This is a genomic window from uncultured Senegalimassilia sp. (assembly GCF_934630535.1).
Taxonomy (GTDB): Bacteria; Actinomycetota; Coriobacteriia; order Coriobacteriales; family Eggerthellaceae; genus Senegalimassilia.
Genome location: NZ_CAKTVU010000001.1, coordinates 284705 through 341868 on the forward strand (window position 1 = coordinate 284705; position 57164 = coordinate 341868).

Sequence of the window (57164 nt, forward strand, 5' to 3'; positions counted from 1 at the left end):
GTGGAGATCGAGCTTGACCGCGAGACCGGCGTGGTGGAGGTGCTCGACTACGCCGCCGTGGTCGATTGCGGCATCCCCATCAACCCGGCGCTCGCGCGCATCCAGGTGGAAGGCGGCATCGTGCAGGGTATCGGGCACACGCTCATGGAGGACGTCACCCGCACGCCTAAGGGCGCCATCCGCGAATCGAGCCTGTTCACGTACCGTTTGCCCACCCGTCTGGACACGGGGCGCATCAACGTGGAGTTCGAACATTCCTACGAGCCCACCGGCCCGTTCGGCGCGAAGTCCATCGGCGAGATCGTCATCAACACGCCGGGTCCCGCGTTGACGCAAGCCATTTACCGGGCAACGGGCGTGTGGCATCGCGAGCTGCCCATCCTTCCCGAGCACATCCTTCTGGCGAAACCGGAGGACCGGCAATCTTAAGCAGCTTGCTACATATCCAGCGTGGGCTTACGGCCATCATCGGCGGTGGCGGCAAGTCCACGCTTTTGCGCGCCTTGGCCGAGGAGCTGTCGCGCGATGCGCGCGTGATCGTGGCCACCAGCACGAAGATGTACGTGCCCGATTGGTGCCCCGTGGTGCTGGGTGCATCGCCCGACGACGTGCGGGCGGCGCTTTCGGAAGCTTCCATCGTGTGCGCGGGCTCCATCCACATGCCCACGGGGAAGCTGGCCGAGCCGCGGGCGGCGCTTTCCGATCTGGTGCGCTTGGCCGATTATGTGCTGGTGGAGGCGGACGGGGCGAAGAAGCTCCCGCTGAAGGCGCATGCCGAGCACGAGCCGGTCATCCCCGCGTGCGCGGGGCGGACGGTGTGCGTGGTCGGGATCGACGGCATAGGGGCTCCCGTTTCGCAGACGTGTCATCGGCCGCGGATCTTCGCGCAGCTAGCCGGCGTTTCCGTCGACGATGCGGTCACGCCCGAGGCGGTGGCGGCGGTGCTGTGCGCCGAGGCGCTTCATGACGTGGTTTTGATCAACAAGGTGGAAACCGCCGCCGACTGGCAGGCGGCGCGGCGCATCGCGGCGCTGTGCGAGACGCCGGTGGTGGCGGGAAGCCTTTGGAGGGACGATCTTCGATGCTTGCGGTGATCCGCGGCGCTGGCGATATCGCCAGCGCCATCGCGCTGCGCCTTGTGCGATGCGGCGCTTCCGTGCTTATGACTGAGATAGAGCAGCCTTTGACGGTGCGGCGCACCGTTGCCTTCAGCGAAGCCGTTCGCACGGGGAAAGCCCAGGTGGAAGGCATAACGGCGGTGCGGGCGCGGGACGTTTCCCATGCCTTGGAGCTGCTTTCCGGCGAAGGCGTCGTCCCTGTTTTGGTGGACCCCGCGTGCGCGTGCGTCAACGACGTGGCGCCCGATGCGGTGGTCGATGCCGTGTTGGCCAAGCGCAATTTAGGCACTTCCATGGATATGGCTCCCATCGTCGTCGGGGTCGGTCCGGGCTTCACGGTGGGCGTGGATTGCCATGCCGTGGTGGAGACCATGCGCGGGCACACCCTGGGCCGCGCGTATTACAAGGGCTCGGCGCTGCCGAACACCGCGGTGCCCGGGCTGGTGGGCGGCTTCGCCGGCGAGCGCGTGCTGCGCGCTCCTTGCGACGGCGTGTTCCGCGGCGTTGCGGCAATCGGCGACCATGTTAAGGAAGGCCAGACTGTGGCGTACGTAGGGGATGTCCCCGTGGTTGCTACGCTTACAGGCGTTTTGCGCGGCCTGATAGCCGATGAGGTGCAGGTTCACCAGGGCTTGAAGTGCGGAGACGTGGACCCGCGCGGCCAAAGCGGCTATTGCGGGCTGGTCTCGGACAAGGGCCTGGCGGTGGCGGGCGGCGTGCTGGAGGCCATCCTTCATTTGGATAAAACGTTTTCGGCCCGATAGGGCGTGAGGTGGGAAGATGCGCAAGATCGCAGAGCATATCGCAGGCGCCTGCCGTGCGGGCGAGCCGTTGGTGCTGGTCGCGGTGGCGGAAAGCAAGGACTCCACGCCGCGCAAGGCGGGCACGCTCATGCTGGTGTCCGCCGACGGGCTGGTGTGCGGCACCATCGGCGGCGGCGCCATCGAGGCGCACGGCATAGCCTGCGCGCGCCGTCTGCTGGGCGGCAGGGCGCACCGCTTCGAGAGCATGGGGCTTGAGGAGCGCCTGGGAATGGTCTGCGGCGGAAGCGCAAGCCTTCTGTATGTTCCGATCTGCGGCGGCAGCGCGGTGTGGGGCCGGGTTGCCAGCGAACTTGTGCGCTGCTTCGAGCAGCGCACGTCGGCGTACCTGGTGCTCAGCTGCAGCGATGACCTGCCGCAATCCGGCGAAGGCGTTGCGTTGCTCGACGCTGATGGGGACTTGCTCGCAGGCGATGGCGCTGCGCCGGGTGATCAGGTCAGCGGCTTGAAGGGGCGCTGCATCGCGGACGGTTGGCTCATGCTGCCCGTTCCCTTGCCGGTCCGCGCCGTGGTTTTCGGCGGCGGGCATGTGGGCAGCGCCACCGTTTCGGCGCTGTCGCGCGTGGGGTTTTCCTGCACGCTGTTCGACTGCCGGCCCGAGTTCGCGAACGCCGGCAAATCCTACGGCGCCCAGCAGGCGGTCGTGGGGGATTACAGCGACATCGCCGCCTCCCTGACGCTTGACGAGCGCGATTACGTTCTCATCATGACGCATAGCCATAAGCACGATTTCGCCGTGTTGGAGCAGGTGCTTCGCCAGCCGTTGGCATACGTGGGGTTCATGGGCTCGCGGCGCAAGATCACCACGGCCCGCGAGCGCATGCTGGAAGCGGGGATCCCCGAGTCGGCGCTTGACGCCGTGCACATGCCCATAGGGTTGGATATCAAAGCAGAAACGCCCGAGGAGATAGCCGTCAGCATAGCCGCCGAGTGCATCCTGCACCGGGCCACGCGCTAAGCCGCGCCATCGGAGGATGGCGTCGGGCGCGAAGGAGCATCAGGGTGCTCCGGCCAGGGCGGCGGATCGATCACCGTCATGTCAAGGCGAAGCGTTTGGGCGATAAGCGTTGCAAGTTCGTCGTCGGTGATGTCGGGTTTGGCCTTCATCATCCCCGCTAACCCGAATATGAGCAGGCCGAACGTTTCGGGGATCAGCTGAATCTCGATGGTCCGGTACGCCATGTACTCGGACACGATGTAGTTCTGGATGCATGCTACCACCTCGCGGATGGCCTGCGTGGCGAAGCGGTCGCGCAGGCCGAGCTCCTCGAGCACGGAGAACATCGGGCGGGGATTGCCCGATGCGGTGTAGAGCGCGCGTCGCAGCATGGACACGCAGTTTTTCAGCTCCGAGGGGGTTTCGCCGAACGCGCGCAACTCGTTCCAGGTGGACACGCTTTCGACCAGATCCTCGAGATAGTCCTCGATCACGGCGTCGGTGACTGCCTGCTTGTCGGGGAAATAATAGTAGAGAAGGCTGCGCGCCACGCCCGCTTTGCGGGCGATGGCGGCCATGCTGGTGGCGGCTACCCCTTCGGTTTCGTAAAGCTCGCGCGCCGCCAGCATGATGTCGCCGGCGGTGCCTTCAAGCCGTGCGCTCTGCCTGACCTGCCGCGTGACGGGATGCGGCAGGTCAGGATCGAATCCGGGTAACGGCTTGCTGTCCAGTGCAGACACGGGGCTCCTTCGCGTGCGGGGAAGCCGCCGCGCCGCGTGCGTTCAGGCGTGGCTCGCTGCAGATCAGCGGTTCTCCTCGACGACCTCTCGATAACTCTTCGCATCATTATAGAGCTCGTCCGTAAGCGGGTTAAGGCGCCGTGCGCGGATTCGGCGTAGCTGGTAGGCGGCAAGGGCCACATTGGCGATGAGCGCCACCAGGCTGACGGCGAAGAACGCGTTCGGGTTGTGGGTCGTGGGGGTCTCGGCGAACGTTACGGGCGCTCTACCATGGTTTTGACGCGGCCCTTCTCGTCCCATGCGGCCGCGTAGCCGAACTCCTCCAAGTTGGCAAGCGCTGCCTCGCGCTGGCCTTCGGGGACGTCGATGCTCTCGAGGTACACCCTGCGGAAACGCGGGTTGTCGATGTAGAGCTCCTGCTTGAAGGGGTTGCGCTTCTTGCCGAAGATCGTGTAGGCCTGGTAGATGAACACGCCCGCGTTGAAGATGAGCGCGATGACCGAGATGGTCATGTGAGCTGCAGGGTTGTTGGTGGAATGGACCACGAACGCCGGATGCAGGAAGAACCAGGGGATGGTCATGGTGACGATCATGTTCACGGCAAGCGTGCGGACGCGGTGCTGCGCGTAGGCGCCGCGCTTGATGAAGAACGCCGGGATGGTGCAGGCGGCAAGAAGCACCAGGCCACAGTACATGGAGCGGTCGGAGACGCTGTTGTAGGTGTAGGCGAAGTTCCACAGGTCGTAGCCGATGATCCAGAACCACAGCTGATCGGGCCAGACGTAGTCCTTCTTCTTGCCGCGGCTGACGATGATGCCGAAGAAGCCGCAGATGCAGATGGCGTTCAAGATGCCGGCGATGCCGTTCATGACGTTCCACGGGCCGCCGACCACCATGTAGCCGTCGACGATGCCGTTGATGCCCGTGAGCTGGAAGTCGCGGATGCACGCCTCAAGGATGTTGATGGCGAAGATGATGGGCGGTATGCACACGACGTACTTCTTCTGGAAGGCGGGGAAGTAGACGATCAACCAGCCCAAGATGGCTCCGGCCAAGCATGAGTAGGTTTTCACCCACTGGAACCACGTGCCGGCACCTGTGCCTTCGACCGCGGTATGGGGCCAGACGAAGACGGTCAGCGCGATCGGCAGTGCGATGAATATGACGGCGCCGACCCATTTGTTCAAGCGCGACAGCTCGTTCATGCCGATCAGGAATGCCAGGTACAGCAACACGCTCACGCATGCCGTCGCCGATAGCGGTTCATAGAAAAACATAGCGGATCCCTCCTCCTTGTATGCCTGCGGGCCGTTTTGGTGCCGTCGGGCAAACTCGCGACGGCGTTCCCTCGGCTCGACCCACTCCCTTCGGCGAGAGTGTAGCAAGGGCTTTTTCCGTTGGTTTGACGGTTCGCCCTTGATTCGTCAGGGATGGGCTTCGGCGGCAAGCGGTTGTTTTTCGCCGGGAAACGAGATTGACGGATCGGTAACGGTTGAAAAATATTTTGCCGAAAAGGGCGTCGATCGTTATGCGGAATGAAGAGGGTTTCGCTGGAAAATACGCGCCGAAACATAAGGATTATCGAATCAGGCAATCATTTTTCCTTACGGATTGCTGGAGTTTGTCCCATAGAAGCCGGCCGCATATTTGTCGAAAATCCATTGACAATGACAATCGTCGTCAAGTTTAATGCGCTCTGACGCAAGTCGTGGGAAAACGTATTTGCGCAACCTCATTGAAGGCTGTCAACAGAAAGGGTATTGCCATGGCGGATAACGTGGTAGTGGCAAGGAACACCGAGAACGCACCGAAGTGCCCGATGTGCTCTCAGACCGTCGCTTTCTCCCATTACAACAACCTCTCGGCCCAGCTGCCTGTCGATCCTAAGACCGGCGCAATCGTCGAGGGCGGTGTCAAGGAGCAGGCAGAGCAGTGCTTCCGCAACATCGCAGCCATCGTTGCGAGCATCGATCATGACCTGAACGACGTCGTTCGCGTCACCATCTTCGTCAAGGACATCATGGACATCGACGTTGTGGAGAGGGCCTACAAGTCCTTCTTCACCACCTACGTGCCCGCCCGCACCATCGTTGCCGTCAACGATCTGCCCATGGGCGCCCTGGTCCAGGTTGAGGCTCTGCTCACCAACGGCGAAGGCACCATCCCGAACGAGCCCCAGGCCGGCGACCTGGTCAAGTACGCCAACAACACCCACAACGCCCCGTTCGACGCGATGTCCACGCAGTCTGTGGCGTTCTCCCACTACAACAACATCACCGCTCAGCTGCCGATCGACCCGGTTTCCAACCAGATCGTCATGGGCGGCGTGCAGGAGCAGACCGCTCAGTGCCTGAAGAACATCAAGGCCGTCCTGACCGCCATGGATGTTCCGTTCGACGACATCGTCAAGGTCACCGTCTTCCTGAAGGATCTCGGCGACGTTGAGGCCATGAACGAGATCTACAAGCGCTTCTTCCCGGATTCGGGCATCGCCCGCGCCGTCAACTACCTGCCGGCCCGCACCGTGGTCGAGGTCGCCGACTTGCCGCAGCACGCGCTCGTGCAGATCGAGGCCGTGTGCTCCCACGGCGACGGCACCCCGCCGCAGGCCGTCGAGGCCCGTCATGGCCTGATCATCGAGGCCAACAACATCGCCAACGCTCCGAAGGACGAGCTGTCCTCCCAGACCGTGGCGTTCTCCCACTACAACAACATCTCCGCCCAGCTCGGCGTTGACCCGGCAACGGGCGCGCTGGTCGCCGGCGGCGTGAAGGCCGAGACCGAGCAGGCTCTCAAGAACATCAAGGCCATCATCGAGAGCGTTGACCATGTCCTGGAGGACTGCGTCAAGGTGAACATCTTCGTGAAGGACATGAACGACATGGACGCCGTCAACGAGGTGTACGCTCAGTTCTTCCCCGAGGGAATCCCCGCTCGTCGCGTGGTCGGCGTTGCGAACCTGCCCATGGGCGCCGCCATCCAGATCGACGCCATCTTCGGCAACTTCGAGGGCACCCCGCCGATCGCCTAGCGCATCATCCGCGGATCCTTGTCGATCATCGGGCAACCGATGGTTTTGGAAAGGGAACGGGTTTTCACCCGTTCCCTTTTTGCGCTTGGGGAAGGTTTGGGTGACTTGAAGCTCCGTATCGCTTGCTGCTCGGGCCTTTTGGCTTGAGATTCGCCACATGGTCTTGCTTTATGGGGAAAAACGTGGGCATTATGACTTTTCACGATGTAAGGGCGCGGGGAAGCCGCGTCTTAATTGGTGGTACGGGGAAACCAAGGAATGGATGCGGGGCGCCTGTTGCATGCGGGCGTCTTGACGCATCGGGAAAGGACGGCATTCATGAAATGGAACGTGGTCACGGATTCAAGCTGCGACCTTATTCCGTCAGACTATCGATCCGATGCGATCGAGCTATCCAGCGTGCCGTTCGAGATCAGCGTCGGCGTTCGCGGGTATACCGATGACGAGCAGCTTGATATCGAGGAGATGCTGCGCGATATGGAGCAGGAGAAAACCGCCAGCTACACCTCGTGCCCCGCTCCGGGCGCGTGGCTTGAGCAGTTCGAGAAGGCCGATCGCACCATCGCCATTACCATCTCGTCGCAGCTGTCCGGCAGCATGAACAGCGCGCTTACCGCCCGCGATCTGGCGCTTGAGGCGGATCCGGATAAGAAAATTGCCGTGCTGGATTCCCGTTCTACTGGGCCTGAACTGGTCCTTTGCGTACGCGAGATTGAAAGGCTCGCCCGCGAGGGCATCGGCTTCGACGAAGCGGTGGACCGAGCGAACGCGTTTCTGGATAAGACCAAGGTGATTTTCGCGCTTTCGTCTTTCGAAAACCTGATCAAAAACGGCCGTATGCACAAGATGGCGGGCTTCCTTGCCAAGGCGCTTGGCATGTGGGGCATCGGCAGCGCCAGCGATGAGGGTCGAATCGTCGTCGAGGGCAAAACGCGCGGTCCGAAACGTACCGTTCGCGCGCTGATCGAGTGCATGAGGGAGCGCGGGTTTTCCGGCGGCAACGTTGCCATCAGCCATTGCGACAACCATGCTGTTGCCCATGCGCTTAAGGATGGCATTTTGAACGCATGGGCGGACTCCCAAATCGAGATCCTTCCGACCAGGGGCCTTTGCAGCTACTATGCTGAACGTGGCGGTTTAATCGTCGGCTTTTAGCTGGTATATCGTCGCGTCGCGCGTTGTTGATTACAGAGATACGGTTTCGTTAGCAACAGCGTTTTCGAAATGGTTGAGCCGCGCTCCAAAAGATTGTTTGAGCGCGGCTCGTTTTGCTTGACGGGACGTCATAGACGCAAATCCTACTCCTGCGTGATGCATCGCGTCCAGGGCAGAGTAAATGACAGGGGTCGCATAGGGCAGGGACCCTGCTCTTTTAGGTTACAGGTCGTCGGGGCAGTCTAGCTCCGCTTCGATTTTCGCGCGCCGCTGCTTTGCCTCGAAGAACGCCAAGCACAGTGCGCCGAATACGGCAACGAAGATGGTGACGCCGAACACTACGCCCGTTGCCAGGTTCGCTCCCCAATAGATGTTTTCGATTGGCACGATCTGCGCCTCGGCGATGCAGCGCATAGCAGCGATGGCAAGTGCGCTTGCGATGCCGGTGATGCCCGAGATGAGCAGGAAGTAGCCCGTGGGGATGTGCTCGGTTTGCCCGAAGCGGTTGGTATCGACATACCCCTTCCGAGTTTGCATCACTGCGCAGATGACCATCACGATGAAAAGCCATGCGTACATGACGGCGTCAACGGGATTCGCGAAGAGGCGAAACGCTTCGTCGGCGCCATCGTGCACCCATGCTACCTGCTGAGCCATGATTTGATACACAAGCAACGTGAGCATGCCGAACGATAGCAGCATGAACCCAAGCTTGTAGATTTTCGCGTTCTCGGCCTCGAGGCGCTCGTCCTTCTGACCTGCGTATTCGCGCCATTTCTGGGCAAGTTTCATATTTTGCAGCTTCATGATTCCCTCCTAAAAGGATATGTTCGAGTTTGGGTTAACGTGCTGGGTTGCAGATGGCGAAACTGGGTTAGCGATCTTCGTCCCAGAAAAGATCGTTTAGGGTGACATGAAGGGTTTTGCAAATGGCGACGCATAAATTGAGCGTGGGGTTATAACCGCCCGCCTCGATAAGGCCGATGGTTTGGCGTGTGACGCCGACGGCTTCGGCTAAATCGGATTGCGAAAGGCCGGCCGCTGCGCGCGCTGCCTTCATGCGTAGGTTTTTCTGGCCTGGCATGGGCTTCCTTTCGATATATGGACAAATATCCGTTGCAACATGCCAGAAATATATTGCATCCAAATCACAATGTCAACTATATATTGCATTATGAAATGTAAATGCGGCATATTCGCTATCGGTACAAGAAGTGTTGCAAACGATTTCTCGCAAAAAAGGCGCCTTGCAAAGAGTAGCGCGTTTCGGACAGTCGATATGTCGCTGTGAGTTTATTCTTGCTCTAGGGTGGAGGTTGTGGTGCTTGGTCAATCTGCTTGGTGGCCAATCTGGGTGATTGAATTAGCTACAGCCTCACGCCTACCGGCGCTGGATGATTTTCGAGGAATTTCTCGACCGTCGTCTTCTTCTCGTTGCCGTGAAGGCTTTCGTAGGCCAGTGGCGATAAAGCCTTGAACAAGGAAAGCATGTCCGCGTCGAAGAGCTAGTGCTCGTCACCCTGGAAGCGCTCGGTGAGAGCCCGGTCGTACGCATTGCGCAGCGCGAGCTCGAAGTGCGCGATGTCTCCCATGAGAACGCGCCCCAGCATGAGGTTCCATTCGTGCAGCTCGAGCGCGCGATCGATGTTGCCGTCGCAAAGATCGAGGTAAGAAGAGAGCCTTGACGACGAAAGCCAGCGCTCCGTCCACTCGTGCTGTGCTTCAGTTTTGGGGCGCCCGCATGCGTTTGCCATAAGGTTTCTCCTGTAGATACAAATTTAGGCCCGGTGACTTGAATCAGCGGTCATCCCGGGCCCATCATCAATCATTATATTCGCCGTTGCCGGTGCTGACAAATGTCCCACAATCGAATCAGCTATGGGCTCTGTCGATTGAATAGGCGCGCTTGGAGCGCATTGCGGCGCTTCGCTTCGCTAGATCGGCTTGATGGGATGGCGGATCACGGTCTTGAGCTTCTCCGGCGAGCACTTGCGCGGGTCGGAGAGGTAGATCTCGTGATGAAGGCGAGTGCCAGTGAAGTCGGGCGCATAGCCTTGCTCGGCTGCGCATGCGTGCATGGCGTCTATGGTCGCCGGCTCGCCGTCGTAGGGCCCGGTGTGCATGCATTGAACGCATAGGCCCTCGTCGACCTTCAGCATCTCGACCGCTGAGAAGTCAAGCTTCTTTTTGGCGGCAGCCTCCGAGACGGCCCAGTCGAAATCGTCGCGAGTGACGAAATCGGGCAGGCGGATGCAGGAGATGAAGTTGAAATCGCCCTTCCGCGCATAGCCGATCTGACCGCCTGCAGGGTCCTGCCACCAGAACCCCTCGAGCGGCGGCACGACGAAATCGAAATATCCTTCGATTTCGTGCGGGCCCTTCTTCGACATCTTGATGGCGTAGGCCACGCCGTAGAGCAGCGGCATGGCGCCCTGGTACTCGCCGCTTTCGATATTGGGGTCGCCCTTGCCGCGCACGGCAATGTAGCTCATGGGCGGAATGGTCAGGATGCTCGGTTTGCACGACGGCTTGTAGAGATCCTTGAATTCCTTCTTGAAATCGTATGCCATTGCAGCCGCCTTCCCGAAATTTGGGCTTCTTGCCGATACCGGTCCAAACATAGCGATAGGCGCGGCTTCGGAAGAAACCGCGCCTATCGGCAGCCATTATATCACAGAACCGAACGGGTGTTCTATTCCCACTCCACCGTGCCGACGGGCTTGGGGGTGAGGTCGTAGCACACGCGGCAGATGCGGGGGACCTCAGCGGTGATGCGGGCAGTGATGCGCTTGAGCAGCGCCCAGTCAAGCTCGGGGACCTCGGCGGTCATGACGTCGACCGTGTTGATGCAGCGGATGATGCAAGGCCAGTCGTAGGCGCGCTTGCCCTCGCGCACGCCGGTTGCGCGGAAGTCGGGCACCACGGCGAAGTACTGCCAGATGGTCAGGCCGGCGTTGTCGATCTCCTCGCGCACGATGGCGTCGGCCTCGCGCAGCGCCTCCAGGCGGTCGCGGGTGATGGCGCCCAAGCAGCGAACGCCCAGGCCAGGGCCGGGGAAGGGCTGGCGCTCGACCATGTTCTCGGGCAGGCCGAGCTCGCGGCCGACCACGCGCACCTCGTCCTTGTACAGCAGCTTGACGGGCTCGCACAGCTCGAACTGCAGGTCATCGGGCAGGCCGCCCACGTTGTGGTGCGCCTTCACGCCGTCCTGGGACTCCAGGATGTCGGGGTAGATGGTGCCCTGTGCCAGGAAGCTGACCTCGTTGCCGACCTTGCGGGCCTCCTCCTCGAACACGCGGATGAACTCGGCGCCGATGATCTTGCGCTTGGCCTCGGGCTCCTCGACGTCGACGAGCTTGCCCAGGAAGCGGTCGGTTGCGTCCACGTAGACCAGGTTCGCGTCCAGCTGGTTCTTGAACACGTCGATGACCTGCTCGCTTTCGCCCTTGCGCATAAGGCCGTGGTTGACATGCACGCAGATGAGCTGCTTGCCGATGGCGCGGATGAGCAGCGCTGCCACGACGGAGCTGTCGACGCCGCCCGAAAGGGCCAGCAGGACCTTCTTGTCGCCGATCTGCTCGCGGATGGCAGCAACCTGTTCGTCGATGAACGCCTGGGCGAGTTCGGGGGTGGTGATGCGCACCATGTCGTCGGGACGCTTGTTCGGATCCATGCAGAGCTCCTTTAGTTCGCGGGTATGCGCTGCTGTACGCAACGCATGAGTCATAACTCCATATTATATGCGGTTAGGTCCAGGTTTTCCTTTGTCGAGACCTGCTTTTTGCCCTCGAGCAGCGGATTTACCCTATTCGGCGGCAGGCGGGCCGTGCTCGTGTGTCGTTAGGGGGCGACATTCGATTCCCTCTCGATGGCATGGGTCGCGCGTTTTGCGCGGTTACAGGGAACGCTCCTGCAGCGTTGGCGCAGGAGCGGCCGCGTTGCCGGTGCGTGCCGGCAGGGTTTTCTCCTGGTAGGATACGGGTACGGTATCAACGAAGAGGGGGTTCCATGAAGTACAGGCGTTTGGGCAGGACGGGGCTTGAGGTCAGCGAGATCGGTTTCGGTGCGGAATGGATGCCGGGCGATGACCAGGAGAAGGTTTCCCGTCTGGTTGATTTTGCGGCGGAGCAGGGCGTCAACATCGTGGATTGCTGGATGGCGGACCCGGCGGTGCGCAGGGTTTTGGGCAACGCCGTCTGCGCGCATCGCGATAGGTGGATCGTGCAGGGGCACTTCGGCGCCACCTGGCAAAACGGCCAGTACACCCGCACGCGCGACATGGATGCGGTGGTCCCGGCATGGGAGGAGCTGCTGGCTTGCTTCGACGGGCATATCGAACTGGGACTGATCCACTTCGTGGACGCGGTCGCCGAGTTCGAGCAGATCATGAACGGCCCCTTCATCGAGTACGTGCGTGCCGAGAAGGCTGCCGGGCGCATCGATCACATCGGCCTGTCCACGCACAATCCCGAAGTTGCGCTGCAGGCTGCAGCTACGCCGGACATCGAGATGATCATGTTCTCCATCAATCCCGCCTACGACATGCTGCCTGCTTCTGAGGACATCAACGACCTGTTCAAGGAGGAGTACCAGCCCGGCCTTGAGAACATGGACCCGCAGCGCAAGCGCCTGTACGCGCTGTGCGAGGAAAACGGCGTGGGCATCACCGTCATGAAGCCGTTCGCGGGCGGGCGTCTGTTCGACGCCGGGAAGTCGCCGTTCGGTGCGGCGATGACCCCTGTGCAGGCCTGCCATTATTGCCTGACCCGTCCCGCGGTCGCCTCCGTGTTGGCTGGCTTCAGGGACATCGAGGAATGCGAAGGCTGCCTGGCGTACGAAACCGCCGATGACGAGGCGAAAAACTACGCGTCCATCTTGGCCAACGCGCCGCAGCACGCCTATTTCGGCAACTGCATTTATTGCGGGCATTGCCAGCCTTGTACCGTGGGCATCAACATTGCCGAGGTGAACAAGTATTCCGACTTGGCGCAGATGCAGGATGAGGTGCCCGCATCCGTGCGCGACCATTACCTTGCCCTTGAGGTTCGCGCCGGGGATTGCACCGGATGCGGCGCCTGCGAGGCGAACTGCCCGTTCGGCGTGCCTATTGCGCAGCGCATGGAGGAAACCGCCGCGTTGTTCGGCGCTTAGCGGGGAAGGGGCGCGTCGGGGACTTCGACACGGTTTCCGGCATGAGGGACTTCGGCGGGATGGGCCCGTTGGCCGATCGTCTCCATGTTTAGCGGCTTTGCAATTGCGGCGTGCCGATCTGTTTTGCGGCTTCAGAGCAATGAGTCGATGCTGTATGACTTGGTTTTCTCCCTATTTGCACTCAGCTGCGAGCTATCGCTTGCTTTACGAGAATATTTTCATCCGCGATTATAGGCTCTTGCAAATATTATCATCGTCTGTGTATAATCGGCGAAATGACAGGCGCCCCTTCGCATGCGGAGGGGCGCCTGGTGGTATGGGGACAAAAAGAAGGGAACCGCTATGAAAAAGATGAAGACCCGTTTGGCCGCGATTGCAGCCGTGGCGCTGAGCGCCGTGCTCGCTTGCGGCGTGCTGGCCGGATGCTCCTCCGACAAGGGCGAGCAGAAAGCCGAGCAGCCGGAGCAGACCGCCGCGGCAAGCCTTGAGGGCAAAAGCCTCAATATCTATTGCGGCGCCGGCATGACCAAGCCGTTCCAGGAGATCGCCGATGCCTTCAAGGCGCAAACCGGCTGCGAGATGAATATCACCTTCGCCAACGCCGCGCAGATCCAGACGCAGATCAACACCACGCAGGAGGGCGACTTCTTCATCGCCGGCTCCGCCGATGAGCTCAAGCCCGTCAGCGACTATGTTGCCGCCAGCACCGACCTGGTCAAGCACATCCCCGTCCTGGTGGTGCCCGCCGACAACCCCAAGGGCATCCAGACCGTCAGCGACCTGGTGAAGTGCGACACCCTTCTGCTGGGCGACCCGGAGTCCACGCCGATCGGCAAGATCGCCGTCAAGGCCATGACCGACGCCGGCATCATGGAGCAGGTCAAGCAGTCCGGTTCCATCACCACCTCCACCACGGCTCCGCAGATTGCCGAGGCCCTGGCCAAGGGCGAAGGCGACGCCGCCATCGTATGGAAGGAGAACGCGGGCAAGGACGGCCTGACTATCCTTGAGAACTCCGGCATGGAAAATTACGTCAAGACCGTTCCGAGCGCCGAACTCACCTGCGCCGCCGACGCGGACGCCGTCAAGGCCTTCTCCGAGTTCCTGCAGAGCGAAACCGCCAAGAACATCTGGACCAAGTTCGGCTACGAGCTGGTGTAACGTATGTTTGCGGCACCTGAGCCAAAACGTCACAGAGGTCGCAAGCGCAACATCTTCCCGGCATTGTGCATGCTGGTAACGGGGATGGTGCTCCTGTTCATCGGGAGCGCCATCTTCGCCATTGTGGCAGGCGGCATCTCGCATTTCGGCGAGGCCATCAGCTCCGAGGAGGTGCTGTTCTCCTTGCGCATGAGCGTGACCACTTCGAGCATCTCCACCGTCATCTGCCTGTTGCTGTCGCTGCCGACCGCCTATGCGCTGTCGCACGTGGCGTTTCCCGGCAAGCGCTTGGCCGAGATTTTGATGGAGTTGACGCTGTCGCTGCCTTATATCCTGCTGGGCTTCGCCTTGCTGCTGATCTTCTCGTCGCCGTTTGGCAAGGCGCTCAAGGAGGCGGGTTTCGCCGTGGTGTTCTCACCTGCGGGAATCGTGTTCGCTCAGATGATCGTGAACCTTCCCTTCGCCATCCGCATGATGCGCACCGCCTTCGTCGGCGTCAATCCGCGCATCGAGTTCGTGGCGCAGACGCTCGGCGCCATGCCCTGGGATGTGTTCCGCACCATCATCGTGCCCATGTGCCGCAACCAGATCATCAGCTGCTTCGTGCTGACCTGGGCGCGCGGCATGGGCGAGTTCGGCGCCACGCTCATGCTCGTGGGCGTGACGCGCATGAAGACCGAGACCCTCCCCGGCAGCATTTACCTGAGCATCTCGACGGGCAACACCGAGACCGCCATGGCCACGGCCATGATCATGCTGCTGGTGTCGGCGTTCACGTTGGTGGTGGCCAACGTGCTCGACCGCCCCACGGGCGAGAGCCGCGTGGGAAGGGCCGGCAAGGGCCTGGGCGTGAAGCGCATGAAAGCGTGCGGGGAATGCGAGGGAAGGCGATGAGTGGCGGCAGCATCGAGGTCCGCGATATGGTGGCGCGACGCGGCAGCTTCTCGCTGCGCGTCGATAGCCTGCATATCGAGCCGCACGAGATATTCGCCATCGTGGGGGAGACGGGCGCGGGCAAGACCGTGCTGCTCGAGGCGATCGCCGGCGCGTTCCCCCTGGAAAGCGGCAGCATCCTGCTCGACGGCAAGGACATCCGCTGCCTGCCCGTGCAGCAACGGCGGCTGGGGATCGTCTATCAGGACCATGCGCTGTTCCCGCACATGACGGTTGCGGAGAACATCGGCTACGGCTTGAGGATGGCGCGCGTGCCGAAGGCGGAGGCGGCAAGCCGCGTGGACGAGATGCTCGACCTGTTCTCCATCCGCCATATCGCCGACCGGTACCCCGGCATCATCAGCGGCGGCGAGGGCCAGCGCACGGCATTGGCGCGCGCCCTGGTGCTGCAGCCCGAGATCCTGCTGCTCGACGAGCCGTTCTCGGCGCTTGACCCCACCACCAAGAAGCGCATGTACGAAACGCTGCGCAACGTGCACGGCCGTTTCCGCTGCACCGTGGTGTTCGTCACGCACGACTTCAACGAAGCGCGCAGCCTAGGGCATCGCGCGGGCATCATCCTGGACGGCGCGCTGCAGGCGGTGTGCCCTGCCGACGAGCTGTTCACGCGCGAGTTCTCCCCGCAGGTCATGGCGTTTCTGGGCCGCGGCGAGGGCGAGCCGCGGTAGACGACGGGCCGCGGGAAGGGAAGCCGTCTCGGATCGTGCGTGCGGCGGGCAGCGGGAAGGGAAGCCGTCCCGGGCCGCACGCGCCACGGCCTGCAGCAAGCGGTATCATCTTCAAAAAGGAAAACCACGCGCTAGGAAGCGCAAGGAGGAATCACATGTATATCCCGGATAGCTATCTTGATGAGCTTATCGCCTCCGACATCCCCAGCGGGATCGACCTGACCACGCACGTCCTGGGCATCGGCGGGCAGCCGGGCCGCATGGAGTATTACACGCGCGACGCGGCGCTGCTTTGCGGAACCGAGGAGGCCGCCCGCATCTTCGCCCGCTTCGGCTGCACGGTGGCAGAAGCGCTTCCCAGCGGCAGCATGCTTGCGCCCGGCGACGTGTTCATGACCATGGAAGGCCCTGCGGCCGGCCTGCATATGGGCTGGAAGATCTGCCTGAACATCTTCGAGTACTACTGCGCGCTTGCCACCAAAGCCAAGCAGATGGTGGACGCCGTGCATGCCGTGAACCCGCTGTGCGAGGTGCTTACCACTCGCAAGCTCATGCCCGGCACCAAGCCTTTCGATGTCAAGGCGCTCACGCTCGGCGGGGCCTTCCCGCATCGTCTGGGATTGAGCGAGACGGTGCTTATCTTCGAACATCACCTGACCTTCTACGGCGGGCTTGAGAAGCTCATCGCCGACCTGCCGCAGCTCAAGGCGAAGGTGTGCGAGAAGAAGCTGTTCGTCGAGTCGAGCGTTGAAAACGCCGTGCGCCTGGTGGAAGCCGGCGTCGACGGCGTGCAGCTTGACAAGGTCCCGGCGGCCCAGGTCGCGCAGCTGGTGCCGCAACTCAAGGCCATCAACCCCCACGTGACGCTCATCGCCGCCGGCGGCGTCAACCTGGGCAACGCGGCCGAGTACGCCGCCACCGGCGTGGACGGCCTGGCAACCACCTGCCTGCACTTCGCCAAACCCCTCGACATGAGCGTGCGCATGAGCGCGCTGTAGGGGCGACGCGGTTCGTGCTGTCCTCATGTGTGCTTCAGGGCCTGCATGCGGACAGCGCGGTGGGGTGCGCTTTGATGGTCCGACCGCGCTACCCTTTCCAGACGTACCCTGTCGCAGGACCGGCTCCCACCTTCTCGATTTTACCGCTTGCCAACAGATCCGATAAGGCGCGCTCGATGGTGGTCTTGCTGATGTCCGGGCATGCGGAGGCGATGTCGCGCTTGGTTACCTTGCCGACGGAGCTGCGCAGCACCGCCTCGACGCGCTCGGCTTTGGTGAGCTTGGCGTCTACCACCGCCGAGACACGCTCCTCGAACTCGCGGTATGTCGCTAGGATTGCGCCCAACATATAGCGCACGAACGGGCCGGGGTCGTTTCGGCCCTCGTGCCATCCTTGCGAGCTCGCCGCCAAGGCGTCGTAGTACGCGTCCTTGGTGCGCTCGATCTCCTTCTCAATGGAGACGTACTTGCCAACCATGTAACCTGCCTTGTACAGCAAAAGCAGGGTAAGCAGCCTGGACATGCGCCCGTTGCCGTCGTTGAAGGGATGGATGCAGGTGAAGTCGAACACGAATATCAGAGAAGCAAGCAACGGGTCTATCGACTCGCTTGCAACGGCGCTGCGGTACGCGGAACATAAGCGCTCAATGGCGTCCTCGGTGGCCACCGCGGGAACGGTTTTCAGCCGCACGTACTCGGTGCCGTCCGGACGTATGCCGCGCACCTCGTTGTCGCCGACCTTGAAGTGCCCGCCCATGGAGGACGGCGTGTGCCGGTACATCTGCCGGTGAAGCTGCAATATAACGTTCGGCGTAACGTCGATGAAGTCATGGCTCTCATGTATGGTGGCTAGCACGTCGCGATAGCCGGCTATCTCCTCCTCATCGCGGGAACGCAAATCAGACTTCTCGGACATGATCTGTTGCAGGCGCCTGTCGCTGGTGCGTATGCCCTCGATGCGGTTTGAGGCCTCGGTTGACTGGACCTTCGCAACTTCCGTCAGGGCATCAAGGACATCCGCCTTGGCGTTGAGGTAGAGCGTTTGCCGACCCTTGTGCTCATGGACCGCCGTGAGCAGCTCCACGGTTTTCGGCGTTAGCAAGCCTTGCGGCATCTGCGTGTAGTCGAAATGCCTCATGTTCGCTTCCTATCTGCATCATCCATCGTTTAACTGCATCATATTTTAATCATTGATGTAGATATATTCCAGATGAGGCAGATGGACACACGAAAAAACGCAGCAGACGCCGGAGGCGAACAAGATTAGCGGCTGGTGTCGATGAGCTCGGCGGCATCTTTATCTTCTCGATGAAGTGCTTTTCCAGAGGGTGTGACCTGCTGTGACATGAGCGCGCTGTAGGGAAGCGCCGGGTTTTGCGCCCTTACTTGAAGATGGCCCATTTGCACAGGCAGAAACCCCAGATGCCCTGCATCGCCATGGTGATGAACTTCCCTGCCATCTCCGGGCAGCCGAATGTTGCGGCCGCCCAACCGATGAACCAGGTGCCGAATAGGAAGTTCCAGACATACAAAGCGATGAACATCGCCACGCTACGCCAGAAGTTGCTCGATGCCTTGAACGTGATGTTGTGGTTCATAAGGAAGTTGAACGAGCCTGAGCATGCGACGGCGATGCCGTTCGCGATGCCGGTTGGCAGCGCAAGCTGGGCAGCCGCGAACGCGCCTAACTCGACAAACGTCTGCATAATGGATACGCCGTAGTACATAAACGCCTGTCGAATGCCCTGGGCGAGGGTCGATCGGCTGGGATGCTCTTGCGCGGCATGAGCCTGTGAGCTATCGATATGGAGGGCGCTGGGTTTCATCTGCAAGGCCGTCGACGTGAATCCCTATTTCGCGGGGATGATCTCGATCCATTGGCCATCGGGGTCGGCGATGAAATACAGGCCCATGCGAGGGTTTTCCCTGATGATGCAGCCCATCTTCTCGTGAAGCTCATGGAAGGCGTCGAAGTCGTCCACGGCGAAGGCGATGTGGGTGTCCTTGCCGCCGTTGTCGTAGGGCTCCACCTGCCCGCGGTTCCAGGTGAGCTCGATCTCGAAGGGCGCCTCGTCGTTCGCCATGAAGGTGTTGGTCCAGGAGCCGTCCTCGGGGCCCATCTCGCGAACCACCTTCATGCCCAGCGCCTCTTGATAGAACTTGATGGTTGCTTCCTTGTCCAGAACGTGGGTGCAACGATGGACGAACTTCGCTTTCATGTTTTGCCTCCTTCGGGTTCGGGCTTCGTCTTCCGCTTCAGCGCCGACTGGCGCTTTCCCGGAAAGAGGGCGCTGAGCAGGGTTGGATTCAAAGCCTTACGCGATTCATTCCATAGCTGAGAGTTTACCTTTTTCACCGGAAGGGGGCGCCTGCTCGCAGGTACATGCTGCTGCCAGCACATAAAATCATGACAACGGGTTCTCTTTCGCCCCCGTTGCCGGCAGCGAAGCGAAAAGAAGCTGCTCGCGCACGCTACGGGAGCCGGTATGTGCGGCCTTCGTAGTCGATGATGCCTTCCTTGCGCAGCTTCGACAGCTCGTTCGATAGTGCGCTGCGGTCGACGCTGAGATAGCTTGCCAGCTTGGTCTGGCTGTAGGGGATGGTGAAGACGCGGGTGCCGGCTTTCTTCTGCTGCTGCGACAGGAAGGCGAGGATCTTCCCCCGTATGGTCTTGGGGGTCATGGCTATGGCGCGGCGGTTCATATCCAGGTTGCTTAACGCCAAGGCGCGCATGAGGTTCGAGGATATGTGCGAGTGGCAGCCGCACTGCTTGGGGCAGGGGTGGATGATGCGCTCGGCTTTGAGCAGCACCACCTCGCAGGCCGAATCCGCGAGCACGTCGATGTCGAGCGGCTCCATGCTGCAGGCGTAACCGTGGGCGAAAAGCGATCCGGGCCCTAGTATCTCCAGGATGGTCGTTTCGCCCCAGGCATCCGATACCTCCACGCGCACGCGGCCGGACAGGACGATGCCGAGGTGCTCGGTGGGTTGCCCGGAGCGCATGATCCGCTCCCCTCGACCGAACGATTTCCTTACGGCCCCAAGGCAGGGCAGCATCAGGTCCGCTTCGTCTTTGGTGATGCCGCAGAACAGCATCGAGGAAGATTTGGAAATATCAAGCATTGGCTTCACCTGTAGGTTTCACAACAGAACTGTATGCAACGCAACAGTATAGTGCAGTCACTCCAAGAAAAACCCCGTGATAGAGGAGCGCAAAATGACTGACAAGAACATGTTCTGCTTCCAGTGCGAGCAGACGGCGGGATGCACCGCCTGCACCGGAGCCGCCGGCGTGTGCGGCAAGACCGCCGATGTGGCTCAGCTGCAAGATGAGCTGACCGGGGCGTTGATCGCCCTGGCTCGTGCGGAGAGCGACGGAAGGGGGGATGCCGAATCCGACGGTCTTATGCTGGAGGGCATGTTCGCCTGCGTGAGCAACGTCAGCTTCGACCCCAAGGCCATCACCTTCCTTGAGCGCCGCGTTCGTGCGAAGGCTATCGCCCTGGGCGAATTCGATCTGTACGACATGGATCGGCTGTGGGGCGAGCAGGAGGATATCCGCAGCTTGAAGAGCCTGCTGCTTTTCGGCATGCGCGGCGTGGCAGCGTACGCCTACCATGCGCAGATGCTGGGGAAATCAGATCCCGCCGTGACGGCGTTCCTCTACGAGGGCATGAGGGCCGTCGGCTCCGACCTGGGCATGGATGAGCTGCTGCCTTTGGTTCTCAAGTGTGGCGAGGTCAACTTGGCCGCCATGGCCGCTTTGGAGGACGCGAACATCTCCGCCTACGGCAAACCCGAGCCCGCGACGGTGGAGCTCAAGGTGGAGGCGGGTCCCTTCATCGTGGTCACCGGTCACGACTTGCACGATCTCAAGCAGCTGCTCGAACAGACAGAGGGCCGCGGCGTGAACGTGTACACCCATGGTGAGATGCTTCCCGCCAACGCCTATCCCGAGCTGCGCAAGTATCCGCACTTGAAAGGCAACTACGGCACCGCATGGCACAATCAGCGCAAGGAGTTCAAGGACCTTCCCGCGCCTATCCTATGGACGACGAACTGCCTGGTAAAGCCCGATTCCTCCTATGCCGACCGCGTGTTCACCACCGGCCCCGTGAGCTTCCCCGGTGCTCATGTGATCGTGGCTGGCGAAGATGGGAAGAAGGACTTCTCCGCCCTGATCGGCAAGGCCTTGGAGCTTGGCGGTTGGGATGCCGATCGCGCATTTTCCGGCATCAACGGCGGCACCAGCGTCACCACCGGCTTCGGCTACGATACCGTCATGGGGGTCGCCCCTGCCGTCATCGATGCGGTTAAGTCCGGCGACATCAAGCGATTCATCTTGTTGGCGGGTTGCGACGGCATGCGCAAGGAGCGCAGCTACTACACCGATTTCGCCAAGCTTGTCCCTTCCGATTCCGTCATCCTGACCCTGGCCTGCGGCAAGTATCGCTTCAACGACCTGGATCTTGGCGATATCCACGGCATCCCGCGCTTACTGGACGTCGGCCAGTGCAACGACGCCTACGGTGCGATCAAGATCGCGCTGGCGCTGGCGGAGGCCTTCGACTGCGACTTGAACGATCTGCCTTTGTCGATGGTGCTCTCCTGGTACGAGCAGAAGGCCGTGTGCATCCTGCTCACGCTGCTGCATTTGGGTATCAAAGGAATCTACCTGGGTCCTACGCTTCCGGCGTTTGTGAGCCCCGGTGTCCTTCAGGTGCTGGTGGACAACTACGGCATCCGCCCCATATCCACCCCCGAGGCCGACCTCGCCCAGATCATGGGCTAGCTGACTGGCAGTTTTTGCTTCGGGCGCTCGGCTCGTCGGCTGGTTCGCGAATCGCGCCTTGAACTTCGGCATTAGCGAACGCGAGCGGAAGCAAGGTTCGTGATTGCCGACTCCCCGTTGAAGCGTGGTTGGGGCGATTCGAATTGTTCGCCCTTTCCCTCTTATATGAGGATTAATGCACCCTACGCACCAAGATGCCCATTGATAGCCCACCCCTATTCATCAGAAAATGACTAGTGTGGAAATATTCACTATGTGTTGAGTAAAACACGTAAGGGGAGGATGCGGAATGAAGGCTACGGATCAGATTAAGCGCGCTGCGATGATGAAAACCATCGGATATCTTCTCGATGATCCCGAGAGGAACATCGTCAAGATCATGGACATGGTCGACAAGGTTGCCCCTGCCGATTTGTTCCCGTCTCAGCGCAAGGCGTTTCGCGGGGCGATCGATTCCAAGAACAACTGGTATCAGCTCATCATGCGCGTTATGGACCTGAATCCCGAAGTGCGCGACGATCTTATCAAGAACCTTATCGTGGATGGCAACCTTATGGCGTGGCCGCGTCAGGAGGAGATGCGCAAGCAGCACCAATGCAATATCCCTTGGGCGATCCTGCTCGACCCGACCAGCGCCTGCAACCTGCACTGCACCGGCTGCTGGGCTGCCGAGTACGGGCACAAGCTGAACCTTTCGTACGAAGATATCGACTCCATCATCAACCAGGGCGTGGAGCTTGGCATCCATATTTACATCTACACCGGCGGAGAGCCGTTGGTGCGCAAGAAGGACCTCATCCGCCTGTGCGAAGCGCATCCCGACTGCAGCTTTTTGTGTTTCACGAACTCCACCCTTATCGATGAGGAGTTCTGCCAGGATATGATCCGCGTCAAGAACTTCGTGCCGGCGATCAGCGCCGAGGGGTCCGAGGAGACGACGGACGCGCGACGCGGCGAGGGCGTTTACCAGAAGGTCAGCCATGCCATGGCGCTGCTTCGCGAGTATGGCTTGCCTTTCGGGGTGTCGGCCTGCATAACCAGCGCCAATGCCGACACGGTGGGTTCCGAGGAGTTCATTGACTGGATGATCGACCAGGGCGCCCTGTTCTGCTGGGTGTTCAATTACATGCCGGTGGGTATGGCGTCCCCGGCGGATTTGATGCTTACCGTTGAGCAGCGCGAGCGCATGTACCGCTTCGTTCGCGAGATGCGCGAGAAGAAGCCGCTGTTCCTCATGGACTTCCAAAACGACGGCGAGTTCGTGGGCGGCTGCATTGCGGGCGGTCGACGCTACCTGCACATTAACGCGGCGGGAGACGTTGAGCCTTGCGTGTTCATTCATTATTCGAACGCCAACATCCACGATATGTCGCTGTTGGAATGCCTCAAATCGCCCATTTTCATGCAGTACTACGAGGGGCAGCCGTTCAACGACAACCTGTTGCGCCCCTGTCCGATGCTGGAGAACCCGCAGGCTCTTGAGTCGATGGTCGAGAAGTCCGGTGCGAAGTGCACCGACTTGCAGGAGGAGGAGCCCGTCGAGCACCTGTGCGGGAAATGCAAGGATTTCGCTCAGGAATGGGCACCCGTGGCGGAGAAGCTGTGGGAAAACCCGGCTGATCCGCGTTACCCCTATCGAAGGGACATCACTGCGAACATGGCCGACACCGACAAAGAAAAGTTCGAGAAGCAAAACAGGAAGTTTGCTCGACTGTAGCCTTGCGAGCGCGAAGGGGAAGGTGTTTGGTGTCTTTCCCTTCGCGAAAGGCCGGGCATGAACCGAGAGCTGCGGACGCGGGTCGTCGGAGGCGTTTGCCGAGGGTGTCGAAGGATTCGCAATAGATTTGCTGCAATGGGCTGACACCGGAATTATCCGGGGCCAGCCCATTTCGTTTTACCCCGATGTCCCTCGTGCTCAGCTGATCGCGCAGACGCTTAAGCAACCTTGCCGCGGCTTGAACGGAGACGGTGCGAACAGTGCTACGTCCCCTGTTCGCCTTGTGGAAATGCGGACCCCCCTGACATTTAGCATCGATTCATCTTCCTGGTGGTTGCGTAATCGCATGGTGCGCGTTGGCTGCGATGTCGTGGCTTTCGGTGCCGTTTCGTATAGTTCACCGTAATGTGTCAGCCGAAAATGGATGCTATCGTTCGCTAATTTGCTTGACAAAAGGGCTAATCAGGCTGATTTGCGTGATGGGATCTTGCTTGGTGCCTCCTGAGCCATGAAACACGACCTTGACTGTGCCTGGTTTATTTCAATGCTACAGAGTTTGTCCATATCTCCTTCAGGGGGACTCTCTTCTTTGCCAAAGCTGTCAATAGGAGTGATATTTTGCACCTTTGATGATGATAATAAGTCAGGGGGGTACTTTGTGGTAAAAGAACTGATGCCCTCGGTGTTCCGGGGATAATTGCAAAGGATCCATGCCTTCGAGCTTTGGTGGGTGTGATTATGGTAAAAAGACGAGATCGCTCTATATGCTGCATTTTGTGTGCCGCTCTCGCCGTTGTTGTGGCGTTTTGCTTTTGCGACGTTGCGTCCCCCTGTTCGCGCTGAAGGGGCTCAGGAGGCGTCGGCGTCGATCCCGATTAACAAGGATACGGCGACCGTTAAGGTCGAGCTGTACACCGACGAGTACCACAACAATCCGCTTGAAGGCGCCGTGACGTCCGCCACGCATTTATACGGAGCCTTCTCGGCGCACTTCCTGCACGGCAAGGCGCCCTCTGTTGGCAACGAAGTCGCCGTGTATTATTTCCCCGATTCCATCGTCGTTGACAACAACGATGGCGGCGACCTTATAGCGGGATCGGGTGCCGACGCCGTTATAGCCGGCACGTGGAAAATCAAGGACAATAAGGCTATCTTCACGTTTAACGAGAGCTGGCTTAAGACCAATCCCGCGGACGTTTATGTTGCGGCGGATTTCTCGTTCGAGCTTGCGAATAAGAACACCGGTTCAGGCGGCAACGCGATCGTCGAGTTTCCCGGCGCGGGGTCGATTCAGATTCCCACCAAGGACGGCAACGTTACGGGGACGAAGACGGGCGTCTTCTCCCAAGGCGCCGATGGTGTGGCCAAGGTTACCTGGACCGTGAACCTGAGCGTTGAATCGTTCGCCACGAACGTCAAGTTCGTCGACACGCTCGGCGACAACTTCAGCTTCGTGGACGGCAGCTTCATGCTCGACGGCAAGAAGCTCGATCCTCAGCCGACGATTGACGGTCAGAGTGCGATCCTTGAGAGTCTGGGCAACCTTTCTCAAGGCGACCACACGATCACCTATGAAACGGTGCTGAAGAGCGGCGTTTCCGCGAACAACGGCGAATTTATCGACAAGCAGGAGGCCTCCAAAAACACGGCGACGTGGGAGTGGGGCGGTGTCGGCGATCGCCAGAACGGCACGGTTACGGCTGCCCCCGGTAAATTCCGCTACGACATGATCGGCAAGTCCAACGGCTCGGGCACGCCGTCCGACATCACGTGGACGGTCACGCTCAATCAAGGCGAGCTCAAGGCCGACATGAGCGGCTACAAGTTCACCGATACGCTGGATGCTAAGCAGGCGTATACGGGCAGCTACACGGTTTACAAGGGCAGCTCGGGGTCGCAGGTTCTTGCGACCGGCGCGCTTGATCCGTCGCAGAGTTCGTTTACCTATACGTTCCCGACCGACCTTGTCGACAAGTATGCCACCTACCGTATCGTCTATCACACCAAGATGAACGATACGAGCTCGTACGACACCGTGCGCAACGACGCGACCATCGAGCGCGAGGGCTCCGTTTCGGGTTCTGATGACGGCAGGTTCACGCCGCAGCTGGTGGGCACGCCGATCACCAAGAGGCTCGTGAGCTCTGACGAAGCCGCAACGACGGGAAGGGCGACGTGGGAGACGCGCGTCGCGCTGAAGGCGATCGTCAATGCGGTTAACCCCAAAACAGTGACGGTAAAGGACACGTTTCAGACGGCGTGGAAGCAGAATATCGATGTCGACGTAGACTCCATTACCATCAAAATCGGCGAAACCGTGCTAGAGCGGGGGCAGAACGCCGATTGGAAGTTAACGGCCAACTGGTCGGTTGGTGAAACGAAGAGAAACTTTAACCTTGACATATATGTCAACGACAAAGTCAAGGCGGCCCTCGAGAACGAGGACTATGCCGTCATCACATACGCCACCACATCCGATGCATTGCCGGGTTGGTACTCGAACTTCGCATCGGTCAGCGTCAACGGCAAGGCATACCTCACGAACCCTATCTATTACTACCTTGATCAAGAAACGACGCCTGCGGTCGAGAAGCCGGAAGCGGAGTCGAAAGTCGTTTGGGACGAGGGCTTCGATTGGAGCGCCGTTGATGGCTCGAACGAGAAGGGCGCATGGGTTGTCGACTGGACGGTGTACGCGAATCGCCAGAAGAGCGCGGCGGGGGAGTATTACGGAGCCGGAAAGCTGGGCGGCGCACCGCTGAACATCATCGATGCCCTTCCGGACGGTATGAGCTATGTTTCGGGTTCGGCCAAGTTCACGCTGGTGCAGAACACCTACGATAAGCATACGGGGTATTATGGCGGGAATGAAAGTAGAACAGTTGTCACCGACCGGCAGCTTGCCGCCGACAACGTGAGCAGCAACGGCAACACGGTCACCTTCTCCATTCCTACCACGGCGCTTGGCAACTATGCCGGCTACGCGAAGCTGACGTACAAGACCGCGGTCAAGCGCGGCGCGCTCGATGTCTCCAAGAACGAGACGATGTTCACCAACTCGGCCAGCGCCGAGTCGGGAAGCAAGACGTTCGATTCCGGCAGCGGCACCGTCACCATCAAGAACAACGTGCTTGAAAAAACCGGCGCGCAGGTGGATAACAGCAACCGCATCAAGTACACCATCTTGGTCAACGAGTCGGCCGTCGACCTTATGCGCACAAGCGATTTCCTGGAGCTTGTCGACACCATGGATGCCAAATGCACGTTGGTGCCGTCGACGCTGAAGGTTTACGAATGGGGCAACGGTACTTGGCAACTGCTGGACGATAGCGCCTATTCGTCGAAGATGGAGCAGGTCGACGGCAGCGCCGGTACGTGCACAAAGCTGACCCTCAATGTGCCCGATGAGAAATACCTTAAGGTCGAGTATGAGGTCATCCCAAGCGGAAACCCTGGCGATCAGGTTTCCCTTTCCAACACTGCCAAGCTTACGGGAGTGGTGGAAGGCGACGCGACCGATGCTCGAACCTGGACCGTTAAGAAAGTCTCGGCCAGCGCGGGCGGCAACGGCTACGGCATCACGATGACCAAGTACGACGCACAGCAGGTTGGCGCAACGCTTGAGGGCGCGGAGTTCACCCTTTATAGCGTGAAGATGGACCAGGCTGAGACGGCGGGCGTGGAGAGCGCCAGAACGCTGTTCGGCACTGCTCAGACCAATGCCGATGGCAGGATCTCGTTTGGTGCGGAAGGCCACGCAATGAGCAATTGCACGCTCTACCAGCTTGTGGAGTCGAAGGCGCCCGACGGCTATGCCGCGGCAGAACCCAAGTGGATCATGCTCAAGGGCAATGCGAGCGACGAGCATTACCAAGCCGCGCTCGAAAAGGCGAAGGCCATCGTTGGCGACGCGGAGATCATCGGCGATGACAAGAAGGACGAGATTTGGGTGTACGACAACCGTTTGACGGGATCTGCGGTCATCAAAGCGAAGAAGGTGCTCAAAGGCGGCACCTTCAAGGCGGGGCAGTTCTCGTTCGCGCTCAAGGACGGCGACGGCAAGGTGCTCCAAACGGTGACCAACGATGCCGAGGGCAACGTCTCCTTCACCGTTGAGTGCAGCAAAGCGGGCGAATACTGCTACACCATCTCCGAGGTCGTCCCCGAGGGCGCTGAGAACAACGTCAAGGACCACATCACCTACGACACGGCCGAGCATAACGTCACGGTCAGCGTAACCAACGGCGATGAGAAGCTCGACGCCGTTGTCTCCTACGACAAGGGTTCTTCGACTCCGCCCACCTTCACCAACAAGTATTCGGCCACCCTGCCCGCTGCCGGCGGCGTGGGGACGATGGTCACGTACCTGGTCGGGGCTGTGCTCGTTTCCGTTGCCGCCGCCCGGATCCATCGGCGTCGCAGTGCTGCGAAGAAGGGAGGGTTGGGCCGTGATTAGCTGCAGTTTTAGGCTTCGCGCCCATAGGCTCGTCGCCCTTCTTTGCGCGCTTGCGCTTGTGCTTGCGTCGATTCTGCCAGGGGCGGCTTCGGCTTCCTCCGCATCTGGGCACGCCGCGGCTACCGGCACCCTTACGGTGTCGGGCTCGGTTGCGGACGCGTACGAGGCGTACCAGCTCTTCGACGCGGATGTTGCCGATGAAGGCGGATCCGGGGACAAGCTGGCCACCGACGTGACGTGGACGAGCGACGCCGTACGCGATGCCGTGCTTCCCGTTTTACGCGAGGCTGGCATGGATGTCGCGGGAGCCGTTGCCCAAGACGTTGCCGAGTGGCTTGACGCCGATGGGCATATGACCCCTTCGCTTGCCACGGGGCTTGCCCGCGCGATTCGCGCGTCCGGTGTGGAGCCCCAGGCCATTCCCTCCGGCTGCGCCGTGGAGCTTCCCGCCGGGTATTGGCTTGTCGTGGCCGAAGAGGATGCCATCGGCCAGTCCCAGGCGGGCACCGCGGCGATATTTGCGCTGGTGGGCGGCGCACCGGTGACCGTTACGCCCAAGGCCGCTGTGCCGGTGGTTAGCAAGCACGTGCTGGAGGACTCGGACGGCGCGTGGGGCAAGGCCGCCGATGCCACGGTGGGCGATGACCTGTACTGGCGCCTTTGCGCCACCATCCCGGCGGGCCTTGTCGGTTACGACGCGTACACGGTCGAGTTCGCCGATGCCATGAGCGCGGGGCTTGATCTGTCCAAGGTTGCTTCGACCGTGCGCGTCTATGTGGCCGCGGGGGCCGACGGCGGTTTCGATGCGGTTACCGTCTCGGGCGGCTCTGTGGCGCCCGGGCCCGTTGACGGGTGGAAGGACGTCACCGCCGGGTGTGCGGTCTCGGTTGACGCCGGGGCGAACACGTTCACCGTGCGAACGAGCGACCTTGTTTCCGCGCTTGGCGGCGCTGAGAAGTTCGCCGCCGGGGCCCGCGTGGCGGTGGTTTACAACGCGCCGCTGGGCGTGGACGCCAACCGCGGGGCGGAGCAGGGCAATCCCAACGAGGTGTACCTGCGTTACCCGCGTTCCCCCTTCGCCGACCAGGGCGCGGAGGGCGGCTACACCCGTACGCCGAGCGATAACGCCACGGCTTACACCTGGGATGTTGCACTTACTAAGCGCGCGAGCGACGACCAAAGGACGCTTTCGGGCGCCGTGCTGCGCGTCACCGACGACCGCGGGCGCCGGCTTGCAGCCGACGGGACGTGGACGGGCGGCGACGCGACCGTCACCACCGGCGCGGACGGGCGTGTGACGATCGGCGGCGTGGACTCCGGGGCGCTTACGGTCGAGGAGGTTGCGGCGCCCGAGGGCTACGTTGGCTTCACGGGCGCTCGGGCGCTGACTCTTGCGGTTGCGGGACTCGACGTCGAGCAGGTGGCGGCTGCGAGGCCGACGCTCACCGTGTCCGCCGAGAAGCCGTTGCGCGTCGATGGGGCCGACGCCGCCTTGGGCGCTGTGGAGGCTACGGTCTTGAACTCCGCGAAGCCCACAAGCCCGGGCGGGTGGATTTCCGGGCTTCTTCCCAAGACCGGCGACCGGTGCCTTGCCATTGTGGTTGCGCTCGCAGTCGTTGGGGCGGCAGCCGCGATCATGCTTGTGGTCGGATCGCGTTTCATCAGGCGAGGAGGGGATCGTCGTGACAGGTAGCCGTTGCTAGCTATTCGACGCGTTGGTTCCGCCGTAGCCGTCGCCGTTCGTTCGCTTCCGGCGCTCGGCTCAAAAGGCGGCTTGAGCGCCGTTGTCATTGCATCAGCACCCTTCGAATGGAAAGGAAACAGAATTGAAAGCACAGAAGAAGATCGCCCGCCTTGCTCTTACGGCGGGCCTGACCGCGACGATGGCCTTCGGCAACGTCGCCGCCCCTGCAGCCATGGCGTTTGCGGAGGGCACGGGGTCGACCGTCACGTTCGCGGATGCCGATTATGCGACGTCCACGACTTATAAGGGCATCCAGATTTTCAAGGCGACGGTCACGACGACCGGCGAGGCCACGACGGTGAGCAACATCGAGTGGGCAAGTGGCGACGTAAAGGCAGGTGTGGTGGCTGCCATTAAGGAGTACGAGCCGTCTTATAACAGCTATATCGCGCAGGATGCCGCCGATTGGCTGAGCGCTAACGCCGGGGTTTCCGGGACCGACTCGAAGGTTGCGAGCAACAACGTTTTGAGCACGATCGCCGGCAAGTTGAATGACAGCGGCAATTGGAAGACGACTACCGCGGGCGATGCGTCCCTTTCCGGCCTTGAGGCCGGCTATTGGCTGTTTCTTACCGCTGCTGCCGGTAAGCCCGCCGACAAGTCGACCGACGCGTTCACCTCTCCCGTGTACGCCGTGATCGACGGTACCAGTTCGACGACCGTTACCCCTAAGAAGGGCGTGCCCACCGTCGAGAAGAAGATCCTCGATGACAACAAGGTGAAGGATGACCTTACAACAGTGCTTGCGGAGGATTGGAAGGACGTCGCCGATTCCCAGATTGGCCAGGAAGTGAACTACAAGCTCACCGGTACGATCGCCGGCAACTACGCCACGTTCAGCGCGTATGCCTACAAGTTCACCGACGAGCTTTCCAGCGGCCTTGATTACGTCAAAGACTCGGTTGTGGTGTACGCAAAGAACGGCGACACCTATACCAATATCGGGACGGAGCATTACTCGGTGGCATATGCCGACACCGACCATACGCTGACGGTGAAGTTCAAGGTTGGCGACGGCGATAAAGGCCTCAAGGACGTCGAGGGCGTAACCGCCGACACCCAGATCGTCGTCTTCTATAAGGCGAAGCTCAACAGCGGCGCCGTGATCGGCAACGCTCTCAACGGCAACAAGGGTGGCAATCCCAACACCGTCAAGCTCACGTATTCCAATGACCCGTACTCCGAGGGCACGGGCGATACGATCGAGGACACCGTTGCCGACTTCGCGTTCAGGCTCAACCTCAACAAGGTCGACCAGGGCACCGAGCAGGGCCTTGCGGGCGCCGTCTTCGCCATCCAGTCTGCCGATGCGAACACCAAGGACCAGTACATCGCTTCGAAGGCTGATGCCGCTTTGGGCGTTGTCGCGGGCCAGCTTGTGACCGTTAATGATGCCAGCAACCTTCCCGATTGCGTGAAGTTCACGTCCGCCGACGACGGTAGGATCGCCGTCTCCGGCCTTGACGCCGGTTCCTACAAGGTGACCGAGGTTCAGACCCCCGATGACACCAAGTACACCAAGGCAAACCCCTTCACCTTCACCATCACCCCGACGTATGACGATTCGGCGATGAAGGTGACGGGCCTGACGGCGACGGTTTCCGGGTCCGACAAGGGTCGTAGCGATATCGCCTTCGGCACGCTCGACGGTAACGCCGGCGACAACAAGCTGACCGGCGTGGACGGCACTGGCACCGATGCCGCTAAGGGCGAGGTCACCATCAACGTCGGCAACACCAAGTCCGTGGGCCTTCCCATCACCGGCCTTGATGGCGTGACGCTTACCTGGATCGCGGGCGGTGCCGTGCTCGTCATCGGCGTGGCGCGCCTTATCCGTCGCCGTCGCGCGGAGTCCGAGGAGTAGATGAAGCACCGAGACAAGCATGCAGCGACGGGCGCCTCTGCTCCGGGCGGCAAGAGGCGCCGTCGGCGCTTGCCTCGCTGGGCGGACCGGCTCATCACCATGGCGGTCATCCTTGTCGGCGTCGGCCTTATGGTGTGGCCTTGGGTCCTCGACCGGTTCGAGGCGGCGGGCGTCTTCAACCAGATCGATGCCGTGTCCAGCACGGTGGACGCGCTCCCTCCGCAGGAGCGCGAGCGGATTCTTCTCCAGGCGCGGGCGTACAACGAGTTGCTTGCGGGTGAGAACCCCGAGCTTCCCGCCGAGCAGGTTGCGCCCTACGAGGAACAGCTCATTTTCGACCGCGACCCCATGATGAGCTGGGTGGAGATCCCTTCCATCAACGTGAGCATGCCCATTTACCATGGAACGGGCGAGGAGGTGCTCATGGCCGGCGTCGGTCACCTTGAGGGGACCAGCCTGCCTGTGGGCGGGACGTCCTCCCATTGCGTGCTCACGGCGCATTCCGGCATGCGCAACCTCAGCATGTTCGACGATATCCACGCGCTTGTGGAAGGCGACCTGGTTCTTCTCCACACCATGAACCAGACGCTCGCGTACAGGGTGACGGGCTCTGAAGTGGTGTGGCCCGACGAGGTGGAATCGCTTGCCATCGAGCCTGGGGCCGACAAGCTCACGCTTGTGACCTGCACGCCCTATGGCGTGAACGATCACCGGCTGCTCGTCCACTGCAATCGCACCGAATACGTCGAACAGGAGGTTGCCGAGCAGAAGAGCCTCCTGGCAAGGCACTGGGGCAAGCGCGAGATCGCGGCTCTCGTCGTCGTGGCAGCCGCGGTGCTTATCTTGCTGGACATCGTCATCCACCGGCTTCGCCAGCGGTGCGGCGATGGCCGGCGCGTTCGGCCCTTGGGCTAGAGAAGGCTGCAGCCGCGCAGAATGAACAGGGGGTCGTAGCACCGTTCACGCGTGAACAGGGCTACGACCCCCTGTTCACGCGTGGGCGGATGGGGTATGCCGTGGTTGCATGAAGGCAGCCTTTGCTTGGGCAGGCGATCGCCCGGTTTGCCGTAACTTGCTGTTAAGGCAAACCGGGCGATCTGCGTCAAGCTCCCTTTGGCTATCTGCGCCGGGGGCTGTAGGGCTTACGAAACCCGCTCAGGTTCCACTGCCATCGCCTCTTGCGGGTAGGCCGGGGCATGCAGACGAGGCAGCTCGATGGTGGCGACGAATACGCCGGCCATGATGAGCGCCGCACCCAGGAAGGCGATGGGGGTCAAGACCTCGCCAACAAGGAAAAACGAGAACACCGCAGAGCAGACCGGTTCGAGCGAGAAGGCGAACCCGGTGGTCTCGGCGGGAACATGCGGCTGCACGTAGGCCTGGGTGATGAAGCCGTAAGCCGAGCAGATGAGCGCGAGCGCGATGATGACCGTGAGCTCGGTCGGGGTGCTGGGAAGCGTGATGCCGCCGAGCGCGGCCGCGCCGATGCCCGGGAACAGGCCGGCGAAGGCCAGCTGCCAAACGCCCAAAGCCAGCGGGTCGACCTGTTCGACGAAGCGCTTGCTGATGATGATGTGGGCGGCGTAGACGAATGCCGAAAGCAGCATGACGAGCGCGCCGGGGTTGAGGCTGGTGAAGTCGGCGCCTGAGAGCAGCAGCATGCCGCCGGTTACGACGGCGGTGCCGAAGAGCACCTTGCGCTCGGGGGCGCGGCGCAGCAGCAGAGCGTTGGCGAACGGCACGATCACGACCGTCAGGCTTTGCAGAAAGCCGGCGGTGGAAGCCGAGGTGAGGCTCGAGCCCAGGCACATGCAGGTGAGCTCGACCGCCATGATGGCGCCGATGACGGCGGCGCGGACGATGAGGTCGCGGTTGATGCGGAAGGTGCACTTGTGAAAAAGCAGCACGCAGACGATGAAGGCGATGGTGCAGCGCAGCGCGACGATGCTCGTGGCGTTCATGCTGTCCATGCCGATCTTCATCAAAGGGTACGAGAAACCCCATGCGACGGGAACGGAAAACGAGAGCGCGATTGCCTTTTTGCGATCCATGGGACTCCTTTTGTTTCGAAGTGGTTTCACGAAAAGGATTGTGCGCTGCTAAAACGATGTAGTAAAGCGAATGTATCTTCAGTATGATTAAGCAATGCTAATAGAAGATAAGCAGGCTGGGGCAAAACGTGCCACGGCCTTTTTGCCATGGGGGGCGTTATGTCATCACGGTACCAGGTCGTCTGCACGGTGGTCGATCGCGGGAGCCTTAAGGCGGCGGCAGACGAGCTGGGCTACACGCAAAGCGCGGTCAGCCAGGCGGTCAAGGCGCTCGAACGCGAGCTGGGCACCACGATTTTGGAGCGGGGCAAGCAGGGCGTTTCGCTTACGCGCGACGGGAAGCAGTATCTGCCTTATTTGCGCCAGATCGTGACGGCCGAGGCCGAGCTTGAGGGAAAGCGCCAAGAGCTGCTGGGCCTGTCTTCGACCGACATCCGCATAGCAACCTTCACCAACGTGAGCCGCACCGTGCTGCCGCGCGTGATCCGCGGCTTCAGCGCTCTGCATCCTGACGTGCACTTTACCCTTAAGCAGGGCGATTACACGCGCAACGCTCAGTGGGTGCACGACGGCGCGGTCGATTTCTGCTTTACCGCGCGGGGTTTTACGGCAGGTCTTGACAAGCGCATGGTCTATCACGACGAGATGGTAGCGCTGGTGCCCTTCGACCATCCGTTGGGCGCCAAAGCGCGGGTAACGCTTGAAGATCTGGCAGCTGAACCTTTCCTTTTGCTTGACGAGGGCGAGCAGAGCCTGGTGCTCGATGCGTTTGCCGCCCATGGGCTGCAGCCGCGGTTGACGAGCAAGGTGACCGACGACTACACCATCATGGCGATGGTCGAGGAGGGCTTGGGCGTCAGCATGCTCTATCGCCGCACCGTGGAGTGCGTGCGCGCCGATATCAAGGTGCTTCCGATTGCGGCGGCCCCATCGCGAGACGTGGTGGCGGCATGGCGAAGCTGGGATACCATGCCCATCGCCACCAGGAAGTTCATCGATTTCATGAGCTCGCATATCGAGGCTTAGCCGCTTGCGGTATCGCAAAAGGGATTGCCGGCTGGCCGCCCCGCTGGACTCCGATCGCGTTGCGGCAAAGACCGAGCCGTGTCCGGGGCGATGGACGACGCATATCGTCATCAGCGGAGCCTTCCTTGTATGCTTCTAAGGCGAAACGGAAAAGCAGGCTGGCTGTTGGGTAAAGCTATAATCTGTCGAAGAAGAGCGCCTGGCAGCCCCCCTTGCCCTCCGGGGAAGATGCGGGCGATCATAAACGCACGGCAAAACTTGTAAGCTGATTTAACTCGGCAACGGGGAGTACGGCAGCCATGTCCATCAATTCATTCGAAAACTATCCAATGTCGTGGAAACCGAGCCTACAGTTCGGCAGCAAGCCTCTTTACATTGAGCTGGCGGAGCAGTTGGAGCAGGATATCGCAAACGGGATTCTGCGCCCTGGGACCAAACTGCCCCCGCAAAGGGAGCTGGCAGATTATTTAGGCATCAACGTCAGCACGGTATCCAGAGCATTCAAACTCTGCGCCCAAAAGGGGCTGCTCTCCGGCACGGTAGGCTGCGGTACCTTTGTGGCATATGATGTGACGACGAACATCTTTTCTTTGCCAGACGCCAAGCAGCCGCATGTAATACAGCTGGGCTCTATGACGCCGGAAACGATTGTGCAGGATGAAGTAGCACAGCTTTTGCAAAAAATGATGACGGAGCCGGATTTTGGAGCGCTGTTCCAATACGCGCATGCCACGCCGAAATGGCATCAAGAGGCGGCAGCAGGGCTTTTTCGACGGATCGGCTGCCAAGTCGCACCGGATAACATTTTGACGGCGAGTGGCGGGCAGAATGCGATTTCCTGTATTTTTGCGGGGCTATTCAGGCCGGGAGACCGAATCGGCACCGATCCGCTGGTGTATCCAGGATTAAAGAGCGCTGCGAAGCTATTCGGCATCCAGCTTGTTCCCATCGCGCAGGAAAACGGCGAAATGTCGGCAGATGGGATCCGCTACGCGGTGAAAAACGACAACATCAAGGCTATCTATGTTATGCCTGATCAGCAAAACCCTACCACGCATACGATGTCGGCAGGCTGTCGAAAGCGTATCGCGGATGTTGTCAAGGAGCTCGATCTTCTTCTGATCGAGGATGGGATTAACAGCCTATTGGCGAATAAACCGGAAGATGCCATAGCAGCAGCCGCACCTGAGCATACGATTTTTATCTTCAGCCTTTCCAAGACGATTCTTCCCGCACTGCGTCTGTCCTATCTGGCCGTTCCGCCTAAATGGAGGAAGCAGCTGGAAAACGCTTTGTACAATATCAATTTGTCTCAATCCGCCCTGCTGACGGAATTGGCGGCAAGGCTCATCGCGTCTGGTCAACTGGAGCTGCTGTTGGAGCGCCGCAGAAAGGGCCTTGCATTACGAAACGAGATTACAGACCGCATACTGCACGGCTTTCAAGTTCGCGGCGATTGTCAAAGCCTGAGTCGATGGCTGTTGCTTCCGGACGGCATGAGCGGTGGGGAATTTGAACGTATATCGCTAGAGCATGGCGTTTTCGTCTATGGCTCTGAGCGATTCGCCGTGGGAAAAGATACGCCAATTGGGGCGGCGCGCCTTGCTATCTGCGCTCCAGATTCCTTGGAGGAATTGGAGCAAGGGTTGACTATCTTGAAATCATTGCTGGATTGAAATCAACACTGAGCCGAATAAGCAAAATTGTATTGCACACAATCATTGTATTGTGTGCATTTTTCTTTTGCTGAATAATGAGATCAGGATATAAGGAGGCACGTCGTGAAAGACATAGCTTTGAAGCAGTTTGTGGTCGATGCGTTCACCGATCATGTTTTCGCAGGCAATCCCGCTGCGGTATGCGTGATGGAGCAGTGGTTGCCAGAAGATGTGATGCTCAGCATTACGCGAGAGAACAACCTTTCCGAAACCGCTTTTGCGGTAAAGGAGGGCAATGACAGCTACCGTCTGCGCTGGTTTACGCCAGGCGGGGAGATTGATTTGTGCGGCCATGCGACATTGGCGACTGCGTACGTCATCGCCCGATTCATTGAACCGGAACGGACGCAAATAGCGTTTGAAACACGCGGCGGCACGTTGACCGTGACGAAGCGGGGAGACCTGTTCGACATGGACTTCCCCTGCTATGAATTGACGCCGGTTCCAGTCACACAAGCGATGGTAGACGCCATCGGCGTCGAGCCGGCGGAGGCCTATATGGGGCGCGATCTGCTGTGCGTATTCGACAGCGCGGACGCGGTACGCAACGTGAAGCCTGATCAGGGCCGTGTCAAAGAGCTGGATGGGCTCTTGCTGCACGTTACCGCCAAGGATAGCGATTTCGACTGCGTATCCCGCAGCTTTGCCCCAAAGTGCAATGTGCCGGAAGACCCCGTTTGCGGCTCCGGCCATTGCCATATTCTGCCGTACTGGTCGAAAAAGCTGGGAAAGGCAGAACTGACCGCGTATCAGGCATCGCCCCGAGGCGGCATCTTATATGGCGCATTGAAGGGCAACCGTGTTCGCATCAGCGGAAAAGCGGCGCTGTATTCGGAGGCGATGATCCATATTGGCTAAAACGAGCAGAAAACAACAGTACCTAGCGGGAATGCGTTCCGGCATTCCTGTCATTCTAGGATTTATCCCGGTGGGAATAGCTTATGCGATAATGGCGCAGCAAGCAGGGTTTACCGTTGCCGAGACGGTTTTCATGTCCGTTGCCGTTTTCGCCGGAGCAAGCCAGATGATGGCGGTGGGAATGTATGCGCAGGGAGCGGGCCTGATCGCCATGATCCTTGCAACGTTTATTTTGAACCTGCGGCATTTGATCATGAGCACCTGTGTGGTGAATCGGATGCGCGGCGACAAGCTGGGGCTGAAGTTGCTGGCAGCATTTGGCGTGACAGACGAATCCTTTGCCATTTTCACAACCGAAGACGAAGCAAGATGCTCGGTGTTCTACTTCCTTGGCCTGATCACCGTTACGTACACTTCGTGGGTTGCGGGTTCTGCGATCGGTGCGGTTGCTTCCGGCTTTCTGCCGGAAATCGTATCTGCCAGCCTCGGTATCGCCCTCTATGCTATGTTCCTCGGGCTTCTGATGCCGAATGTGAGGCAGAGTTTCCGTTTGGGCGTTCTGGTCATAATCACAGCAGTAGCGAATACCGGATTGTCGCAGTTGATCGATTCCAGTTGGGCGTTGATCGTGTCGACATTGGCCTGTGCGGCACTTGGCGTGTGCTTCGTGAATGATGGGGTAAAGGAAAAAACGTCGAATGGATAAAGTGATTTTGATTTTGGGCATGGCGTTCGTTACCTATCTTCCACGCGCACTACCTGTTGTATTGATCGATAAAATGAAAAGCAGCCCGAAGTTCGAGCGCTTTTTACAGTTGATTCCCTATACGGCAATGGCTGCGCTGATATTTCCCGGTGTGTTTACCGCTGATTCCGGGTGCTGGTATATCGGCGCTGTTGGAGGTGGCGTTGCGGCGCTTCTTGGCTGGAAAAATGCCCCGTTACGGTGTGCGTTCTTGTGGCGATTGCGGCAGATGCGATGCTGCAGGTGGCTCTGAGATAACATGGAGAATCGATTTGCATCAATGCCGTTATAGGGAAAGCGGTGTCATCGCGATCGTATCGAGCGATGACGCCGCTTTCTTTTGGATTGGCAACACTTTCTTGGACGCTATTCTCAGGAGCCGACCGCGCCAATCTGAACTCGATGGGGCTCATGTGGTCTAGCGTCGAGCGGAGCCTGAAGCTGTTGTGCCGGTTGACGTAGTCGCTCGGCTTCGCCTAAAGCTCGCGTAGCATCGAGAACCGATTCCTGTAGACGAACTCGGCCTTGAGCGCCTTGTTCGTGGGCTCGGCCGCGAAGTCGTCGTGCGGGCATCCCTCACGAAGCTGTCCAGCATAGCGTAGCCGATCCGTCTGCCAATCCACGAACGAGCTGAAGCAGGTCAAGAGTCTGTTGCGCTCCTGCGCCGTCATGCCCTTGCGGCCCTCGTCTCCAAGCGACTGGCTATCTTATGTCAACGGACGGTTGCCGTTTCAAGGTTCTCGCAGGCCAGGCGAATACAGCATCACCTGTGTCGAGTTCTGCCGTAACGAATACAATGGAGCCATCAACATCTATTCAAATTAGTCGAAAGAATATATATGCAATTGACAACGGAACGGCTGATACTGCGCCCATGGGCTGAAACGGACGCAGAGGACCTGTACAGGTACGCGAAGGACGACAGGGTGGGGCCGATTGCCGGCTGGCCACCTCACTCGAGCGTTGAGGACAGCGCGGAAATCATCCGCACCGTGTTCTCCGCGCCGGAGACGTACGCCGTTTGCCTGAAAGAAGACAACAGGGCCATCGGAAGCATAGGGTTGATGATCGGCGCGCGCTCCGACAAGAAGATCCCGGACACCGAGGGGGAAATCGGCTACTGGATCGGCGTCCCGTTCTGGGGCAAAGGGCTGATACCGGAGGCGACTCAAGAGCTCGTTCGCCATGGTTTCGAGGACTTGAAGCTGGACAAAATCTGGTGCGGATACTTTGACGGGAACGAGAAATCGAAACGCGTTCAGGAAAAATGCGGCTTCTCCTGGCACCGCACCCGCAAGGACGTCTACTGCGAGCTGATGGGCGACACCCGCACAGAGCAAATCACGTGCCTGACAAGAGGTGATTGGCTGAGTCGGGGCATGCTCGATTGCGTCGTGTAGGGACTTGGTGACAATGTATTGTCCGTCATCGTAGCAGACCTTCACCTTGTCGAAACGCTGTAGGTATTTCAGGTTGTCGAAGATCAGGTTGACCATATCCCTTTTCATTCTTGTGATGAGCGCCGTGTCGCTTTTGAAATCGCTCTTTTCGTAGGAGAAGGTGTGGTACATGAACGACGCACGCTGAGCTTTCTCCAAGATGCTCTTGCGTATTTCGGCTTTGAATAGCCGATTCGGTTGGCGATGCGCGGCAAGTGGCTCTTCTGCGACCGTTTGCCCTTTCCCCGTCGCTTAATGTTGACGACGACGTTGCGTCGTTGGATATCGTCCTTTTTCGCGATAAGGAAGCGAGAGAGGAGCAGTCGGCGATCGTATCGTGGATGAGATTATCGGTATCGAGCAAAATAAGAAACTGCCCGCCGATATCTTGCGCACGGGTCGCGAGGTTATTCCAGACAGCGTCGTCCGGGCGCTTTATCGCAAAAGCGATATCTAGCAAGTGGTTAATGAAGAGCGCAAAGGAGCACTCGTGAATCCTATCAAGAAAGTTGTATTCGTATCTGTTGGTTGCCTGTGCGCTGCCTTGGGCATCGCCGGTGCATTCTTGCCCGTATTGCCCACGACTCCGCTTCTCCTTGCTGCGGCCTTTCTGTTTTCGCGCAGTTCGCAACGATTGAATAACTGGCTGATTAAAACGAAAGTGTATAAAGCATACGTCGAGCCTATCAATTCCGGCGAAGGCATCCCTCTTTGCAAGAAAGCCTCGATATTGGGCGTTTCCTATGCCGTTATGGCGATAAGCGCATTTGCGGTTGCCCGTCCTTTGGTGTGGGTCATGTTAGGTTGCGTGGCGGTGTTCTTGTTTTGGCTGATCGGGTTCCATGTTCCAACGGCTTCCGCAAAAGGGGCTGAATGATGGGGGGCAGCGCTAGATCTTTTTTGCACCGGGTGTCGGGCAAGTCGTCATGAAATAACTCTTCGCTATTTGCGAAACGTTCTTGACAACCCGCATGCCTCACTCTAATATGCGAACGGTTCTCAACTCCCTGTCCGCCCATATGCTGGCCAAGCATGGCTTTCGCCTTGATATGTTGAGCACCGTCTTGTTCGGCACGTGCGAAGCGTGCGCGAAGGAACGCGCTGCGAGCAGCGGGAAGGGCCCCGATGAATAACGTGCGCACACGTATTGCCGCGCTGGTTTTGACCTTCGTCTTGCTCGCGCCTGCCCTGTTCATCGTTGCCGAAGCTCAGCATGACTGCCAGGGCGATGAGTGCCAGGTTTGCCAGGTACTCGCCATCGCTTCTTCTATCATCCAAACCGCCGCTGACGTTGCTGTCGCGGCGTCCGAAGCTGCTCTTTTTGCTGTATTCGTGCTGCTGATCGCCGCGCGACCCTTTCATGCGGCGTCTAATACGCTGGTCGGACTTAAGGTGAGGCTCGACTGCTAGGGTACATCTTCCTCGATTATGTACGTCATGCCCGCAAAAAGGCATTCCTAGCAGGAGATATATACCAATGGTGAAACTGAATAAGATGATGTATGCAGCTTTCGCGGCTGTGGTGGCCGTGCTGTGCGTCGTGGGGCTTTCCGCATGCTCCGGCACCTCGAACAACTCGAATGCGGCTGCGAACGATAGCCAATCCTCAAACGAATCCCAGAAGGTCCAGGTGGTGGCAAGCTTCTACCCGATGGCCGACTTTGCCCAGAAAATCGGAGGAGAACACGTTGGAGTCACGAACCTCTGCCCGGCGGGAACTGAACCGCATGAATGGGAGCCGTCGCCGAGCGACGTCAAGGCCATTGAAGGCGCCGATGTCTTCGTCTACAACGGGGCAGACATGGAGGGCTGGGTTAGCGATACCCTGGCCTCCTCGAACCTCCACGGCGCCGTTGTTTGCGCATCCGACGGCATTAACCTGCGCCTCGCCGACCATAGCTACGATGTTGATGGGACCGATGAGGGCGAACACGCTGGCGAGCACGACCCGCACGTGTGGCTTGCGCCCGAAAACGCGAAGAAGGAAGCCGAGAACATCAAGGACGCGCTGGTAAAGGCAGACCCCGACAACGCTTCCGAATACGAGGCGAACTACACGAAGTGGGCGGGGGAGTTTGACTCTCTCGACAAGGAATTCTCCGAGCAGCTCTCTCAGGCTTCCGGCAAGACTATCGTCGTGTCCCATGAGACGTTCGGCTATCTGTGCGATGCCTACGGCCTGACTCAGGAGCCCATCACGGGTATGGACGCGGAAGGCGAGCCCGATGCGAAGGCCATGGCCGAAATCGTGCGGTTCGTGCGCGACCATAACGTGAAGGTCATCTTCTCCGAAGACCTGGTGAGCCCGAAGGTTGCCCAGCAGATCGCCGACGAGACGAGTGCTTCATGCGAGGTATTGAACCCCGTCGAAGGGCTCGAGCAGGACGAGCTCGATGCCGGCGAGGATTACTTCTCCGTTATGCGCGACAACCTTAAGGAGCTTGTCAGCGCGCTGAACCAGCAGTAAGGCGGGGATGGGTATGAGCGGAAACCTCGGCGAATTCGCAAGAGGCCGTACCTCGGTAGGCGATGCGCCGCCGTGCTCGGTGCGGATGTCGCATGTGTCGTTCTCCTACGGGGAATCGACGGTGCTTGTGGATGCTAATTTGCGCGTCGAGCAAGGCGAAACCTGCATGATCGTAGGGGAGAACGGCGCCGGGAAGTCGACGTTGCTCAAAGTCATGCTCGGTGCGCTTTCCCCGGCGACGGGGAGCGCCGAGCTGTTCGGCGCTTCGGCTTCCTCGTTTCGCGATTGGCGGCGCATCGGGTATGTTCCCCAGCGCATTGCGGGCACTTACGAGCGATTCTCGGCGACCGTCCGGGAAGTGGTGGCCGCAAATCGCTATGCCGTTCGCAAGGGGTTTCCGCCTCGCTCGGAAAACGATAACGCTGCTGTCGAGCAGGCTCTTGACGATGTCGGTATGAGCCGCTTTGCCAAACGGCTTATCGGGGAACTATCGGGAGGTCAGATGCAGCGGGTGTTTTTGGCTCGCGCCCTTGTCAACCGGCCGGATCTGCTCGTGCTCGATGAGCCGACTAGCGGGATGGACGTCGACGCGGTCGAGTCGTTCGCCTTGCTGCTGCGTGACATCACGGCCGCAAGGGAGCGGTCTGTGGTTGTGGTGACGCATGACACGCGTCGCCTCTCCGGGTTTCCGGCTCGTGTTCTGCGCTTAGAATCGGGAGCCTTCGAAGAGTGCGGGGGAAGCGCGTCCGACCACCGCGCGTGCGTCCCGGAAAGGGAGGCTTAAGGATGCTGCAGCTGCTTGCCGATATGTTCTCCCATGGGTTTATGACGCGCGCGTTCATCGCCGGTGTCGTGCTTGGCGCGGCGATTCCGCTGGTGGGCGTCGTGGTGGTGCTCAAGCGCCTGTCGATGGTGGGCGATGCGCTTTCGCACACCTCGCTCGCGGGCGTGGCCGCCGGGCTTATCGGCGGAATCAACCCCGTCGCAGGCGCCGCGGTTGCTTGCGTTGCGGCGGCGCTCGCTATCGAGGGTATCCGCCGCCGCTTCGAAGGCCATGCCGACCTTGCGATTGCCGTCGTTATGGCGACGGGCGTGGGCCTTGCCGGCGTGCTTTCCGGGTTCACGCCGAATAGCTCCACGTTCTCGAGCTTCCTGTTCGGCAGCATCGTGACGGTGGGCGACGACGAGCTTACGGCCGTTGTCGTGCTCGGCGTCGCGGTGGCGGCGCTGTGCCTCGTGTTCCGCCGCGAGCTGTTCTGGGTGACCATCGACGAGCGCGCCGCTCGGCTCGCCGGCGTGCGCGTGACGGCGGTGAACTTCGCGTTCATCCTGATAACGGCCGTGGCGGTGTCCATCGCGTCGCGCACGGTCGGCACGCTGATCGTGAGCTCCGTGATGACCGTGCCCGTGGCCTGCGCGCTGGTGGTGGCGCGCAGCTGGAGGCAGACTATCGCGATTTCGTGTGCGGTGGGCGTGATGAGCGCCGCCGCCGGGCTTGTGGCTTCATATGTGTTCGGCTTCAAGTCGGGCGGCGCGATCGTACTGGCGGAAGTCACGCTGTTGCTGGTTTTCATCGCCGTGAAGGCGGTAGGCAAGCGCACCTCTTGATGGATGCAGAAGATCGTCGAATGAATCTGGCTGCGGCCCTCGACGAGCTCGTAGAGGGCGCGGGCCTCCTCCTTGGTGGCGACGTTGAGCGTGAAGGTGAAGCCTATGGTCAACCAGGTGCTGCGCCATATCTCCAACACCCCGATCGAGCTTATCGAGTACTGCCAGGAACAGGGCATCGTCATGGAGGCGTACAGCCCCATGGCTCATGGCGAGGTGTTGAAGAACCCCGTCATCGCGCAGATGGCCGACAAGTACGGAGTATCCGTGCCGCGGCTCTGCATTCGCTATGATTTGCAGCTTGGGATGATAACCCTCCCCAAGACCGCAAACCCTCAGCACATGAAGGATAACGGCGACGTCGACTTCGAGATTTCCGCAGAGGACATGGAGACTTTGAAGAACGTCGATCGCATCGAAGACTACGGCGAGTCCGGTTCTTTCCCGGTGTTCGGCGGCAGGCTGTAGGGTGCTTGGCCGCTCAAGTTTTACAAGCATCTAGGTAGTTACGTATACGGAAGGAATCGGCATGAAGGAGAAGATCGTGCAGACCGCAGGACGCGATCATGGGGGACAAGGTTCCGTACGCAGCCTAACGGCCTGCGTCAGCATTGCCAAAAACGCCCATCGAAAGGGCGAATCCCTCTTGACAGAACTTTAGGAACACCCTCCTTTTTTTCTGCAGCTGATGCTTTCCTGGCGCGTTATGCGCTTGCGATCTTGACCTTGCTAGACGGAGCCAACTATACGAGCAGTATCATTGTCCCAGTTGAATCCTAGGTTCGCATATACGAACCTAGGAATTCCTTTCTCATTAGCGCAAAGATTAGCGTGAAGTATCAGCAAAATCAAAAAGAGAAGGACGCTGCTATGAAACGAAATGCCACGCGTCGGAAAAAGCGGATGACATTGCGCGCAAGAGGAAGACGGGCATGCGCGTGCATGCTTTCGCTGGTGCTTGCAATAGGACTCGTTCCTAGCTTTGGCATAGCCGAGGTTGCCCAGGGCGAAGCTGGCGTTGCGGCGAATGTTGCCAGCGCATCAGACGATGCTGCGAACACTGAAGCCGTAGGCATGGCCAATGGCACCGATGCCCCCGATTCGCAGAAGGTGGCCATTCCCGAAAGCAGCACGGACATCGATGCTGCCGTCATTTTCGAAGGAAACGAGCCTGGGGCGGCTTCTGACAAAAATGGCGAAGAGGCCGGCTCCGATTCGGCTCCATCCGCCGCTCGCGATGCAGCTTCCGCGCAGGGCAGTAGCGCAAGCGCCAGCGCTGACGCAGCTGCTGCGCAGGATGACGCCGCTACTCTCGCCGACGACCCCGAAGTAGGTCCGAACCCCTTTAAGCAAGGTGTGGATGCGCAGTCGCTGCTTGGCTTGGACAACTACGACAAACACGTTACGGTAGACGGCGAGGGCAACGTCGACAAAACCGAGACAGCCAAGCGCTGGAAAACGAAAGTCGGCTGCGAGGGTAAAAAGATGTGGGCAGGTACGCTCATCCAAGACAATGGCTACTGGGATCAGCCGGGGTGGAGCTTTGTAGTCGACTGGCCGCAGCCAAATCCCCTGCACGATGCTGAGGTGTATGCCTACATTGAAAAAAACTACAGCGGTACAACTGACGGCGTGGAGCGCGACGTGGTTATTGCCGAGGGCGATGCTGGTCTTACGTCCGTCAACTTCCGCGATCTGTTTGACGGCAGCCATGATGTGTACATAGGCGGCTTCGGCTTCAAATACAATCGCCTTAGCTCGCTTTCAATCCCCAGCTTCGTCAAAAAGATCAACATGGATGCGTTTATGCAGGATGGCACAAATGCTTTTTTGACCGACTTGCAATTCGAAGAGGGCATTGAGTGCATTGCGGGCGGGGCATTTAGCAATTGTAACGGCCTTGCGAAGCAGGACCTGATTGAGTTTCCAAAATCGCTTAAATACCTTGACGGCGGAGCGTTTACGACGTGCGGCGCTCTGAAGGTGCGGTTCGACAATCCCGACATTCGTTTTGGCAGCCAGTACGACAGCGACCAAGACTACCCTTCTCTCCCCTTCGATGACGGTACAACTGTGTATGCCTACAAGAAGAAGAGCGACGGCACCGATTCTGACCCGTACCGCCTTTCGCAACAGGATACCGAATCCTCCAAGCACTATAACTACGTATGGCTCGACGATGAATCGTCGGTTGTCACGGTTACCGGCAAAGTTGAACTTCCTGAAGGCGCTGCTCCCGGCGACGTGTCGGTAGTTATGGAGCAAAACGGCGCATTGAAAAAACTGGCGCTAGCCGAAGACGGATCTTTCACGTGCCCCGACGCAGCAATTGCTACCGAGTGTTCCATCACCGTGCAAATTGCTGGGTACTATGATAAAAACTACCTGCGCACCGCATCGCAGATGGGCTCCTCGTGGGATTTGGGAACAATTGCCGCGTCTGATTTCAAGAAGATCGCCGTTCAGCGCATGCTCCCGATAAGCGTCTATACAAAGAACGCCGCGAATGCGGAAGGCGAAGAAGCGCTCACGAATATTACGAGCAATCCTGGTTTATCGTTCAAGCTCAAGCGCGATGGCGTCGATCTGGCTTCGGGCGAAGACGCCGATTACGTCGTGCAGTGCAATTCTGTTGTGCTCTCCGAAGCGCTTGCGAACGAGGGCAACTTCGAGAGGCTTTCGCTCGAAGTTTCGACCAGCGATTCGCTGAAGCTTACGGGCGCTACGGTTGCCTACAGCAGCGAACGGGGCGGTTTCGAGGCAACCCTTTCTTCATGGGGCGGCGCACGTGTGTCCACGAACGCCGCGTATGAGGGCCGCAGTCGCGTATTCCTCTTCAGCGGGACCGACGCGAATGCGCGTTGCGTCGTGGACAGCTACACGTCGGTTGTATGGCCAGATGGTCAGGAAAACCCCAATTGGATTCTTTCTACGGGCAAGCTGAAGGCGGGAACCTATGTTGTGGCGGCATGCAAGCCAGACGCGGTGCTCTCTGCATCGAACCTGGGAGTGTTGGAGCGTTCTGGCGTTCCGTACGCGAAAGCCGAAGTCGAAATAACCGACAATTCAGTGTCTGAGGTGACGCTCGACGTGCCCGATTACGACAAAGAGCAGCTGCTGAAGAATGCGGGGGTGAAATCAGCGCGCGTACAAGCCCCGGGTGACGGTGTGGTTGCTGGGAGCGAAATAATAATCGAAGTGGCCTATGACCTCGATAAGCCAATGCCGCTCGAATTCACCTTCGGCATTCCTTCCGCTGATTATCACGGCGTAAGCGCAGCACTGAAAAGCTCAGGTAATGCGTCTTGTGGGGTGTATGGGGACAGCCTGGTTGTTAATGTCGATGCGCAAACGACCTCTGATGTGCTCTATATTGCGTTTACGCCCGATAAGCAGCAGGCTTACTCGCTTCCCGTGTCGCTCAAGGCGGGCGATAAGGTGATTCCTCTGGGCGATGCGTCATTCCTCGCACGAGGAATGACGGTCAAGGTTGCCGACAACTGCGTAAAAGATACTGGCAATCAGGCTACGGTGTACGGCGTGCCTTCGTCGTTTATCGAGCTTTCCATTGCTGGCCAAACGGTGGGAACGGCATATACGAACGCGCTTGGTCATGCGCAGATTTCATTTGACATTCCCGAAGAAGTCACCCAGGGTCTTCTGTTCGGCGACTGCGTAAAACTTGATGCGAAAAGTGGACAGGTTGATGCTCATCTCGATTGCTTCTATCGCCCAGGTGCGAAAATCAAGACGTTCAGCATAACGAATGCGGGCAAAACCCAAACAAGAATCGTTGATGGGAAAGAGACCTACGATAGCCTCACCGTTCTGTATCAATTCCCAAAGAAAAAGAATGCATATTGGACGTTTGATGTGACGGTTGACAACGCCACTGCGCAGATCAATGCCGGCGATGTGCTTATGATGTACGCGAAGCTGGCAAATGGGGAAATTGTTGCGGTACCTCTTGCCCTTGTATCGCAAGGAGACGAGGGCTCGCGTTACGTGGGCGAATACGTAGACGAAGAATACCTGGCGTTGCTTGAGGAAAACGAGGGCGAGGGGTATCTCTTCTCGGAATTGCTCCAGTCGAAGAATCTTTTCATTCCCGAAAGCTACAGCTTTAGCAACTTCGCGCTTTCCTACAAGGCAAACCTTGATGAAGATTACGAAGAGCGCGCGAAAAAGCGCATTGAAGATGAGGTTGCCGAAAGGCAGCAGCAATACAGTGCCTTCTGGGCGGACTACTGGGCGGGCTTTGAGGTGGATGACACCGCCAAGCAGCAAGCCCAGGAAGTCGATGCCTCTTTGGGCGAGGTTGTAGCGCAGCTCGCCGAGCGAGATGATGCGAACAGCGAAGACGTACAGGCCACCATTGCCGAAATCGAAGCGTTGCGCCCCGATTTCCGCGACTTCGGATCTGCGCTCGCTCCCGACGACGACCTCTGGATTGCCTCGATCGATTCGCCTATTTTCACAGGGAAGCTTCCAGACGATATCAGCTGGACGGCTCCCACCGATGCCGAGCTCAAGGAGTGGTATGGCGACGAGATTCTGATGGACGGCAACGGCAATGTCATTCTCGATGAGAACGGCAACGAGCAAAAACTCACCGACATTGCGCGCAAGTCCTTCGATGAAGTTCAGCAGGAAATCGAGCAGAAAAACGCATGGGCGCGCAATACGCAAAAGACAATCGTGAACGGCCTTGACAAGCTGGGTCGCGAATCGGGCGTGGGCGCGCCGAGCGAATCGGGTTCGCCCTACACCCTGATAGACGACGTCATGAAGAAGGAGTGCGGCGATACGCTAACCATTTCGGACGGAGATAACGCGAAGGGCGAGCAGATATCCTCTTCGACGAATGGTCGTTTTACGGGTGATTACTTCGTCACCGAAGAACAGAAGAATGGTAAAGACGGCAAAACGCCTGGGATTTACTCGGGGATGACCGCTCGCGTGACAGAAGAGGCACCCCAGGGTGTCGAGGCGCCTGCGCGTGTTACGACTTATACGTCCAATTTCGATGAAGCTCATGAGCGTAGCGACGCCGCCGAAGCGGATATGTGGTCATCAGCGTGGAGCATTGTACGAGGTCAGGTGCTCGAACTGGCATCGCAGGGCTTCGATTATGCGAATAAGCTCACAATCAAGAACATCATCAACAGACGTTTGATGAAGAATATGCCGGTAAGTGAGGTTTCGCCTCTTATGGAGGCATATGCGAAAGCGAACTTGTTCGAGAAGGAAATGGAGGAAATTGGTAGAGCGAACAAGATGATGCAAACGGGCAAGGGCGTAACGGGCGTGCTCGGCTTGGCTAACGATTACTTCAGTATGGATAGCGCGAAGAATTCGCTCATTGACAGCGGCAACGAGATTCGTCTCATCGAAACGGACATCGAGAATATCTACCAGCTCATTAAATACTGGCGTGCGTACAACCCCTGCGACAGCGATTGCCGGCGCTGCCTCGACGCGTTGTATGCTGAGCTTGAAGCCGCCGAGAAATACAAGGAATACCTTGTTGCCGAAGATGACGACAACTATTCGGATGTTATGAGGGGCTGCGGCACCTCAACGCTGAACGCCATGCTGTCAGTATGCAGCCTTTATGGTTCGGGCTCGTTCGGGGCGGCGGGCTCTGCGGGAGTGTATGGGTATTCCGACCTTATTGGCAACTTCGTTTCCAAGGTTTCGCTGTGTGCCGATGTGGCTTCGACATCTGCTCGCATGCTGCGCGCTCCTTGGGCTGACGTTGCCAAGAACGAATACGCCGAGGCAACGGCGTATCGCATGAGCGTATGCAAGAATTCCGGGAAGAAGAAAAGCGAGGACGATGAATACCGTGAAACGATCGATTGGGACCGTTTCTATGGGTCGGATGTTCGCTACTGCAATTATGGTGCGAATGTCATTCTCGACCCATCGGGCGTGGTGTATGAGGCGTTGGAGAGCAATCCCGTAGAGGGTGCAACGGCTACGTTGTGGACAAGGGGCTCCGCTTCCGGCGGGTCCGAGCAGGAATGGAACGCTGAGGCGTACGAGCAGCGAAACCCGCAAACGACCAGCGGCGATGGTTCGTTCGCGTGGGATACTCCCACAGGTCAGTACCAGGTGCGCGTAAGCAAGGACGGCTATCGCGATTCGGCGAGCGAGTGGCTCAATGTGCTTCCGATTCAGACAGGTGTGAACATCAAGCTAGAGTCCTCAAAAACACCCGAGGTTCAAGAAGCCTGGGCTGATCCCGACTGTATCGAGATCGCATTCGACCAGTACATGAAGGCATCGGATTCCCTCGAGACGACCCTGGATGGAGTTGCCGCCGAACGCATAGAGTGGGTTGATCCTCAGGAGGCGTCCGAGGCGGATGGCTACGGCACGCTTTCTCGCGTGCTGCGGATATACCCGAAAAGCTCGCTTGCTGAAGGGTCCCAGGTGAACCTCGCCATAAAGGGCTTGCAGAATTATGTGGGCACGGCTCTGGCAACGCAGGGGGAGAATTGGTCGCAGCAGCTGACGGTTTCCAAACATCCCTCCCAACTTGTGGCTAATTTCGAAAACGCTGTGGTGCTTCAGCAGAATGCCAGCGAGCCGGTGCAGGTTATCGCATATGTGCGCTATGCCGACGGGTCGCCTGTGGCTGGTCAGCGCGTGGTTGCGAAGCTGGAATCGGGTAGCCTTGCGTCGTTCAAAGGCGCCGCGTTCCAGAGCGATGCGGACGGAAGCGTGTGGGTTGAGGCCACGACCGACGCAGAGGGCAAGGCGAGCTTCCTGCTGGCAGGCGAATTGCCTGGCATGACGACGCTTGAGCTTTCTGCAAGCGGCACCGATCTTACTAAGGAGATAGCCGTGCGTGTGACGTCTGATGCGGCGCAGCCCGCACGTCCCGTGGCAACGATTGACGGCGCCGTATTCGACGCAGCTTCGCCGAAGGAGAATTCGATCGAGGTTGCGAAGGGCTCTCTTCTGGATCTTTCCTGCAGTACGGAAGGCGCAACTATCTATTACACCACCGACGACACGTGCCCGTGCATTGAAGACGGTTCGCGCGTTGAGTACACGGCTCCTGTTCCGGTGACGCAGAATACGCGATTCCGAATTGCGGCGTACAAAGAAGGCATGACCTTCGAAGCTTATAGCGAGCGGTTGAATCTTAATGTGACGGTTGCCGATTCTCAGGAGCCTAGTCCCGATCCTGGGCCTGTTGATCCTGGTCAAAAGCCTGGCTCCGATCTGAGCAATCCAGACGGCGGAACAGCGCAGCCTGGTGGGTCGGGTGCTACTTCTGGCGATACCTCAGAAGGCGGCAATTCCGCCGCAGACCCAGGTGCGAGCGGCGCTTCAGGTGCGGAGCAAGAAGACGATGCCAATGCCGAGGCAACGGGTGTAGCATGTGCTGCAACCGGCGATTCGTCTGGTTGGGCGGTTGCGGCGCTTGTTGCGGGTGCTGTGCTCGCGGCGGGTGCGGCGACCTGCGCTTTGCTCAAACGCAGGCGCGAACGGCAGAGCTAGCTGCGCGGGCAGCCCCTGCGGAGGCGCTCCGCCTCGTCGGATCGCCTCCGCCTCGCCTCAAATGGCACGCGGCTAGCTGGCACGATGCCTCCGAGGCTTATCCCTGAGCGCTTCGCCGCGGCAGCAATCGCCCCATTCGTTCCAAAGCGTTCGGCGATGGCGAGATATTGACGCTGTGCGTTCCCGGGCGTTCGACGATGACAAGATTGGTAGTCGGTGGTGACTTGATGAATGAAGAAGTGTCATTCACAGACGAAGACTGGGAATGACACTTCTCAGAATAAAATAAATCAATTGAAACATCGCTACAAACTTAGCGCACTGGATATAACCAGTGCGCTTCAGCTCTAACAAACATAACGAAAAAGGCTAGGTTGAAACTCGATTCAACCTAGCCTTTACAGTGTTTGAGCTGCGGTTTTCTTTATTCGTGTACCTTTTCGGGGGAACTGGGCGAACTAAATCACATTCCAGAAAACCTCAAATCATTCGGTATAACTAATACACTTTTTAGTTGCTATCCACCTATTGTACGCTCGTCGTCGCCAACGGCTCGGGTCATACTGTCTTACAGCGCTCTTGAGCCACGCGTTTCATGCGCCGGTGTTCATGAGCGGCGAGGATTGCTGTTTCGAGCTCGATCCGAGGATGCGCGACTTACGCTACCTGAGCTGTTTGCAGCTCGGTACCCTGAAGGCGATCGTCCGAAGGTTGCCGCGAAAGCGGCGGAGAATTTGCTCGGGTTGCGATATCCCACGGAGAGTGCAATGTCCGATATGTTTTTATTGGTAGCGACAAGAAGCTGGGCGGCGCGCCCCATACGGCATTGGCGGCGGTATGCCATCGGCGCAATCCCGAACGCCTTCGTGAATTTTTCCTTGAAAGCGGATATGCCCATACATGACGCTTCTGCCACATCTGCCACTGCGACGTTCTGCTCGAGATTCGATCCGAGAAGCCTCATGCCCCTTTCAAGAGATTCGATAGTACTTCTTTGCAGATAGTCTTCTGCTCGTGGGGCAAGACGAGGGGTCGCGTTGACAAGGGAGATGAGTTCGAGCGTTTTGAGACGCAGCCGCATCAGCGGTTCCCGTTCGTCGATATTCCAAAACGATTCGAGAAGAGCCTTCATTGAGGGGTCGGGTGCGTAGATCTTGCAGCCGCTCGACCCTGTGAGCCGTTGCGCAAGGGCATCGAAGTCGAGGGAGAGGAGGCGGGAGAGAACCTCCGCTCCCTCCGACCGGCTGATTCTGATGGTAAATCCTGTGTACAGCGGCGCGGGAAACCTCATGGAGCGCTTTCTAACCCGCTCGTCATGCACGGCAAGCTCACCGTCTCCGAGGCGGATGCCATCGTCAAGTTGGAACCTACCGCGCAAGCACCAGTCAATCTGGAGCTCGAGCGGCTCGATGTCGTCCCATGACGCGGTGCCTTGGGGGATGCTGTTGAACGCCAGGGAAACGCCGTTGAAGAGCTCGAACACGTCAATGGCGCCTGCCTCGCTGCCGTCCATGCGCAGATGGTATCGAACGGACGCCCCGTCCGCTCTGACGGCGCGCAGCTTGTCGGCATTTCTCTTTGCGAGTATGTCGAATACTGTCATGGCCTCACTCCTTCTGTCGCGAAGAAGGTGTCTTGCGGATTGACGAATCATCTTCTCCTGCATGGTATTCCGACTGGAAGAAGGACGCTAGCCGACTGATGCCGCTTTCTTCGAGCGGGTAAGCCTCCGTGATTCTCCCCCTGTCCATTACGGCGACGTGCGTGCAGCACGATAGCGCGAACTCCGGATCGTGCGTGATGACGACCTGCGTGATGCCTCGTTCACGCACGCGGCGGATGCCTTCGGCAACCTGTCGCATGTGGAAGAGGTCGAGACCGCTCGTCGGCTCGTCGTAGACGACGAGCGCCCGGTTGGTGGCAAGCGCTTGGGCGATGGCGACGCGCTGGCGCTGCCCGCCCGAAAGCGACAGCGGGTGATCTTCGGCGAACAGGTCGAGGTCGAGGTCGCGCAGGATGTCGAGCCCGCGTTGCTGCCTGTCGGGTCCCTCCATGCCGAGCACCACCTCATCGAGCACGCTTTCCGAGAAGAGCTGGTGGCTCGCATCCTGCATGACCATGAAGCATTTGCGCCTGCGCGCACGCTTTCCCAGGCGAGCCCCTTCTAAGGTCACGGTTCCGTCGCATCGGTTGAGGCCGCATACGGCTTCGGCGAAGGTGGACTTTCCAGCGCCACATGCGCCGACAAGCGCCGTGATGCTTCCGACGGGAAACTCGAGGCTGGCGATTTCGAGGGTTTTCTCGAAGACTCCGTTTTTCCGGCAGTGTGCCGTCAGGTTCTCGAGGCGCACCACGTTTTCTCCGAGCGTCGCCTTTTGCGTATAGGGCATCGCTGGAGCGCTACAGCAACCGCTGTTTCGGAAGGCGTCGTCGACGCTTTGCGCGCGCAGCCCGAGCCGTATGCGCTCGGCATCGTCGAGACGCGCGAACTCGTCAGCCGTCCATCGGCGCGCGAGGCGGCCGTTGTCGAGGTAGAGCACGTAATCCGCGATCCCTTTAAGGTAGTGGATCCGATGCTCTGCCACGAGTACGGCGGTCCCTGTGGCTTTCCAGCGCGAAATTGCCATGCGAAGCTGCGCGATTGCCTCGAAGTCGAGGTTGGACGACGGCTCGTCCAGCACGACGAGCGCGGGAGACGTAGCCGCGGCGCTTGCGCACGCCACGCGCTGCTTCTGACCGCCCGAGAGAGAAAAGAGGCTTTCGTCGATCAGGGGTGTTAGATTGAACTCCTTTGCCGAAGCGTCCACCCGCCGTTCGATATCGGCGGGTTCGAATCCCAGGTTCTCGCATCCGAAGGCGACTTCTCCCCGAACATCGACGTTGTAGAACTGAGTCTTGGGATTTTGAAAGACGCTGCCGACGAATCGTGCGGTCTCCCAGAGCTCCGCATGCGCGACGTCGAGGCCGCATACGCGAACGGTGCCGGTTTCCGTCCCTTCGTAGAAATGCGGCGCGAGGCCATTCGCGAGGCGCGTGACGGTGGTCTTGCCGCAGCCGGACGGCCCGCACAGCAACGCAACCTCGCCTTTCCCCAGCGAAAGGGATATTCCCCCGACACCTGCTCCGGAGCGTCCCCCCGCATAGGAAAACGACGCTTCGCTCATGAAAAGGACGGGGGATTCGGTCTTTGTTTCTTTTATCATGCAATCGCCTCCGGGAATGCGAGGCTCAAGGCGAGCGCCGCCGTTGCGGCAAGTGACACGGCGATAACTACAGCGTCGACCAATGCGAACCCGACGCTGCCGGTGTTCGTTCTTGGCCAAGGCGCGCCGAGTCCTCGCGCCAAGGCGGCCGCGGACAGATCCTCCCCGATGGAGACGGCGCAGCTCATGAGTGGGACGAGGCAGTTTTCCACATAGGAAGCCCCGCGGGAGATCGGGGTGATGTTTCGCATCCGCATGGCGGCGTTGATCGCCCGCGCTTCCTGGCCAAGCGTGGGAAAGAACCTGAACAGCACCGACAGCGGAATGGCAATCCAGTCGGGAATGCGCATGCGCCCCATTGCCGCCATGAACTCGGATACCGTCGTCGTGGCGAATACGAAATATGCGAGTGCAAGGGTGGGCACGAAGCGGGAGACTACAGTCGCCGTCGCAACGGTAATAGCGTTCGCTATACCTTCAAGCGTGGGCGCGGCGAACGCAGCGAGCGCGTAAGACCCGAGATACGCCGCGAGCATGAGCCCTGCCGCATGCATGCGCCCTGATATCGCGAGCAGACCGAACGGAAACAGCAGCATCGCCGTGCGCACGGCGAACATCGCGCCTCCGTTTCCTCCGAGCAGGAGTACTGTTGAGATTGCGAACAGCATCACCATCTTTGTGCGCGGGTCGAGCCGCACCGACCGCTCTCCTGCCTTTGACCGAAGCAGTTCCATTATCTAAGGTCCTTCCGCGGCATCTCTACGCGATGCCCGCGCGCACGAAATGTTTCTTCAAGATGGCGCGCCCGACGAAGCCACCGATGATTCCCGTTACGAAACATGCTACGAGCAGAACCGGATACATCTCCGGCTGCAGATAGGTCATGAGCTCATTCACGTAGGCGTCGCCGTATTGGGCGCGCACGGTGGGGAGGTACGTGTCTGCAGTGATGAGAAACGGCAGGAAGTTGCCGATAATCCAGCAACTGAACACGCCATGCGACAGGATGGCACGCGATGCTGTCGCGTAGCCTCCCGATTTCCAGATGAGGTCTGCGATGATCCCGAAGACGAGACCTGTTGCGATAGAGAAGTAGCCCATGCCGGTGATGAACATGATGATGCCGGTGAGCAGGCCGAGTATCGTTATCATTCCGAACTTGCGTGCGCGCGTGAGAAAAAGCATGTACGGAATTCCTGCGATGAGCGGAATGATTCCGCAAATGGCTGCCATGAGGATGGGGATGAATCCCAGGCACGCTACCGCGAACACGACGACGAAGTATATCGCTGTGAAGATGCCTACGTTGATGAGGTCTTTTCCTGTTAGTCTCTCTCCAGTTTTCGACGTGGAAGCGGATGCGTTCCCAGTGGTTTTCATGTGCGAATCCTTTCCCGTGCGACTCTTCGGCCGCTGCGTATTCTATGAAGTTAGCACTATGCAACAACAATCCATTTTGGCGAATACGCACAGAGCTGCAACTCCAAATAGCCGCGCGTGCTCTAAAAGGCCGCACGTCCTGCAGGACGGAAGGGTTCGATTTGCGACCGCCCGGGACGGCGCTGCCACAGCGTGGGGGGTACCGTACCATCTTGGCAAAACCAAGCACGGGATTGGAATTTGTCGAGCCGAATCGCGTCGATGTAGTCTCCGGTGCCTTCCGGCCAGCCGATGAAGACGATCTTCTGGCTCGATGAGATGGCGGTCTGAGCGAACTGGTCCTCGTTGAAGATGGAGGCATCGACGCTGCCGTCGACGGGGCCGGTCGGACCAGCCTCGGTGTCATCGCTCTTTCCGATCATGTTGTAGAGAAGCTTGGAGAACTTGCCGGTGTTTCAGGCCTCGACAATAAGAACCGATTCGGCGGTGTTAAACATCATGGGCAACCTATCTAGAGGAAATAAATGGTTGAGGCGATTATAACCCGAGGTAAACAGCTATATTCAGCTGTCAATGTAATATCGTGAGGGTTTGCAAAGGCTGCGCTCGTCCCACACTAGGGGCGTGGGGCTTCCAATATCAGACCACTGTCGGGTCTTTCCACTCCTGAATAGCACGCAAGCTCCAAAATGAAAATAATCGCAGGTGAAAGGGAGTGAAACGACAAAGAAAAAGCCTCCGTCCCAGTACGGGAACGGAGGCTCGATGATCGTTTTACTCACCGCCGTCGCTGGCGGCTTTGCCGTGACTCTCGTACGAAACGAAACTCAGCGGCACAGTGCGGTACTCAAAAGTGCAGGTCAGAACCCTATCGGCCTATTCCCACTCGATGGTTATAGCTTTGCCGTCCCGTCATTCCAGTTGCATCCAGTTTTCGGTGCCGCCTCGAGCCGAGTGCCGTCAGATAACGCCGTGTCGTGTTTCGTTGGCTTCGGGGACAAAAGCTGGGACAACTTCAAAAACTTTTTTCAAACTCAGAGTATTGAGTTTTTGTTTTTGTCCCAAGGGACACGGCGAGCCGCCTTTGGAGCCTCGATATCGCCGAAAACGCCCGTTTTGAAACTCAACCGCCTTTTAGAGTGCAAGCCGCCAGCTACAATCATAAGTGAATTAACGCGGGTGGCTTTTGCATCGTTTGCAAAAAAGCAGGTCACAGGTCTTCGCCATCGTTGGGCAAAGTGAGTAGTCTCAGGTGGCTTGCCTATGAGTTGACGCTTTGGACGGGAGTCACCCCCATTTGGCCACCCCGTATCAGAGAAACCACTTGGAGCAGAAGCCGATCTGAAAGACCGAATGGACGAGCATCGAGATTCCGAAGCAGACCATCATCACGCAAAACCCGATTCCGGCCCATTTCATGAAAGGGTCTTTACCTAGTCTGTCGGAATCCCGTTCCAATCGGTCGGGTGAATAGGTGCCGGCGTACACGTCGACCTTGGCAGATTCTTTTGAAAGCAGCTCGAGGGCCTCGTCGAGGTCGCCGGCAAGCTTGTTCCCGTCGATTCCGACCTTGAAAAGATGCGTCTCATCATGCTGCCTGAGCGCCGATTCGTCCTGTAGCAGATAGAACCTCTCACCGTTCACCCCGTTCGCCAGAGCGGTCCTCTCGCTCGAGAACAGCCGGATCCCCCTTTTAAACCTCGAGAAGGCCCCCTTACCCTCGATTCCAAACTTCTGTGCGAGCGACTCAAGCTGCCAAAGCAGGTCGTACAACCCCACCGCGGGCAGGAGCTCAGCTCCGTACGCCTTCTCGAGCAGCGTCCGCTCAAAGCGGTCGTATGCTTTAA

52 protein-coding genes (2 of these 52 running past the window's edge) are annotated in these 57164 nt (G+C 59.3%); 32 read left to right on the plus strand and 20 right to left on the minus strand.

Features of this window, described 5'->3' with window-relative positions; translation table 11 throughout:
- The 4 genes in view from Q0D52_RS01325 to Q0D52_RS01340 are tightly spaced (at most 16 nt apart) and all read left to right on the plus strand, a layout consistent with a single transcriptional unit that may run on beyond the window.
- A protein-coding gene (locus Q0D52_RS01325) for a molybdopterin cofactor-binding domain-containing protein (RefSeq protein WP_294379660.1) crosses the window boundary here: on the plus strand, positions 1–429 show its 3' portion. 1872 nt of this gene lie to the left of the window's left edge; 429 of the gene's 2301 nt are visible here — the last part of the coding sequence; the start codon falls outside the window, past its left edge; it ends in the stop codon at positions 427–429.
- A 5-nt stretch (positions 430–434) separates the two neighbouring features.
- Positions 435–1094 carry a selenium cofactor biosynthesis protein YqeC gene (gene yqeC, locus Q0D52_RS01330; RefSeq protein WP_294379662.1) on the plus strand — a complete coding sequence of 220 codons (660 nt, stop codon included), beginning with the start codon at positions 435–437 and terminating at the stop codon, positions 1092–1094.
- Positions 1082–1882, plus strand: coding sequence for a selenium-dependent molybdenum cofactor biosynthesis protein YqeB (yqeB, locus tag Q0D52_RS01335; protein WP_294379664.1), 801 nt, complete (start codon positions 1082–1084; stop codon positions 1880–1882). The genes yqeC and yqeB overlap by 13 nt, the downstream gene beginning before the upstream one ends.
- A gap of 16 nt (positions 1883–1898) precedes the next feature.
- Positions 1899–2897 (plus strand): XdhC family protein, encoded by a 999-nt coding sequence (locus Q0D52_RS01340; RefSeq protein WP_294379666.1) that lies wholly within the window; start codon positions 1899–1901, stop codon positions 2895–2897.
- Here Q0D52_RS01340 and Q0D52_RS01345 read toward each other — a convergent pair.
- The 3 genes from Q0D52_RS01345 to Q0D52_RS01355 form a co-directional block, all read right to left on the minus strand.
- A complete protein-coding gene (locus Q0D52_RS01345) occupies positions 2894–3616 on the minus strand; it encodes a TetR/AcrR family transcriptional regulator (RefSeq protein ID WP_294379667.1) in 723 nt (240 codons plus the stop codon). The two genes, Q0D52_RS01340 and Q0D52_RS01345, sit on opposite strands and share 4 nt — an antisense overlap.
- 63 nt (positions 3617–3679) lie before the next feature.
- A complete protein-coding gene (locus tag Q0D52_RS01350) occupies positions 3680–3916 on the minus strand; it encodes a DUF5692 family protein (RefSeq protein WP_294379670.1) in 237 nt (78 codons plus the stop codon).
- Positions 3871–4893: a DUF5692 family protein gene (locus tag Q0D52_RS01355; protein ID WP_294379672.1), complete on the minus strand. Its 1023-nt coding sequence runs from the start codon at positions 4891–4893 to the stop codon at positions 3871–3873. The genes Q0D52_RS01350 and Q0D52_RS01355 overlap by 46 nt, the downstream gene beginning before the upstream one ends.
- A 488-nt stretch (positions 4894–5381) precedes the next feature.
- Here Q0D52_RS01355 and Q0D52_RS01360 point away from each other — a divergent pair, with 488 nt between their 5' ends.
- Entirely contained in the window at positions 5382–6647 is a 1266-nt protein-coding gene (locus tag Q0D52_RS01360) for a RidA family protein (RefSeq protein ID WP_294379673.1), read from the plus strand.
- 318 nt (positions 6648–6965) lie between these two features.
- Positions 6966–7802, plus strand: coding sequence for a DegV family protein (locus tag Q0D52_RS01365; RefSeq protein WP_294379675.1), 837 nt, complete (start codon positions 6966–6968; stop codon positions 7800–7802).
- A 222-nt stretch (positions 7803–8024) separates the two neighbouring features.
- Here the strand turns inward: Q0D52_RS01365 and Q0D52_RS01370 are convergent, their stop codons facing one another.
- From Q0D52_RS01370 to guaA, 5 genes are all read right to left on the minus strand, one after another.
- Positions 8025–8609 carry a hypothetical protein gene (locus Q0D52_RS01370; protein WP_294379676.1) on the minus strand — a complete coding sequence of 195 codons (585 nt, stop codon included), beginning with the start codon at positions 8607–8609 and terminating at the stop codon, positions 8025–8027.
- Positions 8610–8676: 67 nt separating this feature from the next.
- A complete protein-coding gene (locus Q0D52_RS01375; RefSeq protein WP_294362268.1) occupies positions 8677–8886 on the minus strand; it encodes a helix-turn-helix transcriptional regulator in 210 nt (69 codons plus the stop codon).
- Between the two features lie 421 nt (positions 8887–9307).
- The gene (locus Q0D52_RS01380; protein ID WP_294379679.1) at positions 9308–9556 is read right to left on the minus strand and encodes a hypothetical protein; all 249 of its coding nucleotides are present in this window, start codon (positions 9554–9556) and stop codon (positions 9308–9310) included.
- Positions 9557–9736: 180 nt separating this feature from the next.
- Entirely contained in the window at positions 9737–10372 is a 636-nt protein-coding gene (locus Q0D52_RS01385; RefSeq protein WP_294379681.1) for a GyrI-like domain-containing protein, read from the minus strand.
- A 122-nt stretch (positions 10373–10494) separates the two neighbouring features.
- Positions 10495–11475, minus strand: a complete 981-nt coding sequence (guaA, locus tag Q0D52_RS01390; protein ID WP_294379683.1) for a glutamine-hydrolyzing GMP synthase — start codon at positions 11473–11475, stop codon at positions 10495–10497.
- 335 nt (positions 11476–11810) lie between these two features.
- Here guaA and Q0D52_RS01395 point away from each other — a divergent pair, with 335 nt between their 5' ends.
- From Q0D52_RS01395 to modD, 5 genes are all read left to right on the plus strand, one after another.
- The gene (locus Q0D52_RS01395; RefSeq protein WP_294379685.1) at positions 11811–12953 is read left to right on the plus strand and encodes an aldo/keto reductase; all 1143 of its coding nucleotides are present in this window, start codon (positions 11811–11813) and stop codon (positions 12951–12953) included.
- A 342-nt stretch (positions 12954–13295) separates the two neighbouring features.
- Positions 13296–14114, plus strand: a complete 819-nt coding sequence (gene modA, locus Q0D52_RS01400) for a molybdate ABC transporter substrate-binding protein (RefSeq protein WP_294379687.1) — start codon at positions 13296–13298, stop codon at positions 14112–14114.
- A gap of 69 nt (positions 14115–14183) precedes the next feature.
- Positions 14184–15008 carry an ABC transporter permease gene (locus tag Q0D52_RS01405; RefSeq protein ID WP_294379689.1) on the plus strand — a complete coding sequence of 275 codons (825 nt, stop codon included), beginning with the start codon at positions 14184–14186 and terminating at the stop codon, positions 15006–15008.
- A complete protein-coding gene (locus Q0D52_RS01410; RefSeq protein WP_294379690.1) occupies positions 15005–15736 on the plus strand; it encodes an ATP-binding cassette domain-containing protein in 732 nt (243 codons plus the stop codon). Before Q0D52_RS01405 ends, Q0D52_RS01410 begins: the two co-directional genes overlap by 4 nt.
- Positions 15737–15891: 155 nt before the next feature.
- Positions 15892–16734 (plus strand): ModD protein, encoded by an 843-nt coding sequence (modD, locus tag Q0D52_RS01415; RefSeq protein ID WP_294379693.1) that lies wholly within the window; start codon positions 15892–15894, stop codon positions 16732–16734.
- Positions 16735–16822: 88 nt separating this feature from the next.
- Here the strand turns inward: modD and Q0D52_RS01420 are convergent, their stop codons facing one another.
- From Q0D52_RS01420 to Q0D52_RS01435, 4 genes are all read right to left on the minus strand, one after another.
- Positions 16823–17872 carry a Fic family protein gene (locus tag Q0D52_RS01420; protein ID WP_294379695.1) on the minus strand — a complete coding sequence of 350 codons (1050 nt, stop codon included), beginning with the start codon at positions 17870–17872 and terminating at the stop codon, positions 16823–16825.
- A gap of 244 nt (positions 17873–18116) precedes the next feature.
- Positions 18117–18560: a GtrA family protein gene (locus Q0D52_RS01425; RefSeq protein ID WP_294379698.1), complete on the minus strand. Its 444-nt coding sequence runs from the start codon at positions 18558–18560 to the stop codon at positions 18117–18119.
- A 24-nt stretch (positions 18561–18584) separates the two neighbouring features.
- The gene (locus Q0D52_RS01430) at positions 18585–18953 is read right to left on the minus strand and encodes a VOC family protein (protein WP_114620271.1); all 369 of its coding nucleotides are present in this window, start codon (positions 18951–18953) and stop codon (positions 18585–18587) included.
- A gap of 253 nt (positions 18954–19206) precedes the next feature.
- Positions 19207–19857 (minus strand): Crp/Fnr family transcriptional regulator, encoded by a 651-nt coding sequence (locus Q0D52_RS01435; RefSeq protein WP_294362304.1) that lies wholly within the window; start codon positions 19855–19857, stop codon positions 19207–19209.
- A 94-nt stretch (positions 19858–19951) separates the two neighbouring features.
- On the opposite strand from Q0D52_RS01435, the gene hcp reads away from it, so the two are divergent.
- From hcp to Q0D52_RS01465, 6 genes are all read left to right on the plus strand, one after another.
- Positions 19952–21526 carry a hydroxylamine reductase gene (gene hcp / locus Q0D52_RS01440; RefSeq protein ID WP_294379700.1) on the plus strand — a complete coding sequence of 525 codons (1575 nt, stop codon included), beginning with the start codon at positions 19952–19954 and terminating at the stop codon, positions 21524–21526.
- A gap of 289 nt (positions 21527–21815) precedes the next feature.
- Positions 21816–23243: a radical SAM protein gene (locus Q0D52_RS01445; protein ID WP_294379703.1), complete on the plus strand. Its 1428-nt coding sequence runs from the start codon at positions 21816–21818 to the stop codon at positions 23241–23243.
- A 778-nt stretch (positions 23244–24021) separates the two neighbouring features.
- Positions 24022–27699, plus strand: a complete 3678-nt coding sequence (locus tag Q0D52_RS01450) for an FctA domain-containing protein (RefSeq protein WP_294379705.1) — start codon at positions 24022–24024, stop codon at positions 27697–27699.
- Positions 27692–29392, plus strand: coding sequence for an isopeptide-forming domain-containing fimbrial protein (locus tag Q0D52_RS01455; protein ID WP_294379708.1), 1701 nt, complete (start codon positions 27692–27694; stop codon positions 29390–29392). Before Q0D52_RS01450 ends, Q0D52_RS01455 begins: the two co-directional genes overlap by 8 nt.
- Positions 29393–29525: 133 nt before the next feature.
- The gene (locus Q0D52_RS01460; RefSeq protein ID WP_294379710.1) at positions 29526–31307 is read left to right on the plus strand and encodes an isopeptide-forming domain-containing fimbrial protein; all 1782 of its coding nucleotides are present in this window, start codon (positions 29526–29528) and stop codon (positions 31305–31307) included.
- Positions 31308–32222: a class C sortase gene (locus Q0D52_RS01465; RefSeq protein WP_294379711.1), complete on the plus strand. Its 915-nt coding sequence runs from the start codon at positions 31308–31310 to the stop codon at positions 32220–32222.
- A 227-nt stretch (positions 32223–32449) separates the two neighbouring features.
- Here the strand turns inward: Q0D52_RS01465 and Q0D52_RS01470 are convergent, their stop codons facing one another.
- On the minus strand, positions 32450–33358 hold the full coding sequence (locus Q0D52_RS01470; RefSeq protein ID WP_294379713.1) for a DMT family transporter: 909 nt from the start codon (positions 33356–33358) through the stop codon (positions 32450–32452).
- Positions 33359–33517: 159 nt separating this feature from the next.
- On the opposite strand from Q0D52_RS01470, the gene Q0D52_RS01475 reads away from it, so the two are divergent.
- The 5 genes from Q0D52_RS01475 (at position 33518) to Q0D52_RS01495 (ending at position 37958) form a co-directional block, all read left to right on the plus strand.
- The gene (locus tag Q0D52_RS01475) at positions 33518–34384 is read left to right on the plus strand and encodes a LysR family transcriptional regulator (RefSeq protein ID WP_294379715.1); all 867 of its coding nucleotides are present in this window, start codon (positions 33518–33520) and stop codon (positions 34382–34384) included.
- A 299-nt stretch (positions 34385–34683) separates the two neighbouring features.
- Complete coding sequence (locus tag Q0D52_RS01480) at positions 34684–36060, plus strand: PLP-dependent aminotransferase family protein (protein WP_294379716.1); 1377 nt, start codon at positions 34684–34686, stop codon at positions 36058–36060.
- 105 nt (positions 36061–36165) lie between these two features.
- Complete coding sequence (locus tag Q0D52_RS01485) at positions 36166–36960, plus strand: PhzF family phenazine biosynthesis protein (RefSeq protein WP_294379719.1); 795 nt, start codon at positions 36166–36168, stop codon at positions 36958–36960.
- A complete protein-coding gene (locus Q0D52_RS01490; RefSeq protein ID WP_294379722.1) occupies positions 36953–37666 on the plus strand; it encodes an AzlC family ABC transporter permease in 714 nt (237 codons plus the stop codon). The genes Q0D52_RS01485 and Q0D52_RS01490 overlap by 8 nt, the downstream gene beginning before the upstream one ends.
- Positions 37659–37958 (plus strand): AzlD domain-containing protein, encoded by a 300-nt coding sequence (locus Q0D52_RS01495; RefSeq protein ID WP_294379725.1) that lies wholly within the window; start codon positions 37659–37661, stop codon positions 37956–37958. The genes Q0D52_RS01490 and Q0D52_RS01495 overlap by 8 nt, the downstream gene beginning before the upstream one ends.
- Before the next feature lie 223 nt (positions 37959–38181).
- On the opposite strand, the gene Q0D52_RS01500 is transcribed toward Q0D52_RS01495, so the two are convergent.
- The gene (locus Q0D52_RS01500; RefSeq protein ID WP_294379727.1) at positions 38182–38376 is read right to left on the minus strand and encodes a hypothetical protein; all 195 of its coding nucleotides are present in this window, start codon (positions 38374–38376) and stop codon (positions 38182–38184) included.
- A 168-nt stretch (positions 38377–38544) separates the two neighbouring features.
- On the opposite strand from Q0D52_RS01500, the gene Q0D52_RS01505 reads away from it, so the two are divergent.
- The 9 genes from Q0D52_RS01505 (at position 38545) to Q0D52_RS01545 (ending at position 50734) form a co-directional block, all read left to right on the plus strand.
- Entirely contained in the window at positions 38545–39105 is a 561-nt protein-coding gene (locus tag Q0D52_RS01505; protein ID WP_294379729.1) for a GNAT family N-acetyltransferase, read from the plus strand.
- Between the two features lie 529 nt (positions 39106–39634).
- Positions 39635–40021 carry a YbaN family protein gene (locus Q0D52_RS01510; RefSeq protein WP_294379731.1) on the plus strand — a complete coding sequence of 129 codons (387 nt, stop codon included), beginning with the start codon at positions 39635–39637 and terminating at the stop codon, positions 40019–40021.
- A 248-nt stretch (positions 40022–40269) separates the two neighbouring features.
- Positions 40270–40554, plus strand: coding sequence for a hypothetical protein (locus Q0D52_RS01515; protein WP_294379733.1), 285 nt, complete (start codon positions 40270–40272; stop codon positions 40552–40554).
- Positions 40555–40621: 67 nt separating this feature from the next.
- On the plus strand, positions 40622–41611 hold the full coding sequence (locus tag Q0D52_RS01520; RefSeq protein WP_294379735.1) for a metal ABC transporter substrate-binding protein: 990 nt from the start codon (positions 40622–40624) through the stop codon (positions 41609–41611).
- Between the two features lie 13 nt (positions 41612–41624).
- Positions 41625–42395, plus strand: coding sequence for a metal ABC transporter ATP-binding protein (locus Q0D52_RS01525; RefSeq protein ID WP_294379736.1), 771 nt, complete (start codon positions 41625–41627; stop codon positions 42393–42395).
- A 2-nt stretch (positions 42396–42397) separates the two neighbouring features.
- On the plus strand, positions 42398–43219 hold the full coding sequence (locus Q0D52_RS01530) for a metal ABC transporter permease (RefSeq protein WP_294379739.1): 822 nt from the start codon (positions 42398–42400) through the stop codon (positions 43217–43219).
- A 96-nt stretch (positions 43220–43315) separates the two neighbouring features.
- The gene (locus tag Q0D52_RS01535; RefSeq protein ID WP_366930320.1) at positions 43316–43687 is read left to right on the plus strand and encodes an aldo/keto reductase; all 372 of its coding nucleotides are present in this window, start codon (positions 43316–43318) and stop codon (positions 43685–43687) included.
- A gap of 61 nt (positions 43688–43748) precedes the next feature.
- A complete protein-coding gene (locus Q0D52_RS01540; RefSeq protein WP_294379743.1) occupies positions 43749–43880 on the plus strand; it encodes a hypothetical protein in 132 nt (43 codons plus the stop codon).
- Positions 43881–44050: 170 nt separating this feature from the next.
- Positions 44051–50734 carry an FN3 associated domain-containing protein gene (locus tag Q0D52_RS01545; RefSeq protein WP_294379746.1) on the plus strand — a complete coding sequence of 2228 codons (6684 nt, stop codon included), beginning with the start codon at positions 44051–44053 and terminating at the stop codon, positions 50732–50734.
- A 607-nt stretch (positions 50735–51341) separates the two neighbouring features.
- On the opposite strand, the gene Q0D52_RS01550 is transcribed toward Q0D52_RS01545, so the two are convergent.
- The 5 genes from Q0D52_RS01550 to Q0D52_RS01570 form a co-directional block, all read right to left on the minus strand.
- Positions 51342–52337 (minus strand): helix-turn-helix transcriptional regulator, encoded by a 996-nt coding sequence (locus Q0D52_RS01550; protein ID WP_294379748.1) that lies wholly within the window; start codon positions 52335–52337, stop codon positions 51342–51344.
- A 4-nt stretch (positions 52338–52341) separates the two neighbouring features.
- Positions 52342–53937 carry an ABC transporter ATP-binding protein gene (locus Q0D52_RS01555; protein ID WP_294379750.1) on the minus strand — a complete coding sequence of 532 codons (1596 nt, stop codon included), beginning with the start codon at positions 53935–53937 and terminating at the stop codon, positions 52342–52344.
- A complete protein-coding gene (locus Q0D52_RS01560; protein ID WP_294379752.1) occupies positions 53934–54671 on the minus strand; it encodes an energy-coupling factor transporter transmembrane component T in 738 nt (245 codons plus the stop codon). Before Q0D52_RS01560 ends, Q0D52_RS01555 begins: the two co-directional genes overlap by 4 nt.
- Positions 54672–54696: 25 nt before the next feature.
- Positions 54697–55317, minus strand: a complete 621-nt coding sequence (locus tag Q0D52_RS01565; RefSeq protein WP_294379754.1) for an MptD family putative ECF transporter S component — start codon at positions 55315–55317, stop codon at positions 54697–54699.
- Between the two features lie 122 nt (positions 55318–55439).
- Positions 55440–55739 carry a hypothetical protein gene (locus Q0D52_RS01570; protein ID WP_294379763.1) on the minus strand — a complete coding sequence of 100 codons (300 nt, stop codon included), beginning with the start codon at positions 55737–55739 and terminating at the stop codon, positions 55440–55442.
- A 343-nt stretch (positions 55740–56082) separates the two neighbouring features.
- Between Q0D52_RS01570 and Q0D52_RS01575 the strand changes: the two genes are divergently transcribed.
- Positions 56083–56559, plus strand: a complete 477-nt coding sequence (locus Q0D52_RS01575) for a hypothetical protein (RefSeq protein ID WP_294379765.1) — start codon at positions 56083–56085, stop codon at positions 56557–56559.
- 69 nt (positions 56560–56628) lie between these two features.
- Here Q0D52_RS01575 and Q0D52_RS01580 read toward each other — a convergent pair whose 3' ends face one another.
- A protein-coding gene (locus Q0D52_RS01580) for a hypothetical protein (RefSeq protein ID WP_294379767.1) crosses the window boundary here: on the minus strand, positions 56629–57164 show its 3' portion. It continues 55 nt past the right edge of the window; the window shows 536 of its 591 coding nt (coding positions 56–591); the start codon falls outside the window, past its right edge; it ends in the stop codon at positions 56629–56631.

Excerpts from the sequence above, each read along its gene's own strand:
- hcp (WP_294379700.1), top strand. The coding sequence starts at position 19,952 with ATGACTGACAAGAACATGTTCTGCTTCCAGTGCGAGCAGACGGCGGGA.
- Q0D52_RS01370 (WP_294379676.1), bottom strand. The coding sequence starts at position 8,609 with ATGAAGCTGCAAAATATGAAACTTGCCCAGAAATGGCGCGAATACGCA.
- Q0D52_RS01555 (WP_294379750.1), bottom strand. The coding sequence starts at position 53,937 with ATGATAAAAGAAACAAAGACCGAATCCCCCGTCCTTTTCATGAGCGAA.
- modD (WP_294379693.1), top strand. The coding sequence starts at position 15,892 with ATGTATATCCCGGATAGCTATCTTGATGAGCTTATCGCCTCCGACATC.
- Q0D52_RS01430 (WP_114620271.1), bottom strand. The coding sequence starts at position 18,953 with ATGAAAGCGAAGTTCGTCCATCGTTGCACCCACGTTCTGGACAAGGAA.
- Q0D52_RS01480 (WP_294379716.1), top strand. The coding sequence starts at position 34,684 with ATGTCCATCAATTCATTCGAAAACTATCCAATGTCGTGGAAACCGAGC.
- Q0D52_RS01425 (WP_294379698.1), bottom strand. The coding sequence starts at position 18,560 with ATGAAACCCAGCGCCCTCCATATCGATAGCTCACAGGCTCATGCCGCG.
- Q0D52_RS01395 (WP_294379685.1), top strand. The coding sequence starts at position 11,811 with ATGAAGTACAGGCGTTTGGGCAGGACGGGGCTTGAGGTCAGCGAGATC.
- guaA (WP_294379683.1), bottom strand. The coding sequence starts at position 11,475 with ATGGATCCGAACAAGCGTCCCGACGACATGGTGCGCATCACCACCCCC.
- Q0D52_RS01380 (WP_294379679.1), bottom strand. The coding sequence starts at position 9,556 with ATGGCAAACGCATGCGGGCGCCCCAAAACTGAAGCACAGCACGAGTGG.
- Q0D52_RS01360 (WP_294379673.1), top strand. The coding sequence starts at position 5,382 with ATGGCGGATAACGTGGTAGTGGCAAGGAACACCGAGAACGCACCGAAG.
- Q0D52_RS01420 (WP_294379695.1), bottom strand. The coding sequence starts at position 17,872 with ATGAGGCATTTCGACTACACGCAGATGCCGCAAGGCTTGCTAACGCCG.
- Q0D52_RS01505 (WP_294379729.1), top strand. The coding sequence starts at position 38,545 with ATGCAATTGACAACGGAACGGCTGATACTGCGCCCATGGGCTGAAACG.
- Q0D52_RS01475 (WP_294379715.1), top strand. The coding sequence starts at position 33,518 with ATGTCATCACGGTACCAGGTCGTCTGCACGGTGGTCGATCGCGGGAGC.
- modA (WP_294379687.1), top strand. The coding sequence starts at position 13,296 with ATGAAAAAGATGAAGACCCGTTTGGCCGCGATTGCAGCCGTGGCGCTG.
- Q0D52_RS01495 (WP_294379725.1), top strand. The coding sequence starts at position 37,659 with ATGGATAAAGTGATTTTGATTTTGGGCATGGCGTTCGTTACCTATCTT.
- Q0D52_RS01405 (WP_294379689.1), top strand. The coding sequence starts at position 14,184 with ATGCTGGTAACGGGGATGGTGCTCCTGTTCATCGGGAGCGCCATCTTC.
- Q0D52_RS01385 (WP_294379681.1), bottom strand. The coding sequence starts at position 10,372 with ATGGCATACGATTTCAAGAAGGAATTCAAGGATCTCTACAAGCCGTCG.
- yqeB (WP_294379664.1), top strand. The coding sequence starts at position 1,082 with ATGCTTGCGGTGATCCGCGGCGCTGGCGATATCGCCAGCGCCATCGCG.
- Q0D52_RS01340 (WP_294379666.1), top strand. The coding sequence starts at position 1,899 with ATGCGCAAGATCGCAGAGCATATCGCAGGCGCCTGCCGTGCGGGCGAG.
- Q0D52_RS01375 (WP_294362268.1), bottom strand. The coding sequence starts at position 8,886 with ATGCCAGGCCAGAAAAACCTACGCATGAAGGCAGCGCGCGCAGCGGCC.
- Q0D52_RS01355 (WP_294379672.1), bottom strand. The coding sequence starts at position 4,893 with ATGTTTTTCTATGAACCGCTATCGGCGACGGCATGCGTGAGCGTGTTG.
- Q0D52_RS01575 (WP_294379765.1), top strand. The coding sequence starts at position 56,083 with ATGATCGTTTTACTCACCGCCGTCGCTGGCGGCTTTGCCGTGACTCTC.
- Q0D52_RS01500 (WP_294379727.1), bottom strand. The coding sequence starts at position 38,376 with ATGACGGCGCAGGAGCGCAACAGACTCTTGACCTGCTTCAGCTCGTTC.
- Q0D52_RS01530 (WP_294379739.1), top strand. The coding sequence starts at position 42,398 with ATGCTGCAGCTGCTTGCCGATATGTTCTCCCATGGGTTTATGACGCGC.
- Q0D52_RS01410 (WP_294379690.1), top strand. The coding sequence starts at position 15,005 with ATGAGTGGCGGCAGCATCGAGGTCCGCGATATGGTGGCGCGACGCGGC.
- Q0D52_RS01350 (WP_294379670.1), bottom strand. The coding sequence starts at position 3,916 with ATGGGACGAGAAGGGCCGCGTCAAAACCATGGTAGAGCGCCCGTAACG.
- Q0D52_RS01445 (WP_294379703.1), top strand. The coding sequence starts at position 21,816 with ATGAAGGCTACGGATCAGATTAAGCGCGCTGCGATGATGAAAACCATC.
- Q0D52_RS01365 (WP_294379675.1), top strand. The coding sequence starts at position 6,966 with ATGAAATGGAACGTGGTCACGGATTCAAGCTGCGACCTTATTCCGTCA.
- Q0D52_RS01570 (WP_294379763.1), bottom strand. The coding sequence starts at position 55,739 with ATGATCGGAAAGAGCGATGACACCGAGGCTGGTCCGACCGGCCCCGTC.
- Q0D52_RS01565 (WP_294379754.1), bottom strand. The coding sequence starts at position 55,317 with ATGAAAACCACTGGGAACGCATCCGCTTCCACGTCGAAAACTGGAGAG.
- Q0D52_RS01560 (WP_294379752.1), bottom strand. The coding sequence starts at position 54,671 with ATGGAACTGCTTCGGTCAAAGGCAGGAGAGCGGTCGGTGCGGCTCGAC.
- Q0D52_RS01435 (WP_294362304.1), bottom strand. The coding sequence starts at position 19,857 with ATGCTTGATATTTCCAAATCTTCCTCGATGCTGTTCTGCGGCATCACC.
- Q0D52_RS01465 (WP_294379711.1), top strand. The coding sequence starts at position 31,308 with ATGAAGCACCGAGACAAGCATGCAGCGACGGGCGCCTCTGCTCCGGGC.
- Q0D52_RS01470 (WP_294379713.1), bottom strand. The coding sequence starts at position 33,358 with ATGGATCGCAAAAAGGCAATCGCGCTCTCGTTTTCCGTTCCCGTCGCA.
- Q0D52_RS01525 (WP_294379736.1), top strand. The coding sequence starts at position 41,625 with ATGAGCGGAAACCTCGGCGAATTCGCAAGAGGCCGTACCTCGGTAGGC.
- Q0D52_RS01540 (WP_294379743.1), top strand. The coding sequence starts at position 43,749 with ATGAAGGAGAAGATCGTGCAGACCGCAGGACGCGATCATGGGGGACAA.
- Q0D52_RS01550 (WP_294379748.1), bottom strand. The coding sequence starts at position 52,337 with ATGACAGTATTCGACATACTCGCAAAGAGAAATGCCGACAAGCTGCGC.
- Q0D52_RS01520 (WP_294379735.1), top strand. The coding sequence starts at position 40,622 with ATGGTGAAACTGAATAAGATGATGTATGCAGCTTTCGCGGCTGTGGTG.
- Q0D52_RS01515 (WP_294379733.1), top strand. The coding sequence starts at position 40,270 with ATGAATAACGTGCGCACACGTATTGCCGCGCTGGTTTTGACCTTCGTC.